The 57,671-nt window shown below is 37.4% G+C and carries 51 protein-coding genes and 1 pseudogene (1 of these 52 running past the window's edge); 14 read left to right on the forward strand and 38 right to left on the reverse strand.

All coding sequences use genetic code 11. The features are described 5' to 3' along the window. From G466_RS24030 to G466_RS0118930, 4 genes are all read right to left on the reverse strand, one after another. On the reverse strand, nt 1-219 hold a 219-nt coding region (locus G466_RS24030), incomplete at its 3' end, for a hypothetical protein (RefSeq protein WP_157373859.1). Between the two features lie 205 nt (nt 220-424). After that, nucleotides 425-1,531, reverse strand: a complete 1,107-nt coding sequence (locus G466_RS0118920; protein ID WP_026815013.1) for a nickel-binding protein — start codon at nt 1,529-1,531, stop codon at nt 425-427. A 162-nt stretch (nt 1,532-1,693) separates the two neighbouring features. Further along, on the reverse strand, nt 1,694-2,557 hold the full coding sequence (locus G466_RS0118925; RefSeq protein WP_026815014.1) for an aminotransferase class IV: 864 nt from the start codon (nt 2,555-2,557) through the stop codon (nt 1,694-1,696). Between the two features lie 377 nt (nt 2,558-2,934). Then, complete coding sequence (locus G466_RS0118930) at nt 2,935-5,049, reverse strand: M3 family metallopeptidase (protein ID WP_026815015.1); 2,115 nt, start codon at nt 5,047-5,049, stop codon at nt 2,935-2,937. 370 nt (nt 5,050-5,419) lie between these two features. Here G466_RS0118930 and G466_RS0118935 point away from each other — a divergent pair, with 370 nt between their 5' ends. Then, nucleotides 5,420-6,205 (forward strand): DUF481 domain-containing protein, encoded by a 786-nt coding sequence (locus G466_RS0118935; RefSeq protein ID WP_169720775.1) that lies wholly within the window; start codon nt 5,420-5,422, stop codon nt 6,203-6,205. A 34-nt stretch (nt 6,206-6,239) separates the two neighbouring features. On the opposite strand, the gene G466_RS0118940 is transcribed toward G466_RS0118935, so the two are convergent. The 3 genes from G466_RS0118940 to G466_RS0118950 form a co-directional block, all read right to left on the reverse strand. Then, nucleotides 6,240-7,292 carry an NAD(P)-dependent alcohol dehydrogenase gene (locus G466_RS0118940; protein WP_026815017.1) on the reverse strand — a complete coding sequence of 351 codons (1,053 nt, stop codon included), beginning with the start codon at nt 7,290-7,292 and terminating at the stop codon, nt 6,240-6,242. A gap of 173 nt (nt 7,293-7,465) precedes the next feature. Continuing rightward, nucleotides 7,466-9,457, reverse strand: coding sequence for a heavy metal translocating P-type ATPase (locus G466_RS0118945; protein WP_026815018.1), 1,992 nt, complete (start codon nt 9,455-9,457; stop codon nt 7,466-7,468). 56 nt (nt 9,458-9,513) lie between these two features. Then, complete coding sequence (locus tag G466_RS0118950) at nt 9,514-9,927, reverse strand: Fur family transcriptional regulator (RefSeq protein WP_026815019.1); 414 nt, start codon at nt 9,925-9,927, stop codon at nt 9,514-9,516. Between the two features lie 220 nt (nt 9,928-10,147). Here G466_RS0118950 and G466_RS0118955 point away from each other — a divergent pair, with 220 nt between their 5' ends. Then, complete coding sequence (locus tag G466_RS0118955; RefSeq protein WP_026815020.1) at nt 10,148-10,735, forward strand: pseudouridine synthase; 588 nt, start codon at nt 10,148-10,150, stop codon at nt 10,733-10,735. Nucleotides 10,736-10,937: 202 nt separating this feature from the next. Here G466_RS0118955 and G466_RS0118960 read toward each other — a convergent pair whose 3' ends face one another. From G466_RS0118960 to G466_RS0118975, 4 genes are all read right to left on the reverse strand, one after another. Beyond that, nucleotides 10,938-11,588, reverse strand: a complete 651-nt coding sequence (locus tag G466_RS0118960; RefSeq protein ID WP_229797121.1) for a protein-L-isoaspartate(D-aspartate) O-methyltransferase — start codon at nt 11,586-11,588, stop codon at nt 10,938-10,940. Between the two features lie 326 nt (nt 11,589-11,914). Then, nucleotides 11,915-12,613 carry a 3-keto-disaccharide hydrolase gene (locus G466_RS0118965; protein WP_026815022.1) on the reverse strand — a complete coding sequence of 233 codons (699 nt, stop codon included), beginning with the start codon at nt 12,611-12,613 and terminating at the stop codon, nt 11,915-11,917. 120 nt (nt 12,614-12,733) lie between these two features. Further along, entirely contained in the window at nt 12,734-13,354 is a 621-nt protein-coding gene (locus tag G466_RS0118970; RefSeq protein ID WP_026815023.1) for a low molecular weight phosphatase family protein, read from the reverse strand. A gap of 17 nt (nt 13,355-13,371) precedes the next feature. Then, nucleotides 13,372-13,845 (reverse strand): DUF6428 family protein, encoded by a 474-nt coding sequence (locus G466_RS0118975; RefSeq protein WP_026815024.1) that lies wholly within the window; start codon nt 13,843-13,845, stop codon nt 13,372-13,374. A 526-nt stretch (nt 13,846-14,371) separates the two neighbouring features. Between G466_RS0118975 and G466_RS0118980 the strand changes: the two genes are divergently transcribed. Beyond that, nucleotides 14,372-16,666 carry a type IA DNA topoisomerase gene (locus tag G466_RS0118980; RefSeq protein WP_026815025.1) on the forward strand — a complete coding sequence of 765 codons (2,295 nt, stop codon included), beginning with the start codon at nt 14,372-14,374 and terminating at the stop codon, nt 16,664-16,666. Between the two features lie 153 nt (nt 16,667-16,819). Here the strand turns inward: G466_RS0118980 and G466_RS0118985 are convergent, their stop codons facing one another. The 3 genes and pseudogenes from G466_RS0118985 to G466_RS0118995 all read right to left on the reverse strand — a co-directional run bounded on the left by G466_RS0118985 (nt 16,820) and on the right by G466_RS0118995 (nt 19,741). Beyond that, entirely contained in the window at nt 16,820-17,248 is a 429-nt protein-coding gene (locus tag G466_RS0118985; RefSeq protein ID WP_026815026.1) for an FKBP-type peptidyl-prolyl cis-trans isomerase, read from the reverse strand. A gap of 270 nt (nt 17,249-17,518) precedes the next feature. Continuing rightward, a pseudogene (locus G466_RS22785) lies at nt 17,519-18,799 on the reverse strand (serine hydrolase domain-containing protein). 489 nt (nt 18,800-19,288) lie between these two features. After that, nucleotides 19,289-19,741 (reverse strand): cold-shock protein, encoded by a 453-nt coding sequence (locus G466_RS0118995; RefSeq protein WP_026815027.1) that lies wholly within the window; start codon nt 19,739-19,741, stop codon nt 19,289-19,291. A gap of 446 nt (nt 19,742-20,187) precedes the next feature. Here G466_RS0118995 and G466_RS0119000 point away from each other — a divergent pair, with 446 nt between their 5' ends. Beyond that, on the forward strand, nt 20,188-23,091 hold the full coding sequence (locus G466_RS0119000; protein WP_026815028.1) for a TonB-dependent receptor: 2,904 nt from the start codon (nt 20,188-20,190) through the stop codon (nt 23,089-23,091). A gap of 103 nt (nt 23,092-23,194) precedes the next feature. On the opposite strand, the gene G466_RS0119005 is transcribed toward G466_RS0119000, so the two are convergent. The 9 genes from G466_RS0119005 to G466_RS0119045 all read right to left on the reverse strand — a co-directional run bounded on the left by G466_RS0119005 (nt 23,195) and on the right by G466_RS0119045 (nt 34,111). Then, the gene (locus G466_RS0119005) at nt 23,195-23,623 is read right to left on the reverse strand and encodes an FKBP-type peptidyl-prolyl cis-trans isomerase (protein WP_026815029.1); all 429 of its coding nucleotides are present in this window, start codon (nt 23,621-23,623) and stop codon (nt 23,195-23,197) included. A gap of 365 nt (nt 23,624-23,988) precedes the next feature. Then, complete coding sequence (locus G466_RS0119010; RefSeq protein ID WP_026815030.1) at nt 23,989-24,915, reverse strand: EamA family transporter; 927 nt, start codon at nt 24,913-24,915, stop codon at nt 23,989-23,991. Between the two features lie 87 nt (nt 24,916-25,002). Further along, nucleotides 25,003-26,697, reverse strand: a complete 1,695-nt coding sequence (locus tag G466_RS0119015) for a DUF2207 domain-containing protein (RefSeq protein WP_026815031.1) — start codon at nt 26,695-26,697, stop codon at nt 25,003-25,005. Then, on the reverse strand, nt 26,694-27,257 hold the full coding sequence (locus G466_RS0119020) for a LemA family protein (RefSeq protein ID WP_026815032.1): 564 nt from the start codon (nt 27,255-27,257) through the stop codon (nt 26,694-26,696). Before G466_RS0119020 ends, G466_RS0119015 begins: the two co-directional genes overlap by 4 nt. Before the next feature lie 455 nt (nt 27,258-27,712). Then, nucleotides 27,713-29,161 (reverse strand): membrane dipeptidase, encoded by a 1,449-nt coding sequence (locus tag G466_RS0119025; protein WP_034236235.1) that lies wholly within the window; start codon nt 29,159-29,161, stop codon nt 27,713-27,715. Between the two features lie 388 nt (nt 29,162-29,549). Then, a complete protein-coding gene (locus G466_RS0119030) occupies nt 29,550-31,109 on the reverse strand; it encodes a DEAD/DEAH box helicase (RefSeq protein WP_026815034.1) in 1,560 nt (519 codons plus the stop codon). Between the two features lie 119 nt (nt 31,110-31,228). Next, nucleotides 31,229-32,221: a UDP-3-O-(3-hydroxymyristoyl)glucosamine N-acyltransferase gene (gene lpxD, locus G466_RS0119035; RefSeq protein WP_026815035.1), complete on the reverse strand. Its 993-nt coding sequence runs from the start codon at nt 32,219-32,221 to the stop codon at nt 31,229-31,231. Between the two features lie 257 nt (nt 32,222-32,478). Continuing rightward, nucleotides 32,479-32,703, reverse strand: a complete 225-nt coding sequence (locus tag G466_RS0119040; RefSeq protein WP_026815036.1) for a VF530 family protein — start codon at nt 32,701-32,703, stop codon at nt 32,479-32,481. Nucleotides 32,704-32,752: 49 nt separating this feature from the next. Further along, the gene (locus tag G466_RS0119045; RefSeq protein ID WP_026815037.1) at nt 32,753-34,111 is read right to left on the reverse strand and encodes a DEAD/DEAH box helicase; all 1,359 of its coding nucleotides are present in this window, start codon (nt 34,109-34,111) and stop codon (nt 32,753-32,755) included. Between the two features lie 300 nt (nt 34,112-34,411). Between G466_RS0119045 and G466_RS0119055 the strand changes: the two genes are divergently transcribed. From G466_RS0119055 to G466_RS0119075, 5 genes are all read left to right on the forward strand, one after another. Further along, a complete protein-coding gene (locus tag G466_RS0119055) occupies nt 34,412-35,428 on the forward strand; it encodes a M4 family metallopeptidase (protein WP_026815038.1) in 1,017 nt (338 codons plus the stop codon). After that, the gene (locus G466_RS0119060) at nt 35,425-35,688 is read left to right on the forward strand and encodes a hypothetical protein (RefSeq protein WP_026815039.1); all 264 of its coding nucleotides are present in this window, start codon (nt 35,425-35,427) and stop codon (nt 35,686-35,688) included. The genes G466_RS0119055 and G466_RS0119060 overlap by 4 nt, the downstream gene beginning before the upstream one ends. Nucleotides 35,689-35,860: 172 nt before the next feature. Continuing rightward, nucleotides 35,861-37,411 (forward strand): M20/M25/M40 family metallo-hydrolase, encoded by a 1,551-nt coding sequence (locus tag G466_RS0119065; protein ID WP_026815040.1) that lies wholly within the window; start codon nt 35,861-35,863, stop codon nt 37,409-37,411. 103 nt (nt 37,412-37,514) lie between these two features. Continuing rightward, entirely contained in the window at nt 37,515-37,814 is a 300-nt protein-coding gene (gene hpf, locus G466_RS0119070; protein ID WP_026815041.1) for a ribosome hibernation-promoting factor, HPF/YfiA family, read from the forward strand. 428 nt (nt 37,815-38,242) lie between these two features. Continuing rightward, nucleotides 38,243-39,196 (forward strand): TerC family protein, encoded by a 954-nt coding sequence (locus G466_RS0119075; protein ID WP_026815042.1) that lies wholly within the window; start codon nt 38,243-38,245, stop codon nt 39,194-39,196. Here the strand turns inward: G466_RS0119075 and G466_RS0119080 are convergent, their stop codons facing one another. From G466_RS0119080 to G466_RS0119140, 13 genes are all read right to left on the reverse strand, one after another. Continuing rightward, the gene (locus tag G466_RS0119080) at nt 39,197-39,454 is read right to left on the reverse strand and encodes an acyl carrier protein (RefSeq protein WP_026815043.1); all 258 of its coding nucleotides are present in this window, start codon (nt 39,452-39,454) and stop codon (nt 39,197-39,199) included. Nucleotides 39,455-39,456: 2 nt separating this feature from the next. Then, nucleotides 39,457-40,728: a beta-ketoacyl-[acyl-carrier-protein] synthase family protein gene (locus G466_RS0119085; protein ID WP_034236236.1), complete on the reverse strand. Its 1,272-nt coding sequence runs from the start codon at nt 40,726-40,728 to the stop codon at nt 39,457-39,459. Beyond that, nucleotides 40,725-41,171 carry a 3-hydroxyacyl-ACP dehydratase FabZ family protein gene (locus tag G466_RS0119090; RefSeq protein WP_026815045.1) on the reverse strand — a complete coding sequence of 149 codons (447 nt, stop codon included), beginning with the start codon at nt 41,169-41,171 and terminating at the stop codon, nt 40,725-40,727. The genes G466_RS0119085 and G466_RS0119090 overlap by 4 nt, the downstream gene beginning before the upstream one ends. A gap of 90 nt (nt 41,172-41,261) precedes the next feature. Next, complete coding sequence (locus G466_RS0119095; RefSeq protein WP_026815046.1) at nt 41,262-42,317, reverse strand: type III polyketide synthase; 1,056 nt, start codon at nt 42,315-42,317, stop codon at nt 41,262-41,264. 13 nt (nt 42,318-42,330) lie between these two features. Next, nucleotides 42,331-43,035 (reverse strand): methyltransferase domain-containing protein, encoded by a 705-nt coding sequence (locus G466_RS0119100; protein ID WP_026815047.1) that lies wholly within the window; start codon nt 43,033-43,035, stop codon nt 42,331-42,333. After that, complete coding sequence (locus G466_RS0119105; protein ID WP_026815048.1) at nt 43,032-44,156, reverse strand: NAD(P)/FAD-dependent oxidoreductase; 1,125 nt, start codon at nt 44,154-44,156, stop codon at nt 43,032-43,034. The genes G466_RS0119100 and G466_RS0119105 overlap by 4 nt, the downstream gene beginning before the upstream one ends. Nucleotides 44,157-44,231: 75 nt before the next feature. Then, nucleotides 44,232-44,924 (reverse strand): OmpA family protein, encoded by a 693-nt coding sequence (locus G466_RS0119110; protein WP_026815049.1) that lies wholly within the window; start codon nt 44,922-44,924, stop codon nt 44,232-44,234. A gap of 4 nt (nt 44,925-44,928) precedes the next feature. Further along, nucleotides 44,929-45,417 (reverse strand): lipocalin-like domain-containing protein, encoded by a 489-nt coding sequence (locus G466_RS0119115; RefSeq protein WP_026815050.1) that lies wholly within the window; start codon nt 45,415-45,417, stop codon nt 44,929-44,931. 375 nt (nt 45,418-45,792) lie between these two features. Continuing rightward, nucleotides 45,793-46,212, reverse strand: a complete 420-nt coding sequence (locus tag G466_RS0119120) for a GreA/GreB family elongation factor (RefSeq protein WP_026815051.1) — start codon at nt 46,210-46,212, stop codon at nt 45,793-45,795. Nucleotides 46,213-46,606: 394 nt separating this feature from the next. Continuing rightward, complete coding sequence (locus tag G466_RS0119125) at nt 46,607-47,890, reverse strand: Glu/Leu/Phe/Val family dehydrogenase (RefSeq protein WP_026815052.1); 1,284 nt, start codon at nt 47,888-47,890, stop codon at nt 46,607-46,609. A gap of 360 nt (nt 47,891-48,250) precedes the next feature. Further along, nucleotides 48,251-49,585 carry a sigma-54-dependent transcriptional regulator gene (locus tag G466_RS0119130; RefSeq protein ID WP_026815053.1) on the reverse strand — a complete coding sequence of 445 codons (1,335 nt, stop codon included), beginning with the start codon at nt 49,583-49,585 and terminating at the stop codon, nt 48,251-48,253. A gap of 7 nt (nt 49,586-49,592) precedes the next feature. Continuing rightward, nucleotides 49,593-50,696: a sensor histidine kinase gene (locus G466_RS0119135; protein WP_026815054.1), complete on the reverse strand. Its 1,104-nt coding sequence runs from the start codon at nt 50,694-50,696 to the stop codon at nt 49,593-49,595. Between the two features lie 14 nt (nt 50,697-50,710). Next, a complete protein-coding gene (locus tag G466_RS0119140) occupies nt 50,711-52,687 on the reverse strand; it encodes an alpha-ketoacid dehydrogenase subunit alpha/beta (RefSeq protein WP_026815055.1) in 1,977 nt (658 codons plus the stop codon). A 125-nt stretch (nt 52,688-52,812) separates the two neighbouring features. Between G466_RS0119140 and G466_RS0119145 the strand changes: the two genes are divergently transcribed. The 5 genes from G466_RS0119145 (at nt 52,813) to G466_RS0119165 (ending at nt 57,038) form a co-directional block, all read left to right on the forward strand. Further along, a complete protein-coding gene (locus tag G466_RS0119145) occupies nt 52,813-53,763 on the forward strand; it encodes an isopenicillin N synthase family dioxygenase (RefSeq protein ID WP_026815056.1) in 951 nt (316 codons plus the stop codon). A gap of 102 nt (nt 53,764-53,865) precedes the next feature. Continuing rightward, nucleotides 53,866-54,195 carry a translation initiation factor gene (locus G466_RS0119150; protein WP_026815057.1) on the forward strand — a complete coding sequence of 110 codons (330 nt, stop codon included), beginning with the start codon at nt 53,866-53,868 and terminating at the stop codon, nt 54,193-54,195. 74 nt (nt 54,196-54,269) lie between these two features. After that, nucleotides 54,270-55,202: a hypothetical protein gene (locus G466_RS0119155; protein ID WP_026815058.1), complete on the forward strand. Its 933-nt coding sequence runs from the start codon at nt 54,270-54,272 to the stop codon at nt 55,200-55,202. A 1-nt stretch (nt 55,203) separates the two neighbouring features. Next, nucleotides 55,204-56,076, forward strand: a complete 873-nt coding sequence (locus G466_RS0119160; protein WP_026815059.1) for a nucleoside phosphorylase — start codon at nt 55,204-55,206, stop codon at nt 56,074-56,076. A gap of 107 nt (nt 56,077-56,183) precedes the next feature. Beyond that, complete coding sequence (locus G466_RS0119165; protein WP_026815060.1) at nt 56,184-57,038, forward strand: substrate-binding domain-containing protein; 855 nt, start codon at nt 56,184-56,186, stop codon at nt 57,036-57,038. Nucleotides 57,039-57,075: 37 nt separating this feature from the next. Here the strand turns inward: G466_RS0119165 and G466_RS0119170 are convergent, their stop codons facing one another. Beyond that, nucleotides 57,076-57,486, reverse strand: a complete 411-nt coding sequence (locus tag G466_RS0119170) for a response regulator (protein WP_026815061.1) — start codon at nt 57,484-57,486, stop codon at nt 57,076-57,078. A 106-nt stretch (nt 57,487-57,592) separates the two neighbouring features. After that, on the reverse strand, nt 57,593-57,671 hold the 3' end of the coding sequence (locus tag G466_RS0119175; protein WP_026815062.1) for a uracil-DNA glycosylase. The gene runs 587 nt beyond the window's last position; 79 of the gene's 666 nt are visible here — the last part of the coding sequence; its start codon lies off the right edge, out of view — the gene reads right to left on this strand; the stop codon is at nt 57,593-57,595.

Below are 57,671 nucleotides of genomic sequence, written 5' to 3' on the forward strand. Positions count from 1 at the left end.
CATAAGGGCAAGTTTGCCCTTGGCGCAGAAGATGCACCTTGGGCCCTTTTTGGCTTCCTTCAGACCAAGGGCCGCTACCAGTTCGTCCCAAGGGATGGCGATATAGATCTTGCCAAGATCGCTTTCGAGAAACCGGGCGTAAAACGCATCGAACTCTTCGGTCTGGGAGGAAAATGTAAAACTGTGCTGGAAATCGTGGATTCTTCGTATCTTGGACATAGACATTAAGATAAAAACCCCGTTTTTTGAGCTAGAGACTCGTTTTCGGGGTTTTATTATATCTAAATATACGAATTAAATACCTGATAAACAAGCAGTTGCGTCAATTCTGAATGCGCCTTAATTAATTCATAGTCCAGGGACTGCCACTATTTGACCAAATAATTACAAAATATAAGCAATGGGAAATTAGGGGAGGATTGCATTAACCCATAAAACTTTGGACATATTTAGAAGGAAGGATTCCAAAGTGATCCATAAAGCATTTAGAAAAATAGGCAGGACTATTAAATCCGGTTGAAAAAGCCGTTTCCGAAATATTTTTGGTGTTTTGTTTTAATAACTGTAACGCTTTATCTAACCGGTACTCTTTTATAAAACTATTAGAGGATTTACCAGTTAGCGCCATCATTTTTCTATATACTTGGGATTTACTGTAACCCAAATTTTTACTAAAATTATCAGAGTTAAAAGCGGTGTTGGCCCACTCCTTTTCCGTATAGTCCATTATAAGGTCTACAAATTTTTCTTCACCTTTATTCAAGGCTTTTATATATTCCTTATTTAACTTACGGTTTAAGTTCTCACTTTCGTACAACTCATCTACTTCATGCGATAAAACTATTTTACCACGAATTATAGTACAAAACCGTTCTGCCAATTTAATAGTATCTTCAAATAAGCTTTCTTTCTCGGTAACAGGAATTCCTGCATGTAATCCTATGTTCAATTGCATACCTGTATTTAGATACTGAGTGGTATCGTTAAAGTGGGAGTATATTTCTTGTGCGCAATGCACCGCATTGGTAACGGAATTAAACGACAACATAAAATAATCTGATCGTTGCTTTACGATCCGACCGATAAATTTTTCTGTGGAAGTAAGAATGGAGTTGTTATAATGCCCAATTTTTCGACTGAAACTTTTGGGATCATCAGCAAGAAACGAAACCTGACATAATGAAATCATCATTATGGTCCTAAAAGCGGGATCATTAATAATATTTAACTCTGTTTTTTGGGATTTTTTGGGATCTTCTATTCGGCCCAAAAAAGACTCTACAATTGTGCTATCCACTTCAATTATTCTATGTGGAACATCACCGTGAGCATGATTATGCATGCTCTGAATGGCCTGCTTATTAGGCGCCTTAATCAAACAAAAAGCAGTGCGTCTTTTTTCATCGCACCAATACGTCATCCCCTTGCAGCCAAAAAGATGTTCTATTTTTAAATCTTCCCTATGCATTTCTGCCACATGTTCTGCGGTAATGGACTCTGGAATATCGTGACGATCCATATAGATTGGCATAGACCTGTTTTTATACAAGTTAATGATTTTCAATGGATTTAGGAGGAGATGAGTCGGTTTTTATTATCTAGTATTCCTCTATGTAGGTATAGGAATCAAAAAAATCCCTTCGGAGAAAGGGATTACATATTTAAAACGATTAGTTGACTTTTTCAGGAAAAACTAATTGCCGCAGTAGTCGTTTTTTAATTTTAAATATGCTTCCTGAAGTCTTTTAGTTATCTTACCAATAGCATCACCTTGGTAATAGAAATGGTCATCTATTTGTCTTATGGACGCAATCTGCGTGGTGGTCCCTGTTAAAAATGCCTCGTCCATGTCTATCATCGCTTTTTCAGAAACTCCTTTTTCACGCACTTCTATACCCAGTTGTGCGCACAATTCCAATACCAATTGTCTGGTAATACCATCCAAAATAAATCTATCGGCAGGATGCGTATAAACTATATCATCCTTTACAAAAAACACATTACAATGAGAAGCTTCGGTAACCACTCCATTCCTAATGAAGATGTTTTCAAAACACCCCGCTTGCATTGCATCCTCATTGGCTATAACATTGCCTAATAATGAAATCATTTTTATATCACACCTTGTCCATCTAAAATCCTCCGAAGTTATCACAGATGCCTTTATTAAATTGATGTCCGGCAGAATTTTTGGGATGGCATACATCATAAAAGTGGGCGTTATAGAGGTTGGAAAAGCGTGTTGTCTTGGAGCCACGCCTCTAGTAACATGCATATACAACAAACAGTCCTTATCTACTAAATCCGAACCTTTTAGAATTTTGGAAATTTCAGCAGAAAGGTTCCTGGTATCAAAATCGATCTTAATTTTACGGAGGTTCTCTTCCAAACGTTTAAGATGGGCTTCTTTGTAAAAGAAACGTCCATTGATTTGTACCATAACCTCATAAATTCCATCCCCAAATAAAAATCCCCTATCAAATACAGAAATCGTAGCAGATTCCGAATCCAGAATGTCACCGTTCAGGTATATTTTCTTAGGATATGAATTCTTCATAAAGCAGGTGTTTTTAGTCTTGTTATAATTTAATCAAACGTACGTTTTGATCCGATAAATATATACTAATTCATCCCTAGATTGGCACTTAAGAGAAATTAAGTTTTATGAATATTGTTTACTCACTATTTGAAAATGGAATGATTTATTGATTGTAAACCCGTTCCGTGCAGGATGACTTAAAAAGGTTATCGACAGATTCACTTCGTTATAAAATCGGCTTAACAAAAGTATTTAAGAAATAGTTACAGGAGTCAATCAATAATATAGACTTATCGCTTTACTTATTATATTACTCTAGCCCTGGACATTCCACACTGGAGGAAAACAAAAAGGGACCCGAAAAGGGTCCCTTAATACATAATTTACTGTACAGTTTATTGTACTCCTCTTGCTTTCAGCATAGGCGCAATCTTAGGATCGCTACCTCTCCAATCCTGGTACATTTTTTCAAGTGGTAAGGTATTCCCTCTAGAAAGAACCATCTCTCTAAATCGCTGTCCGTTTTCACGGGTAAGTCCACCATTGTTCTCAAACCAGTCATAAGCGTCATGATGCAGCATCTCTGTCCATAGGTAAGAATAGTAACCTGCAGCATAACCACTTCCAAAAATATGGGAAAAATAAGTAGATCTATATCTTGGTGGAACTGCCTTAACTACATCTAGCTTAGTTTTATTTAAAGCCTCTTTTTCAAAAGTATTTGCATCCTCAACACTAGTGCCTGCACTGATGGTATGCCACTGCATATCTAAATTAGAAGCCGCCAAATTTTCAGTAAGGCTGTAGCCTTGGTTAAAAGTGCCCGATTTTTTAATCTTATCTATAAGCCCTTGAGGTATTTGCTCCCCAGTTTGGTAGTGCAGGGCATAGTTTTTTAATATCTCAGGGTATAGCGCCCAATTTTCATTAAACTGAGATGGGAATTCCACAAAATCCCTTGGTACCGAAGTTCCCGATAAAGACGGATATTTCTGATCAGCAAAGAACCCGTGAAGGGCATGACCAAATTCATGGAACATGGTGCTTACTTCATCATAGGTTAACAATGCTGGTTCTCCCTCTGCTGGTTTCGGATAATTACACACGTTGTAAATAACCGGTTTTTTGTTGTACAATTTAGACTGCGTTACAAAATTGCTCATCCATGCTCCTCCTCGCTTACTAGGACGGGAAAAGAAATCGGCATAGAAAAGCCCTAAGGTTTCCCCGTTTTCTTCATAAAGCTCGTATACCATAACATCTTCATGATAGGTAGGGATATCGGTCCTAGCTTTAAAAGTAAGTCCGTATAACTTTTCTGCCGCATAGAAAACACCTTTTTCTAACACCGTCTTCAATTCAAAATAGGGTTTGATCTGATTTTCATCCAAATCATATTTTGCAATTCTTACCATTTCTGCATAGTGGTTCCAGTCCCAGGCTTCCAAAGTGAAATCACCTCCCTTTTCCTTCACCATCTCCTGGATTTCTCCTGCTTCTTCCTTAGCTTTGGCAGTAGCAGCTGGTACTAGCCCATTGAACAGTTCAAACACTTTCTCAGGCTTCTTGGCCATCGTATTCTGTAAGCTCCATTCCGCATAATTGGCAAATCCTAACAAAGCCCCCTTCTTAGCGCGTAGTTCGGCAATCTCAATAATGATATCTTTCGTATCGTGTGCAGTCCCATCTGCCCTTTTCCATGCAGCGGAAAACAACTTCTCCCTACTTTCCCTATTCTCCATAGTTTGTAGCATGGGCTGTTGGGTAGTATTTTGAAGGGGAATTTTCCATCCTTCACCATCTTTGGTTTCCAACGACTTTAGTTCCGCTTCTGAAAGTCCGGCTAAATCAGATTTCTCGGTAAAAACTACTGCTCCTCCATTGTTAGCCTCCAATAAAGTCTTATTAAAAGTAGTGGTTAGGGTGGCTAATCTAGAATTATAGGATTTTAAAGTTTCTTTTTTATCTGCAGGAAGATTGGCACCCGCAATTTCAAAATCTTCAAAGTACATTTCCAATAATTTTAAGGATTCGGCATCCAAATCTAAGCTCTGTTTGGAGTCGTGTAACGCCTTTACTCTTTGGAACAGTTTTTCGTTTAAGTAGATAGCATCCCTTAATTCAGAAAATTTTGGGGCCATTTCTTCTTGGACAGCCTGCAAGGTATCATTGGTATGGGCACCGGTTAAGGAATAGAATACATTTCTAACTCTATCTAAGGTAACATCGCTTTTTTCTAATGCCAAAATGGTGTTTTCAAAAGTAGCCGCTTCAGGATTATTTACGATTTTTTCCAAGGCCTCTTTCTGTTCTTCTATTCCTTGTAATAACGCAGGTTTAAAGTGGGTATTTTTAATTTTGGTAAAGTCTGGGGCAAAATAAGGTAAGGTAGATTCAACTAACAACGGATTTTCCGCAGAATCCGATTTGGTCCCCTTATCTTTGTTTTTTGAATCGTTACATGCTGTAAACAGGATCGTTAGCATTAATAATGTAGAAGCTCTTTTCATTTATTCATTGTTTAAAATCATAATGTCCAAAGATAGGCAAATTGCAATGATGCACCATAGCTATAACCCAATACCACCCCTTAGTAAATCGAAGATTTAAGTATTGATGGCTCATTTATTTTATTAAAAAAAATGCCAATAAGAACCTATAGTGGTTACTAAAGGATGAGTTCATAATTGAACACTGTTTAGGAAAGGATTATTTATATTTACCTCGGATTTTATACCTAATTTTAATTGGAAGAAAGGACCTTGGATGGTTATATAAATCGTTGACTGTGCTAGAATGTCTTTAAGTAAGTTGTTATCTCCTATTCTTTACCTCGGACTATTGTTGGACGGAAACCGTAGGATTATATAAAATATGAAAATGACAAAAACATATAAATTCAACCATTTTAAAGTGCTATTCATCACTGCAATGTGTTTATTGGGCAATAGCTTAAATGCACAGCTGGTCAACATTGAGTCCAAGAGGATGCAAAGTGATTCCATACGGTTTGCCTTAAAAAGCGATTTGTTGTTTGATTATACGGATAATAATGGGGACTATTTATTCCAATTGGGCTCTAACGTAACCACGCAACTTAAATCTAAGGACCTTAAAAAAATCTTTTTCTTTATAGGGAATTACAAGCTTATAAGGAGTAACGATAAAGATTTTCAGAACAACTGGTTCTTTCACCTACGATACAATCAAAAACTATCTTCATTGTTTCGAATTGAGGCTTTCATCCAAAACCAAAATAATACCAAACTTACCATTGTATCAAGAAATCTCGTTGGAGCAGGAATCCGATTAAAATTGGTTTCTTCTGAATTGACTAGGGTATACGTCGGTAATGCGTATATGTATGAGGTTGAGAAGTTAGCGGAATCGGGAGTACATTTTTATAATCATCGTAACAGCTGTTACCTGTCTGCCACACATTCCTTTAATAAAACATCTTTACTTCTTACCGAAACGATATATTTTCAACCCTTATACAATGATATTGGAAACCACAGAATTCTATTGCAGATGAAGGCAGAGTTACCACTAACTGAAATTATAAGCTTATCTGCTCTTTATAATTTTTCTTACAACAGCTTTCCTGCCGTTAATGATATTGACCGTTCCTCCAATCTTAGCTTAGGGTTTACTTTTACCATTTAACCTAATAAAAAATGAGACATGGATTCGCAATTACTTAATCTTTAAGTGATTTCATATCTATTACAAACCTATACTTTACATCTGAATTAATAACTCGCTCATAGGCATTGTTAATATCTTGTATATTAATAAGCTCAATATCAGAAACAATATTGTAATCCCCACAGAAATCCAACATTTCTTGTGTTTCTTTAATACCTCCTATCAACGAACCTGCAATACGTTTTCTTCCACCAATAATACCGCCACCATGAAATGGCTTTAGATTCTCAACAGCGCCTACTAATACCATTGTGGCATCAATTTTTAAAAGGGCTATATATGGGTCCATTTCATGTCCGACTGGGATGGTGTTGAGGATAAAGTCGAAACTATTCTTATGTGCGGCCATATCCTCCTTGTTTTTTGATATCAGCACCTCGTGTGCACCCAAGGCTTTAGCATCCTTAGCCTTGTCTGGGGAAGTGGTTATCATTACCACTTTTGCGCCAAGTGCATTTGCAAATTTCACCCCCATATGCCCTAAGCCACCCAAACCTATTACACCTACTTTATCCCCTTTTTTCACTTTCCAATGTCTCAAAGGAGACCAGGTTGTAATTCCGGCACAAAGTAAAGGAGCTGCTGCCGAAGGGTCAATATTATTTGGAATGCGCAAAACAAACTGCTCATCTACTACCACATCAGTAGAATAACCCCCATAAGTTTGTTGCCCTTTAATATATTTATCATGACTATTATAAGTAAAGGTGGCGCCATTTTCACAGAATTGTTCCAAATGGTTATTACAAGGCGGACAATGATGACAAGAATCTACTAAACACCCCACTCCTACTAAGTCACCCTCTTTAAATTTTTTCACACCATTTCCAACTTCCACCACGCGTCCTATAATTTCATGTCCGGGAACTACTGGATACTTTGAGTTTTTCCATTCGTTTCTTGCAGTGTGGATATCACTATGGCAGACCCCGCAATAGGTAATATCTATTTTAATATCATTTTTACCTACTTCCCTCCGAACTATATCTATAGGTTTTAAGTCTTCTGTGGCAGCTGTTGTGCCAAATGCTTTAATTGTTCTCATCTTTTTATTTTTATAAATAGTCCGAGGATAGTGTAAGGGGTATTTTTATATCCTAGGATAGATAAATAGTTCCTTTTAAGGTACAACTAATTCATCTAAAATTATTAGAAAGATCTTTAGTAATTTATAAAATTAACTCCAGGCTTAGTTTACCGGATACTTTGCTGTACTTACTATTCCTTTAATTCGTAACGTAGTAGCCTCAGGGCATTTAGCACTACCACAAGGGTAGAGCCTTCATGAATCGCTACGGCAATCCCAATATTAGCAAGTCCAAAGATTGTTGCAGGTACTAATAATGCCACAACTCCCATACTAATCCATAAGTTTTGTTTTATGATACGTTTAGATTCACGGCTCAATCCAATAACAAATGGGAGACTCTCTATCTTGTCTGACATTAAGGCCACATCTGCCGTCTCCAAAGCTACGTCGCTTCCCGCAGCTCCCATAGCTATACCAACGGTACTAATAGCCATTGCGGGGGCATCATTTACACCATCCCCAACCATGGCAACCTTGTTATTATTCTGCTTTAATTCTTCAATGGCTTTCACCTTATCTTCTGGCAGCAAATTTCCTTTGGCATCGGTAAGCCCTATTTGCTTGGCAATGGAATCTCCCACCCTTTGGTGGTCTCCAGTAAGCATAATCATTTGTTTTATCCCAATTTTTTTTAATCTTTCCAGGGTTTGGGATGCCAATTTACGAGGTACATCCATAACACTTATTAATCCAATTAATGTATCGTTATAGCCCACTAGCATTACTGTATTTCCATACTGCAACAATTCATCCATTTGCTGGTGTATTTCTAGACCTACTGGAATTTGGGCGTCCTTCATAATTTCTACATTTCCAATATAAACGCTACCTCCGTTATAATTTGCCCGAACTCCTTTACCTTGTATAGATTGTAAGTCAGAGGATTTATGCTTATTTACCGTACCATATTCAGACATTATATCTTTAGAAATAGCTCTTGCCAAGGGGTGATTACTCAGACTCTCTACATCTAGTACCATTTCTAAAAACTCTTCTTGATTAAACCCGTTCATGGGCATAATATTCGTCAACCTAGGTTTCCCCTCAGTAAGCGTTCCGGTCTTATCGAAGGCAATTATTCGGAGGCTTCCCATATCTTCCAATGCGCGACCTCCTTTTATAAGGACCCCTTTCTTGGCTGCTCTTGCAATAGCGCTTAATACGGCACTAGGTGTAGATATTGCCAGTGCGCACGGACTAGAGGCTACAAGTACGCTTATGGCCCTATACAAGCTTTCCTTTACTGATTCATCTATCACTAAATGTGCGAAGGACAGCGTTATTACCATAACAATAACGGCAGGAACAAACCATTTTTCAAATTTTTTAGTCTGTAACTGGGTAGGTGATTTCTTGGTTTCTACCTCACTAACCATTTTTATTAGACGAGAAATAGTAGTGTCCTTACTTAGCTTTAATACCTTTACTTCTATTAGGTTATCTCCGTTTAGAGTACCGGTGAAAACTACATTTGATGCTTCAATCTGATCAAAATTAGGCAACTTGGTGTCTGGAGCAATCGCCGTTTTATCAACTGGAATGCTTTCTCCAGTTATAGAGGATTGGTCTACACTACTACTCCCCTTTACAATAACTCCATCTGCAGATATTTGACTATTGGGCTTTACTACTATAATATCGTCTATTTGCAAATCCTCTACAGCGACTTCTTTAATAGTACCTCCTTTTCTCACCATAGCGGTCTTTGGGGAAAGTTCTCCTAATGCTTCAATAGATTTTTTAGCCTTATTTAACGCGTGGTGCTCTAAGGCATGCCCCAAACTAAATAGAAACAATAGTAAAGCTCCTTCTGCCCAACTATCTATATATGCAGCTCCTATAGCCGCGGCAATCATTAAAAAATCGATTTCAAACTCCCCTTTCCTTGTTTTTACTATGGCTTCCAACAAAGTGAAATACCCTCCAAAAAAATAGGCTGCTATATAGCTGCTTAGGGCTGTCCATTCTGGTAACTGCGTTAGTTTGGATAAAATAAGACCTAAAAAGAAGAATACGCCACTTAAGATGGCGAAATATAACTCCGTTTTCTCTCCGAAAATTCCTCCGTGATCATGATCATCAGTACTGCTGTTTTTTAATTGGGATTGTTCAGTTTCCATTGGCTTTATTAGTTTCAATCAAAAATACCATTAAAGAGCGTGCAATGGTATTGCAATTATAGATTACAATTATCGCATATACCCTTTACAAGCATATTAATGTCTTCTGGCACAAAACCATCGGGAAGGCTAATTGTTGGAATCCGATGCTCGGTTAAACAAGTAGTTTGGTTGCATTGGGTACAATGAAAGTGCAGATGGAGGTCCCCATGTTTCCCTTCAACCGCGTCGTGTTTACAAAGAGCATATTTGGGAATCCCCGTTCCATCATCTATCTGGTGGACTAGACATTTGTCTTCAAAGGTTTTAAGGGTACGGTATAAGGTGGTTCTGTCCGATCTTTCAAAATTATCCTCCACAGCTGTTAAACTCACAGCAGAACTCTGGTCCTGCATAAATTGGTGGACTAAAATACGCATGGCCGTAGGACGGATACCCGAATCCCTTAACTGTTTTTCAGAATTTTTCATATTATAACGTTCAAATACTTCAGGGATGGTCGGACCTTTGCTGATATAATAACCAACCTCCTAAATTTTTTAAAGTAAAGGTTATATGGTATAGAGCTTAATAAATTATAAATATATTACCAACTATCCATAAATTGGGAATTATATTCCTCATTTCCTTTATATCTTTGCTGCTAATTTAAAAAGATATTCCCTTCTTAAATCACTTTTACATATTTCCGTGTCTCTAGACTCCCATTCTCATTATAAAATTTACAAACCTTTTGGCATTCTAAGTCAGTTCATTTCTAATGATGACAAGGAAGCTCGAAAAAAAAGATTTCTGGGAGAACTTCACTCCTTCCCTCAAGATATTATGCCAGTAGGAAGATTGGATGAAAAATCGGAAGGACTCTTATTGCTTACTACTGATGGTAAACTAAGCGATACCATAAATAGGATGGGTATAGAGAAAGAGTATCATGTTCAATTAGATGGGGAAATTACCACAGAGGCCATGGCTTTATTGCAAGAAGGGGTTGAAATAGGATTTCATGGTAAAAGGTATTATACTAAGCCATCAAAACTCCACTATTTGGAAGAAGCTCCTACCTATTTTGAGCCAGACCCTAAACTTAGAATAGGAAGGCACAGACCCACATCTTGGATAAGTATCACTATTACCGAGGGTAAGTTTAGACAGGTGCGTAAGATGACAGCGGCGGTCGGATTCCCTACCGTGCGATTAATAAGGGTAAGGATAGGTACTATAGGTTTGGAAAACTTGACCCCAGGTGAAGTGGTGCAAGTAAAGGAGATATCATTATAAAAGGGGTACTAAACCCTATCCCTTTAGTCGACTTTCTATTAATAATTCATCATAGCTGCAATTTTATCTTTAGATCACAGGATCAATGGACGAAGGAAAGCCGCTACTAGGAGCACTATAAACTTTAAGATGACTTTTAAACATATTGTTATGGCATTGATGATTAGTATAATCCCTAAAACCAATATTTAGGACGTTATCTTTAATGGTTCCTTTTATCTCTGGTAAAAGGTACAAACCGCACTGGAGCTAGAATTTCTTTTTTAAGTTTTCCGTCCTGTTTGGTTAATTTTATAAGATAGGTACCCCCATCCTTATCATCGACAGGGATAACCATTCTTCCACCATCCTTTAATTGGGAGATAAGGGGTTCGGGAACTTCTTCCGCCCCGGCAGTAACCATTATGGCATCAAATGGAGCCTGTTCTGGCCATCCGTGATATCCATCCCCCCATTTCACCGAAACGTTGTTATATTCCAAAGTGTCCAATCGGTTTTTTGCCGAATTTGCCAAGTCCTTAACTATTTCAATAGTATAGACGGAGGCTACGATTTCTGCCATTACCGCAGCTTGGTATCCAGATCCAGTACCTATTTCTAACACATTATCAGTTGAATTTAAATCTAGACTTTCTGTCATAAATGCCACGATATAGGGTTGGGAAATAGTTTGATCATTACCTATTGGAAGCGCATGATCATTATACGCTTGTTTAATTAGGCTATGCGGGACAAATTTATGCCTAGGCACCTTTTTCATGGCTTCTAAAGTAGCAGGGTCGTTAATGCCCCTTGCAATAAGTTGATTATTAACCATGTTCTTTCGTTCTGTCGCCCAGTTTACTTGTGCCATCGTAATAGAATTGATGAAAAAAATAAAACCCAATGCAAATAAATAAAGGATACGCATTTAATTCAAATTTAGAAAAGAAGCTTCTAGTTACCCTTTTAAGATACAACATTGTTATCAATTTAAAAAGAGCTAAATCCTTAATGCCAATGGTACTATGATATGTAAATAAAATATTATATCCCGATTTCGTGGTGTACAATATGATAGTTCGTCTCTTCCACGATCAAAATATTTTATTCCCCTGAAGCAGGTAAAAACTCCTAAACTGAAAAAGGACCGATTAACTTATTAATCGATCCTTTTTAAACTTTAAATCCCATTTTCACCTATTGAGGTTCACTATCACTTAATTCCTTTATGGGGGTTAGCATCACTTTTCTAAATTCCACCTCTGCTCCTTCGGCTTGTATTGCAATTTGCCCACTTTTGGCTGTGGCATTATAACCATGGTTTACCAAATCGCCATTTAGCCAAACCTTTATTTCATTGTCTAAACATTCTATGGTCATATAATTCCATTCTCCTAAAGGATTTTCAGATCCATCTGTTAGGTTTTTTATCCTACGTAATTTCCCCTCGGTAATACCCCAATCTGCTTTAGGTCCCCTTTTCTCCTCCATGTTATCCACAGTAATGTCTTCCACAATACACCAAAAGTCACCCGCATTTTCATGCATCATTTGCACTTCTATGGATTTCGGAAACATATCATAAAGCGATCTTGGAGTTGAAGCAAAGACTAATACCCCGCAATTTCCAGGTTTTCCAGGAAATCGGTATTCCACTTTTAACCTAAAGTTGGAATAGTTGGCGTCAGTAATCAAATGCCCCTGAGGTTCACCCAAACTTACCAATTGGTTATTGCGAACAATAAAAGGGTTTATGGCATTTGGATTACTGTCCATTTGTGGTACATCTACATGCCATCCTGTAAGATCCTTTCCATTAAAAAGCGGGATAGATTTTTGGGCGTTGCACAGCGCCACAGCTATAAAAAAGAAAAAAGTAAGCAAGGAACTTCTCATATGTATGGTCTAAATAAGTTTATATCACCTTAAACTGATCTATAAATATAACATTTGATTTCAACGCACCAAAGAGATGGAAACTTACCTGGCTATTATCTTTTCCTATTATAATACTATTTATTCCCGAATTTTAAGTTTGGAAAATACATAGCACATTTCTGTAGCAATTTGAGTGCTCCGTTCCATATATTTTACCTCCTTTATTGGGGTGTCATCAAATAGTTTAGGATCTTCATAGGGTAAAGGTATACGTTTTTCTGCTCCAGAAATCACTGGACACGCTTCGTTGGCCTCAGTGCAGGTCATTACTGCTAGGAATTGTGATTTGGGATTAAATTCATGGTCAAAAGTTTTTGAAAATCCGATTACCGCCGGCTGATTAGGAGCGAATTTTATAGCGTATATCGGATTAGTCCCACTCGCCAGCAATTTGATATCAAAACCGATATTTTCTAGGGTCTTAATCACCATAGGAAAAATGGCGGTAGCTTCAGTCCCCCCAGAATAACTATTAAAATTATTTAAATTGTACTGATACGCCATAACCTGGCCCCATACCTGTGCTAAATGACTTCTTCTAGAATTATGGGTGCAAATAAAATTTAGGCGTATTGCGTCTTTATTATTAATACAGGATTGTAAATGATCAATCAAAGGTTGGAGCGACAATTTCCTTTCTTCTGCTATGGAATTTAGATCTAAGTTTTCTACAAATACCCTAATAGTATTGAATAACATATTACTCTTTCATTTTATTAACAACACCCAGATCCTGGTGCGCAAGAGGTTTGCTGATTGGTGACCAACTCTTTTAGTTTCATCTTAGGCTTTACCTCTGGGATACCACAGTTATCCTTCGCTAAACAGTCCGTATGCTTATTGGTCAGCAAGAAATAGGTTCCATTAAATTCCAGTCCATATTTGCCTATGGTTTCTCCCTGATATTCCACCTCTATTTCTTGGTTTTTTAAGTCCAAGGTCTTTTCAGAAAGTTCAATAATATGAATCAATTTTTCTGGGTGAATTCGGTGATCGTAATCATTGGCTTCCCAGAGTTGAAAATTGATAACCTCTTCCTTTCTCACTTTCCCACCACAATCTATAAAATGTTTATGAACCTTTCCCACTTCGGTAACATGAAAGTGACTGGGTACAAATTGTCCATTGGGCAATTGGAATGCAATAGTTTCTAAAGTCTGTAAATGTGCTTTAATTTCTTCTAGTTTCATGATAATGAATTATTTGATTTTTAAAATACTATTTAAACCACAGCTGCCTATTTACAGTTTAAACAAGGTTTGCTGTTAAGTTTTTTGGACATCCATTTATGATCCTTCCATATATTTATATCGTACTCCATATGGAATTCTGCAATAATACCCTCTATATAATGTAGCTACTCTGATTTTATGCCTAAATTACTAGTTCAATAATACTATATTGTTCTTAGGCCCAAGGAGCCTTACTAATATGGCAACTTTCATAAAGCCCACTACAACTCTATTGCAATATTACGATTAATTGAAATTCCCGAAGTTATTTATTCTGTTAAATTTTCAGCAAGCACGTCTAATTTCTTTTTTCATTTGCAGTAAAACACCTGTAGATACCACTGCCTTATAGAAAAATAAAAACCTAAAAATAGGTGATAATAATTATGATCACTCTGCCTCTGGTTTATTAGTTGCAACGTGAAATACTAGCGGTTTGGGTAAAATTGAGTACTTTGCACGACTTTAAAAAACGCAATTAAAAGTGAAGGTCTGTATTGCAGAAAAACCAAGTGTTGCTAGAGAAATTGCCCAAGTTTTAGGTGCAAACACCAAACATGATGGGTATTTTGAAGGGAATGGCTATGCGGTTACCTATACATTTGGGCATTTATGTACTTTATTTGAACCCAATGATTACAAGCCACATTGGAAAAGTTGGGATCTTAACAATTTACCAATGCTACCAGAGAAGTTTAAAACAAAGGTAGTAGACAACGAAGGGATACAAAAACAGTTTAATATTGTTAAGGGATTATTTGATAAAGCCGAACTGGTAATCAATTGCGGGGATGCGGGACAAGAGGGAGAACTAATTCAACGCTGGGTTATGAACCAGGCCAATTATACGGGTGAGGTAAAACGGCTATGGATATCTTCCCTAACTACCGAAGCCATAAAAGAAGGTTTCACAAAATTAAGGCCATCAGAGGATTACGACCATCTTTACTATGCAGGATTTTCACGTGCCATTGGCGATTGGTTGTTGGGAATGAATGCTACACGATTATATACCGTAAAACATGGAGGGTACAAGCAAATGCTTTCCGTAGGAAGAGTGCAAACCCCTACCCTAGCCATGGTAGTAAACCGATTTAAGGAGATAGAGGATTTTAAGCCTCAGCCCTACTGGGAACTTCAAACCTTATATAGAGAAACGGTGTTCAGCTATGAAGAAGGTCGTTTTCTAAAAATGGAAGAGGGAGAGGCGGTAGCCGCAATGGTAAAAGAACATGAATTTGAGATAGTTTCCATCAACAAAAAAAAGGGAAAGGAATATGCTCCCAAATTGTTCGATCTAACAGGATTACAGGTGTACTGCAATACCAAATTTGGGTTTTCAGCCGATGAGACCCTAAAAATAGTTCAAAAATTATATGAACAAAAGGCGGTTACCTACCCAAGGGTAGACACCACATTCCTTCCGAACGATGTGTATCCCAAAGTTGGGGAAATACTGGGAAACTTAACCCAATATGCTGAGTTATGTGCTCCTCTACTGAACAAAAAAATAAAAAAATCTTCCAAGGTTTTTAATGATAAGAAAGTTACAGATCACCATGCCATTATACCTACAGGGGTGGAAATCAACATGAATCCTGCTCAAAAACAGGTTTATGATAGTATTGTAAGGCGATTTATTGCGGTTTTCTATGAGGATTGCGAGGTTTCTAATACAACGGTTATTGGAAAGGTGACTACAATCAATTTTAAAACGACAGGGAGAGAAATCCTAAAAAAAGGATGGCGGATTGTTTTTGAGACGCCAGATTCTAAAGGAAAAAAAGAATCAGGCGTATTACCGAGCTTTGTAAAGGGTGAAAAAGGGCCTCATGAGCCCTCATTTATGGAGAAACAGACCAAACCCCCCAAGCAATTTACAGAAGCTACTCTATTACGGGCAATGGAAACGGCCGGTAAACAGGTAGACGATGATGAAATGCGGGAGCTAATGAAAGAGAACGGTATTGGTAGACCTTCTACGCGGGCAAATATTATAGAAACTCTATTTAGGCGTAAATACATAAAACGAAACAAAAAACAAGTGTTACCCACGCCCACCGGTATCCAATTAATTGATACTATACAGAACGAACTGCTAAAATCGGCCGAACTGACTGGTATGTGGGAGAAGCAACTTAAGGATATAGAAAAAGGCGAATTTAGTGCAGGAACCTTCATAAATAATATGAAGCGAATGGTAGACCAATTAGTGTACGAGGTTAGAAGCGAAACAAAACGCGCTAACATCTCCCATTCTACAACCGTCCAAAAATCCGAAAATAAAAAGACCACCAAAAAGAAAAAAGGAATTGAGGATGTCAGTTGTCCCAAATGCAAGGAGGGAAAACTCCTAAAGGGAAGTTCGGCTTACGGCTGCAGTGGTTATAAAAATGGTTGTGATTTTTTATTGCCTTTTGATTTTCATGGGAAAACCATCTCTGAGAACCAGTTTCTGAGGTTATTGACAAAAGGATGTACCGTAAACCTAAAGGGCTTTAAACCCAATGATGGGGAAGAGGTTGAAGGATTGGTTAGATTTGACGAACAATTTAAATTAGTGTTGGAACCCAAGGTTGTGGCAGCCCCGGTAAACCAAACTCCAATATGCCCAAAATGTAAAAAGGGAGATATCGTTAAGGGAAAATCGGCCTATGGTTGCAGCGATTTCCGAAATGGATGTGATTTTAGATGCTCTTTTGATGAAATTAAAGTCAAAGCCAATGGTAAACCATTAACAAAAGCATTGGTCCTCGAAATTCTAAAAGGAGCAAAGTAACCTGTTGTCCCCGCAATTAATAGTATCCTATAATGTATTATAACTACCAACTTGCACATTGGTGGTTTTCCATCATCATAAAATTATAATACATAAAAAAGAAAGAGGCTGTCTAAAAAGGCAGCCTCTTTCTTTGATTAGACTAAACTTAGTTTATAGGATTTCAACCAATTCTAAATCGAACGTCAGATCCTGACCCGCTAGAATGTGATTGGCGTCTAGCACCACGCTATGATCCTTCACATCTGTGATTCTTAAATGTCTTTCGGTGCCGTCTTGGTTCTTCGCCATTAATGCCATCCCAATTTCCGGAGTAAGGTCTGGAGGAAGTTGATTGATTTCAACTTCGTGGAATAATTCAGTTATTATATCACCATAAGCCTCCTCTTTTGGAACACTGATCGTTTTCTTTTCTTTTACTTGCATATTTAATAATCCTTTCTCAAACCCTGGAATTAACATTCCCTTGCCCAATGTTATTTCTAATGGACCTCTTTCCAAAGAGCTGTCGAAAACTTGACCATTTTTTAATTTTCCGGTATAGTGCACTTTAACCGTGTCATCTGGTTTTACTCTAGTCATAAAACTTAAATCTCTTAATTTTAAACAGTTGATTTATTTGGCAAAACTATGAGATATTGTTTTTTTAAAAGAATATTACTCGCAAAATCAGCGGTAATTTACATAATCTTAACAAATCGTATCTTAACACCACTCCAATTCGTTCTCAATTAAATATAAGATGCAATTCTAAGGTAATTTTTTAGGGTGAGCTCTTGTCGTATCAGAGGAAAGCTACCGGATAACATTTCTGTGTCAGGCTAAATGTTACGGACAGGCAAGCGGACGAGATTACTCGACAATTGCTTGATATACGAGATTTCGCAATTTAGCATGGTCGTCTACCCCATTGGTAGGTATAAGTTGTTTAAAATACACCACCACTAATTCCTCTACAGGATCTACCCAATAAGTTGAACCGTAGGCACCTCCCCATTCATACGTCCCCACGGAACCAGGTTCTCCGCGCTGTCCAACGTCTTTAGTTATAGAAAAACCAAGACCAAACCCCGATCCATTTCGCCCTGAGTAGGGAATATCCCTAGACACTACGTGATCGGAAGTCATTAATTCTACAGTTTTTCGAGATAAGATTTGCTTTCCGTTATAGGCACCTCCATTTAACATCATTTGCAAAAATTTAGCATAATCCAAGGAAGTGGACAGTAGTCCGGCCCCACCAGAAAAACTTTTCCGTGGTCCTTTTATATAATGCCCCTGTCCTACTCCCAAACCGGGGTTTGGGGCTCTTTCCAGGGCTTTTCCACTATGGGCCATGTAGGAGGTAGCTAATCGGTCTGACTTATTCTTAGGTAAATAGAAATAAGTATCCTTCATTTCCAAAGGGTCTAAAATACGCTCTTTGATAAATTGATCTAAAGATTGTCCAGAAACCCTTTCAACGATTACCCCAAGGATATCAGTATTGTACCCATACACAAATCGTTCTCCTGGTTGTGCATCCATGGGCAATGTAGCCATCCTAGCAATTGTTTCTGAGATGGGCTCATCCTTATCTGCAAAGTACCAATTTTGAATTCCCGCAGCTTTCCACTCCTCTTCTGCTAAACCATGCCCATAGCCAATTCCGGCAGTATGAGTAAGTAAATCCCTAATAGTAATATTCCTCTGGGCTGGTATTACATCATAACCTCCATCTTCTTTTTTCTTGGCTACTGTAGTCTCTTTCCATTCAGGTAAATATTAATCTAATGGATCGGCAATTAAAAGTTTACCTTCTTCCTGAAGTATCATAACGGCCACGCTAACTATAGCCTTTGTCTGGGATGCAATCCTAAAAATGGCATCTGTTTTCATCTCCTTATTCAATTCGATGTCACTTTCTCCAAAAGCTTCATGATATACAATCTTGCCTCTCCTAGCGATCAATGTTACATTACCAGCTATCTTGCCATCTTTCACGTATTGCTCCATCACCTTAGAAAGTCGTTCTAATCTTTGGGTAGACATACCTACCTTTTCTGGGAGAGTAGATTCTAGGTTTTGCGCTTGCCCAAAGGCTACCGATAATAGCAACAGCAGTACTACATATGATTTAAAAGCCTTACTCATAATGTTTCATTTTTTTAAAGTGAATATTTCTTCTATAATAAATGAGACAAAAGATAAAAGATATTTTGGGAGAATACACTATCGGTAACTAAAAAACTTGAATCCTTTTATCGACTCCCATTGCTTATAAATTTTTGGAAGCCAACCAATCAATTAATATTGTAAGGATAGTAGTGGGAAAACTAAGTTTACTAGAATTGATTTTAAAGTAAAACCATGGAAAAGTCACTCTATATTTCGGTAAGAAGATAGATTTAAAATTGAATGAATCTAGTAAAGGAAAAAATAAAGGCGCTATAGATATACAATAGAGCTTGGTAGATTTCTAGGAAAACGCTAAGCCTTATGTTATGACCTAACCTGCGAAGAATTTATTTTAGGGTATTTCGATTTTCCTCATGAAAATTTTTCGGAATAACCTTTTCTTATATGAAAATATAATTTTTTCGTTATTCCGAATATTCTTTTATGAAGTAAAAACCTTGAAGATTAAATTTTCTTTACTCGTACGGCATTCATCCCTTTCATCCCTCTTTCAAGTTCAAATGAGACCTTGTCATTTTCCGTTATTTCGTCAATTAAGCCGCTAACGTGAGTAAAGTACTTTTCATTATTTTCAGAATCGATGATGAATCCAAACCCTTTTGAATGATCAAAAAAGGAAACTTTTCCTTTTCTTACCGGATCAAATTCCTCAACATCACTATCGTCTTTCTTAGGGATACCTATTTCTATCGTAGAAGCATCTATTTCCACCTTCTGGGTTGGATCTGGTGGAGTATCTGTTAAATTACCATCGTGGTCAACATAGGCAAATTGAATTCCTGGATTGTCCTTGGCCTCAGCTTTTCGGGCCAATTTCTTCTTTTGCTTTTCTTCTCTCTTCTTTAAACGCTTTTTTTCTTTTTCGCTTTTATTATACGTCTGTTGCGATTTTGCCATTCTTTAATTTAGTTATTATTAAAATATTCCATGAGGGAAGTCGTTCTAACACCAAAAATTGTATTTCTTCAACAATAGTCTTTCTAAAGGCTATCTTAAAGATAGTAGATTTAATAGAACTTCTACTACCCATGGTACTTCAACAAAGATAAGGTATGTAATCCAATTTAGGAAGCCCTATAAACGTATTTTTAATTTCTCCAATAATTAATAAAAAAATTATCATTTATTTCCTCTCCATCGGGGTAAATTATTCTAGTGCTTAACAAACACGAACCCAAATGGCCTATAACTATTTTATTAGAAAAATGTTAGTTAAAATTCGTAACTAATTCAGATTAAACATGTTTATGTTCAAAAGTGATTATAGTTTTTAATCAGTTCTGTTAGATTGTAATCTAAAAATCCTTAACTTCTATCCATAATAACCAATAAATAACCCAAGTATGAAAAAGCGCTATTTAATCTTAATTGTATTTTTAATTGGAGTAATTGGCCTTACCAATGCCCAGATTACCGGAACAGTTGCTGATGAGGAAGGAGCACCCTTACCTGGTGCCTCTATTGTTATTGTTGGAACTACCACTGGTACCACCTCAGACTTTGATGGTAATTATACAATAGAAGCAAATATTGGGGATATGCTTAAGGTATCCTATATAGGTTTCGAAGCCCTTCAGGTTAGAGTAGACCAGAACGTAATGAATATTACGTTGAACTCTGGACTAGCATTGTCAGAAGTAATAATTGTAGGGTCTAGAAACCCCAATAGAACAGCTACCGAAAGTACAGTACCTGTAGATGTTATAGATATGAAGGAATTAAATAATGTTGCTCCACAGGTCAATTTAAATCAGATCTTAAATTACGTGGCTCCTTCTTTTACTTCAAATACCCAGACCATTGCGGATGGTACAGATCATATAGATCCCGCTTCCCTTAGGGGTTTGGGTCCTGATCAGGTTTTAGTGCTAATCAATGGCAAAAGAAGGCATACCTCCTCCCTAATCAATGTTAATGGTACCTTTGGTCGTGGAAGTGTAGGAACAGATCTAAACGCAATTCCTGCTGCGGCAATTCAGCGTATAGAAGTATTGCGAGATGGTGCTGCAGCTCAATATGGTTCCGATGCAATAGCTGGGGTAATCAACATAATACTTAATAAAAGTGTTAATGAATTAACGGCTACAGTAACTACTGGGGCTCATTTTACAAAAGAAGCGAATGACCAAACTGGTGGTGTAGATGGGGAAACTACTAACGTAGCGGCAAGTTATGGCATTCCCTTAGGAGATAATGGCGGATTTATAAACCTATCTGGAGATTTCGATGTTAGAAAAGAGTATAGTCGGATGAACGAATGGGAAGGAGAAATTTTTAATCTGTATAATACAGTGGAACGCATGGCCAATGACGATGGATATGATGTTTTTAAGCTGTTGGATAATGATGTTGCCGATGTGATACAATATGCTGACCAGGCAGGAATAAATCGTAATGGCGCCACAACAAAAGAGGAGTTGAGAACCATTCTTAGTGCAGATGCTACTAATGCAGAGCTTACAGCTAGAGGATTGCAAAGAAGTGATTTTAATATGCGTGTGGGGCAGTCTTCTCTTAGAGGAGGACGTTTATTTGCTAATTTCTCCCTTCCATTGGATGATTTAGGAACAGAACTGTACTCCTTTGCTGGCATGAGTGCAAGAACAGGTAATTCGGGCGGGTTTTATAGGTTGCCCAATCAGAGTCGGACTTTTACACCTGCCTATTTTAACGGGTTTTTACCAGAAATAAATTCCCATATTAAAGACATGTCCTTCTCTTTGGGAATTAAAGGCATGATTGGGGATTGGAATGTAGACCTAAGTAATACCTATGGTAAAAATGCATTCATATATACTATAGGAAATACCTTTAATGCGTCCATGCAAAATGCATCGCCCACTTTATTTGATGCAGGAGGATTTTCTTTTGCCCAAAACACGTCCAATCTAGATATATCTCAGTTTTTTGACGATGTAATGTCTGGCCTAAACATCGCTTTTGGTGCAGAATATAGGCTTGAGAACTACGATATAGTGGCGGGAGAGGAAGCGTCATATGCACAGTATACGGCAGATGGACAACGTATTACCCTTGCTACCCAACAACCTTCAAAGGACTTCTTTGGCAGCTCTAGACCGGGAGGGTCACAGGTTTTTCCTGGCTTTGCCCCGCAAAATGAATTGTCTAGGGAGCGAAGCAGTGTTGCTGGTTATTTTGATGTGGAAGCCGATTTTTCAGACGCTTTCCTAGCAAGTTTTGCAACTCGTTATGAGAATTATAGCGATTTTGGATCAACCATCAATTTTAAATTGGCAGGTAGATATAAAACTACTGAAAACTTGAATATTCGTGGTGCTTTGAATACTGGGTTCAGGGCCCCTTCCCTACACCAGATCAACTTTAACTCTACGTCAACTATTTTTGACAACGAGGGAAACCCGCAGGAAGTGGGAACTTTTGCTAATGATAGTAGGGCTGCAAAACTTTTAGGAATTCCGCAATTAAAGGAAGAAACATCACAAAGTGTGAGTTTAGGACTTACGGCCAAATTCCCCGATGCCAATATTACGTTAACGGTAGATGGTTATTTTGTATCCATCGAGGATAGGGTGGTATATACTGGCCAGTTTGCACCTACTGCTGATGCTGGTACAGGTACCGGTGGCATCCCTGCAGCTTATTCAGGACCGCAATTGGAATTATTCAATCTATTAAGACAGGCCAATGCTACCGCAGCTTCTTTCTTTGCAAATGCCATAGATACCGAATCCAAGGGGTTAGATATAGTGGTTACACATGATACTAGGTTGGGAGCCAATTGGAAGTTGAAATCCGATCTTGCAGGTACTTTTTCTAAAACTAAACAGGTAGGTGATATCAATGCTTCAAAAATTTTGAGCGATGCAGGATTGGTAGGCACCTATTTTCCTGAGGATAGTAGGGTATATTTGGAAGAAGCAGTTCCAAGAACTAAAATTAATTTATCCAACAGCCTTACTTCTGATCAATTTGTTGTTTTCCTAAGGAATGTGTATTTCGGGGAGGTAACGGAGGCTACTACTACTGCTGCAAATCAGCAGGTTTTTAGCAACAAATTGGTGACAGACCTTTCTTTGGGATATAAGGCCACAGAATCCCTTACGATTACCCTTGGGGCTAATAACCTGTTCGACATCTATCCAGATAGAGCTGAGGAGCAATTTGGCAATAGAAGCGATGGTCGATTTGATTGGTCTAGGAGAGCACAACAATTTGGTATTGGAGGAAGGTTCCTTTTTGCTAGATTGAACTTTACGCTTAACTAAATTAATATAACTTATTGCAATAAAGAAGGCCACTATTTTTAGTGGCCTTCTTTCCTTTATATAATACAGCTACAATATAAGACGTTTTAAAGCTACTTTTAAATTAACCTATACTAACTACCTCTAGTTCAAAAGTAAGATCGTGTCCTGCCAATGGGTGATTAGCATCAAGGATAATATGGTCTTCATGTACTTCGGCAACCCTCAGTTCATTCTCCACACCATCTGGACTGGTAGCAACTAAGCCCATACCAACCTCTGGCTTCATATCTCCTGGCAATTCTTCTTTTTTTACAGGATGGAACATTTCCTTTCTAACCTCACCATAAGCCTCTTCTTTTGGGATGACAACGGTTTTCTTTTCTTTAGGTTGCATATCTATCAAGCCTTTCTCAAAACCAGGGATAAGACTTCCCTGACCCAAAGTAACTCTAATCGGATCGCGCTCCAAAGAACTGTCAAAAATTGTACCGTCGCTCAACTTACCTGTGTAATGAACGTTTACCGTGTCATTCTCTTTTACTTTATTCATAAACAAAAAATTGTAATTATAATTCAATTAATTATACTGCAAACTTATAGGTTCTAAAACGCCTTGGGCAAAGCTTAGTTGTAAAACTTCCAAGAATTTAGAAAACATCAATATTTTAAGATTATTGTTATGGTATTTTTAGGTTTTAACAATATTATTTAAAATATTACTACTGCTATTTTTTGCAAAATTTTAAAAAAGCAGGGTTTTTGTGTTATTAAATCAGCTATAGCAACTGAATATTATTCTTAAAACAATAGATAAAACCTTGAAAATCAGGCTAAATTTATTAATGTTAAACGAATAAGTTTTAATGTATTATAAGCAGTAAAATTAAATGTAACATACGGAGGTAACTTATTTGCTTAGGATCTTTTAGAGGTAAAACGGCTAAACAACATTAATTTCTTTTTGGTATTTATAAAATATACCCCAGTTAATAGAATGATTGCTGCAATGGCAGACTGAGTAGTAATCTGTTCGTCTAAATATAACCATCCCAAAAGCAGCGCAATAACTGGATTCACATAAGTAGAAGTAGCCACCTTTTCTGGGGAAACAAGTTTTAGCAGATAATTAAAAGCGGTGAAAGCCAAGATACTACCAAACAGAATTAAAAAGAGTAAGGAATATTGGACGGAGCTGCTCCATTGGGTTGGTAAACTCCATTCCTCGCCAATAAGAAGGCTACTAGTTATCAAAATTATTCCCGCCGATAACATCTGAAAGCCGGTATTCACGAAGTAATTGGAGGGTAGATCTGCTTTTGCTACAAACAAGCTGGCAAAGGCCCAACTAAGCATGCACATAAAAATCATTCCCATCCCTAACAAGGTGTTCTCACCACCTATAATTTGGTTCTGGCTCACTAGCAAAAATATACCTATTATTCCAATAACAACTCCCACAATAGACATAGGTTGAATTTTCTTACCTTCCAAGACCCGCATCAATATGAGGATCACTAAAGGCTGCGCTGCAATTTCCAATGCAGCCAGTCCGCTATCTACATATTGCAAGGCCCATACCACAAATCCGTTTCCTACCGATAAGAAAAGGAATCCGGCTATAATACAGTTTTTTAACTGCTTCCTTGTTATGGTCAGGGGGATCCGTAAAAGCTTGCATAAAATAAATATTAGAATTCCAGCGACAGAGAAACGAATGGAAGCCAGCATAAAAGGAGGTAATTCTTGTACCGCAATTTTATTAAATAGAAAGGTAGAACCCCAGATAACATATATAGCAAAAAACGCCATGATGATCATGGGGGTGCTCTTGGATTTTGACATTGATGGAATAGATTTTTAAAAAAACAAAGGTACCATTAAGCGTAATCAGATAGACCTTCAAAATTCTGGCTATCCAAAAAATAATGATTACCAACTGCCGCCACCGCCGCCGCCAAATCCACCACCTGATGATCCTCCGCCAGAAGAACTTCCTCCCGAACTGGAAGGGGTACTCACCATGTTGGATTTCGCCTGATCCATAGAACTTGAAAAAGACTTGGAAAAACCCCTCATACTTGTAGCGCTATGACCTGAGTACCAGGTAGGTGGCACAATATTTAAGGCATCAAATTTTTTGGCCCATTTTGTGAACATTCCAAATGCCAATGCATACCCCATGGTACTTTCAAAATAATGCGGGTCGTCTTTAAGTAACATTTCCAATTTATTTTCTTCTGCAACTTTTATAAAACGTTTAAACCCTTTTAGTTCAGAAAGAAGTTTATTTCCCTCCGCATTTTTCTTAATCATAAATTTATTGACATAAATCAATACCACACAGGTAACGATCATGGCACCTGTCCCTATTGGACCCCACATAAATAACCCAATTGCTGTAAGTCCGATAGCTAACAATATTAAAACCAAGTATAAAATACCCTGTACCTTTTTAGATTCCCCCTCATAATAAGGTTGTGCATTTTCTTCCAGTAGTTTTTTAGCCCTATTCATTTTAGAATAAAATGTGTTCTTGAGGCTACTTACCAAGACTTCCTCTGTTTCAATTGACTCGTTATTACTGAATAATCCATTGAATAATTCCCGCTCGTAGAGCGCTGCATCTAAGGGCAAAGGCTTTAGCCTAATAAGCTTGGTATCCTTAGACCCAAATACGCCTTTTTTAGGAATTTCTTCTAGTCTTATCAATCCCTTTTCACCCCAATAAGGAATTAGGGAGATTAAATCTGAATTGTCTTCTCTATCATTTATAAGGAATCCTGCCAAGGCTGGGTCTATATGATCTGGTGGGTAGTAAGTAGTAGTGGCAATTACCCTTTCATCTTTACCGAAAATCCACCAAACCCAGAAAAAGGCACCTAATAAAATTCCTATTAAAAATACAAAACCGTAGTTAGTCCAAAATGGCCAAAAAGGCTTATATTCATTAATTGCACCAACTGGCATATTAACCAAAACCGTGACGCTCTGACCAGGGTAGGATACAAATCCCGATTGGCTAGCTCCAGAGAATTCGCTATTGGCAAAATAGGTCTGTATATCTTTACTCCGTCCTGTAGTTCCCTCATCGCCGGAATATACAAAGCTATTTTCTTTACTTAAATAAACATCCGGGGGAACATGTACCGTAAAATTGATCTGCTTAAAATTTGCGTCCCAACCATCAGGTTTTATATTCCAATAAAATTGAACTTGAGATTCCGAAAAAATAAATGCATTGTACACTCGATATCGGATCTCGTAATGATGTGGGCCTATAAGGGTTATATCCTTATCCCCTATCTTGATTTCCATCTCATCTTGCATTTTTTGTACAAAATTGAAGGGCTTATCAAACTTGTAATTGGGCACCTCTACATTACGTATTTTAATCTTTCTAGTAGCCGTGTTCCCGGTAGAATCAATAAACTCATACTTAGTCCGTATGGTCCTATAAATACCATGTTTGGGAGTGTCAAAATTTAGATTATAATTTTCTACAACATCAAAATAACCCTCTTTATGAATAGTAATATCTACGGTGTAATTGTTTACTGTAAAATCCTGGGCGTGGCCAATAGATAAGCACAGTAATAACAGAAGAAGTGAAATCTTTTTTCTCATTTTTTAAAATCAACTTTAACGTTAGCCCTACTTGCCTCGTCTACCTCAAAATAGTCGAAATTCTGATATTTGAACAGACTGGCTACCAATACTCCCGGCATGCTTTCTCCGTACGTATTGTTCTCCCGAACAGTTCCATTATAATATCTGCGAGCGCGTTCTAAATTTTCTTCAATATGATTCAGTTTTTCTTGTAAGTCCAAGAAATTTACATTTGCCTTTAGCTCCGGGTACGCTTCCCCTAAGGCAAAAATTCCCCCTAAACTACGTTGTAATTGATTTTCCGCCTTAATTTGAGAATTAATATCACCTGAAGGAACCGCTATTGCGGCATTACGCGCATTAATAACAGCTTCTAAGGTCGATTTTTCGTGGGTAGCATAACCTTTTACAGTCTCCACTAAATTGGGGATTAGATCATATCTCCTCTTTAGAGCGACATCTATATTGCTCCATGCATCTTTTACTAAGTTCCTTAACCTAACAAAATTGTTGTAAACATTTATCAAGAAAAAAGCTAACAGGGCTATAAAGCCCAAAAATATAATTAAGGTAACCATGGCATGTTATTTAGTGTATTGAGCTAAGTTACCTATTTTTTTGGAGAGATTATAACCCTTCCAAACTTTTGTTAAAATGTTTAAAAAAGAAGTTGTTTTCAAATCCTGAAATACAAAATTCCTTTTACCAGACCCTGTTGTCTAAAGGAAATTATATAGGGGTTTGGAGCAATCTAAAGAACTGGTTTTCTTTAGTGGAATTAGAGCAAAACACATAAAAATCCACTTTAAATAAAAATCATAAGTCGTTTAATTTGTGGTAATTACTTGTTTTGTTAAAAAAGAAATGTAACTTTTAAAATTAAAAACAGATGAGGTGTTGATGCGATAGATAAAATTAGTAAGAAAGTACCCATGCCCCATTAGGAACTGAATCCATCAATATTAGTGACCTGTAATGTATTAGAGGAAAAAGCAGCATGCATCTTAGCTTATAGGAACTCATTTTGATAGGTTCATATAAAATTTTCTTTTAAAAATCTGCTCCCATTAAGTCCCATTATTCTGGCTATAATGTCATCTGCATTAATGTTATTTTCAGGCAGATTAAAGGTATTGTTTTGGACATAATTAAATGCATGTCTTTCCAAGAAATCGGCTAGATAAGGTAGCTCTTCTGAACTCCAAAAACCATTTAATGGATTTATAATACCATCAAAATCGAACCCTATTACCAAACAGTCCCATGCAAAAATACCTTCGGCATCTAAAAGCTCCGCTATATGTTGAACTTGGTTCCATATCAGTTCTGAACGATAATGCATAATTTTGTTCCGATGGACAGATTTTTTAATATTCTTTAGCGTTCTTTTGCTTACAACCCTCCGCTCATCCAATTGCAATCCAAATAGTCCTTTGCTTTTGGCTATCTTAATAATTTCATCATCAAAAATATTAATATCAACGGGATTAAGTTTACTTGCCGTTCTAGGTCTTCCTACACTCCTATTGGCAGATGATATTAGGCCATTTGCTGCACCGTGACTTACAATTATAGGCACGTTGTTATATTCGGGAATGGTATCCAACATTTGATAATATTCATTTCTTGATGCAGGGCTCATATGTTTAATATCAATCAGGATGCGTTTACCATTATTGGTATCCAATAAATTTTTTATAATCGTTTTGCCTAGCTTGGTGATTCCCGTATTCAAACCTTCGGACTGGTCCGTTTTCTTTTTAATGAGTCCGGTTAGGCTTTCTGCATGTCCGCATAAGTGATTCCAGAAATGATGAGCCAAACCAACATAAAATGGCGGATTCTTCCATGCTTTTATTTTCATTAGATTCTGAAGTAGTTCATTTTCTGTAGGTATCTTATCTACATTGGAAAACAGCACATGCATACCCTCAATGCTAATAACAACACAGATAGTTTGTATAGCTCTGTCCACCTCTTCCTCAACCAGTCTTATAGCCTCTATTTCCTTAAAGGAGTTTACCAACTTGTATCTAAATTCACCTTCAGGTAAACGAATAATGGTTCCGTCTAATTCCTGGTAATATTTCAGTTCCATTTCCAGATCTTTAAAGTAATCTGTAATTCCCTGAATATAGTCCACTCGTTTCTTCCCTACCCCCGTTGCAAAATTGGCCGCGATATCCAAAATAAATTTGTTGGTCATTTTGTTTCGGAAAAAGTATTTTTCAATAGGATATAAGGATACACAGACAACGCTGACACCGCCATAAGATAAACTGGAGAAATTAGATTGGGAGAATTTGGTGACTCCGATTAAATAATTTAATAATTTATCAACCAAGGTTGGGGGATTGTACCGCCAAATACTTCTAATCCGATTCCTATTCGCAGAATTCTCTCCCTTAGGTTTCCTATTGAAGCTTTTTCCAAATGGCTTTATAGCCGGATGACAATGAAAATCAAAATAATTATTCTCCATGCGTTCCAGTGTTATTAATGAGACCTAATGGTTATACCCATACCTGCCCGTGCTGATCAGGCGGGGGTTAAAATTGTTTCGCTACCATCCGCCCTATGTCAAGTAATTGATTGACAGAATCTGTGGTGCCATCCTTCTGATATATAAAATAGGAGTACCAACAGCTGTCTTAAGTTGATAATGTTGTTGGGGAGTATTTTAAAGATACAGGAAATGCTTCACAGAAAAAAACGGGTGGTGAAAATCTTTTATTCCCAAAGGATTCGGGAATATTTAAGGTCAAGCTCAAAAGATGTAGATAAAAGAAAACCCCTACCGAATCAGGTAAGGGCTTAATTTTATTTTAGATGAAAGGCAACTCAACTCAATAATTTTGAAGTCTAGTAAACTAGTCTTCCGGTGGATACCCGTGAATATCTTCATAAATGGTGTCAAAATTCTGTCTTATGTACGTGTGCAATTTTTTATGATAATCGTCTTTTAACCATTTTAAAAAGTTGTAGGTACTTTTACTTATACATTTAGCATAGCGCTGTATCCTATCCTCTATATCCGGCCCTAGCATTTTTGCGAGTGCTAGAGCATCATAAACATCCACACTATTCTCTACGCATATTCTAGCATGTTGAATTATAGATCTTTCCAAAACTACTTTGGAAGATTCTCCATTTCTAACAGAATCTACATATGTTTCCTTAATATCAAAATAAACATCTTCAGTATTGGCAAATTCTGCCCGTAGTTCCTCTGGCATTTCCCATTTGAAAGTACTTTCTAATTCTTCATCACTAACAATTCTATCAGCATAGAAATTAGGGGATTTAAAGATAGCTTGCCAGTCTAAATCTGCACCCCAAGGACCAAAACGATGGTAATTATTCCCTAAATCGATTACGGTAAAAGTAGATTTGTTGCTCAATATTCTTGAACCACGCCCAATCATCTGATAATAAAGGGTAAGTGATTTAGTAGCCCGGTTCAATATAATGGTCTCAATGGAGGGTTCGTCAAAACCAGTTGTTAGTATACTTACAGAGGTCAAAATGGCATTAGGCGTAGTATTAAACCACTTCAAAATAGCTTTACGCTGTTTTTTAGTGGCGGTATTATCTAAGTGAGCTATAGGATATCCGGCCGCTCTAAACGTTTCATATACGTGAAGGGAGGTATTAATACCGTTATTGAAAATTAAGGTTTTCTTCCCTTTGGAATGCTTCTCATAAGCTTCAACAAGCTTACTGAGCATTTGACTGTTGTTATATAAATCTTCAGAAGATTTTACGGTATAATCTCCATTAGACCCCACTTCTAGTGAAGTAAGTCCCATATTATAGGAAATGAATTCTGCTTTGGCCAAGAACTCATTTTCTATAAGGGATTCAATAGTTTCCCCAACGATCAATTCGTCATAGTTATCCTTCATCGGTAAGTCCTTGTTTGAACTCAATGGGGTAGCCGTTACCCCTAAAATAAAGGAACTCTCAAAAAACTTAAAAAGTTTTGTAAAGGAATTGTAATGAGCTTCATCTATGATAACCAATCCAACATCAGAAATATCCAGTTTATCATCCTGTAGCCTATTGTTTAAGGTTTCTACCATGGCTACAAAACAGCTATATTGTTCTTGATCGTCCAGATTAGCCTTGCTATCCACGACTTTATTCGTAACTCCAAAACTGCTTAGCATATTGGACGTCTGCTTACACAGCTCCAAACGATGGGTCATTATTAATACCTTTTTTTGATGGTGTTTTAGGTATTGCCTAACTATTTCAGAAAATATAACGGTTTTACCTCCTCCAGTTGGCAATTGATATAAAAGATGGTAATCGTCGGGAGCACTTTCAAATTTATCAAAAATCTTATCTATCGCTCCTTTTTGATAATCGTATAATTCTTTATCTGTTTTTTTTTCCACAATGGTATCTGCAATCGAAATCTCCGACATAATTTCCTTATCTTTTTAATAGAGTTGCAAAATTACGGACTTTAGGGGGTGATTCACGAATTATTTCTATAAAAAGCAGGCCTATTGTCTTAAAATAAATCTAAATTGGCCCCATTTTTTTAGTTCCTAGCCAATTTTCTCAGTGTTGCCCATTGTTTTAACATTTCCCTTGAGTCGGTTGCTGGATAACCTAAAACGGTTTTACCGGGTAATACATCACTCATTACACCTGATCCTGCACCTACAGTTGCACCAGAATTTATGGTGGTATGGTCTTTTATGGAGGCACTACCGCCTATAATTACCCCATCCCCTAAAGTAACAGATCCGGCAAGACCACTATGTCCGGCCATAATACAGAATTTGCCCAAGATACAATTATGTGCAATTTGCACCAAGTTGTCAATTTTGCAACCATCCCCTACAATAGTTGAGCTAAACTTGCCCCTATCCACACAGGAATTAGCTCCTATTTCTACGTAATCCCCAATTACTACATTTCCTATCTGAGGTATTTTCACCAATCCCCTACCATCCGCACTGGGCCTATAACCAAAACCATCTGCACCAATGCTTACATTAATATGAAAAATACAATGTGCGCCAATTACGCTTCGTTCTCTAATTACGGTACCAGACCAAACCACGGTATGATCTCCTATACTGGTATCATCAAAAATGGAAACGTTAGGGTAAAGGATTACCCCATCTCCTAAAACTACATTTTTTCCTACGTAGCATCCTGCACCTATTTTACAACCCTTACCTAAAGTGGCAGTAGGATGAACCGATGCCATAGGGTGAATTTCTTCTTCAAATACAGGACCTTCTGGTTCAAATGCCTCTAATAGTTTTGCCATGGCCAGGTCTGGGTTGTTTACCTTTATAAAAGCGCGATCAATACCTGGAAGAATAGATATGTTCTTACTAACGATAGCTGCACTGGCCTCTGAATTTTCCCATTGTTTAGCGTATTTAGCTGAACTAATAAAGGTGATTTGTTGACTTTTGGCACGATCAATTTGTTCGGCACCAATGATATTTTTGTTAAAGCTCCCTTGGAGCTCTCCATCTAAAAGTTGACAGATTTCTTCTACACTGAATGATTTCATTACTAAATTTTGGTTGTTATTGTAATATGATTTTAAAAATATGATTTTTTTAAATATAGTGCTAAAATCAATATTTTATGTCTAAATCTAAAATAAGGTAATTTTTAGGGTGTCTGTAAAAACCACATAACTCTACTGGATTCGATTATGGGTATCCATAAAGTAAATAGCTTTTAAGTGATTGTTTTAAGAGTACAACTGGACTTAAGATACGTCAACAAATATCTATGTATCTATCCAGTTTCACAGGTGAATGGTTATTTATTGAGTTTTTTAATGGATCTCACGTAGAGTTGCTCCACTTTTTCTCTTGCCCAAGGCGTCTTCCTTAAAAAAGTAAGGCTAGATTTAATAGAGGGGTCATGATTAAAGCTTCTAATATTTATTTTAGCTCCCAATTTTTCCCATCCATAGTAGTCTACCAAGGATTGGAGAATCATGGCCAATGTTTTCCCATGTAAAGGATCGTTCCCACCGTTCATTAGCAATCTAATTTTATTTTGGTCAATATATGTTACAAGTTAAAAATAACTATTTTCTTTTTTTAATCCTCTTCGCAACATTCTTATCCCCTCTGGTCAATGGTTTTTTATATTTTTTAGCTATGGTCCGCTTATAAGAACCTCCAAGGTTTACTTTTTTATTCTTTTCTAATTTTTCATGAAAAGCGCCCCCTCCCTCTTCTCCGTCAGAAGCTCTATGTGAGTTATTGGGCTCCGTATTTATAGGACGTTCCTCTGGCGCCAATTCTTCAGATATCTTCACTTCATTTGGAAAATCCAACATAGGTATAGAATAGTCCATCAATTCTTCTATGGCGACTTTCGATTCTTCTTCCCGCTTTGTAAATAGCAAAATAGATTTCCCTTTTTGTTTGGCCCTTCCGGTTCTACCAATTCTGTGGATATAATTTTCGGGATAGGTAGGGGTGTCAAAATTTATAACATGGCTAACCATCTCCAAATCGATACCTCTCGCCATTACGTCGGTGGAAATTAAGATCCTATTTTTTCCCTCATCAAACTGGTCTATAGATCGTAATCTATAATTTTGGGTCTTGTTAGAATGGATAACGGCAATTTCTGAACCAAAAACCGCTTTCATCGCTTCAAATAACCGGTCTGCACTTCTTTTATTGGAAACGAAAATCAATACTTTATTGTAAAGCATCTTGTCCTTTAGCAAATAGAGCAACAAGTTTACTTTAGTGTAAAAATTTTCTACCTCATAGGCAGTTTGTTCAATATTAGCTAAAGGGGTTCCACTAACAGCAATGGAAACCTTTACCGGTGTTATAAAGAAATCCTCTATCAATTTGGCGACGTCTTCCGTCATGGTTGCAGAGAACATAATATTTTGTCTTTTAGGAGGTACCAGTTCTAAGATATTTGTGATTTGAAACCGGAAACCAAGATCCAACATTACGTCTACCTCGTCTATTACAAGTTTCTTTATATCTCTTAACTTCACCGTATGGTCTAAGCAAAGATCATACAATCTTCCTGGAGTGGCCACTAAAATATCACAACCCTGTGCAACTGCTTGCCGTTGGGTGTTTATATTAGCTCCACCATAAATACCGCATACCCGAGAACTTGTATATTTAGCGAAGGCCTCTATATTTTCTACTACCTGTACTACTAGTTCCCTAGTAGGTACTAAAATAAGTACACGCGGACTTACTTGTTTAGAAAATTTAAGTTGTTGTAATATAGGTAAGGTATAGGCTAAGGTTTTTCCTGTTCCTGTCTGTGCAATTCCTACCATATCTTTTCCGGACATGATTACCGAAAAGGATTGTTCCTGAATCGGAGTTGGGGAGCTAAAGCCTAGATCCTGAATTCCGTATATTAATTGATTTGATAGATTTAAATCCTCAAAAGTGCTCATTCGTATAATTTTGCGCAAAGGTAAAGCTAAATTTACCCACATTATTCCTTAGAAACCAATAATCCGTTAGAAAGCCGACATCAACTCCCTGAAATTTCACTTTAGAGAGCTTAAAACTTTCAAAAAGTAACTGCAAAAATCAGAAATGAATACCAAATGGCCCCTCTTCTACCTTATTTTCCTTAGAAATTGTTTCTGAACTTTTGGTTAAAATCCGGAAAACAGACAAAAGAGTAAGAAAAAGTTGGGTCGAAGTAAAATGATGGTTAAATTGTAGTAATAATCTTAAATCCATAAGTTATGTGCCATAAATTTCAATGTTCTATAGTACCTCCCTATATTTTAGAACAGCTGGCCAAACAAGGCAGCAATAGTTGTAAGCGTACCCTCATAGAAACGCAACGCATAGCTAAAAGTAGGAACATTGCCTTAAATAATTTACTTCAACGTACCGACGAAGTGGGCACTGGAAATCGTATTGTTTACGATTGTTTAAACGAATACCGGCAAAAGGTTAAAAAAGCTAGAAGTGAAGGGGAGGATAAAGTGGCGGACGCTACAGCTAATCTTGCTTATGATTATTCTGGTTATGTTAGGAATTATTTTAAAGAAACTTTTCAATTGAATTCCTTAGACGGTAAAGGCATGCCTATTATATCTAATGTTCATTATGGTAAGGCATATAACAATGCGTTTTGGGACGGGGACGAAATAACTTATGGGGATGGTGATGATGTTCAGTTTTCTAATTTTGCAGCAGGAATAGATGTTGTTGCGCATGAACTCACTCATGGTATAACACAATTTCTGGGAAATTTAGAATATAAAGGACAACCGGGAGCCTTGAACGAACATTTTTCCGATGTATTTGCGACTATTATAAAGCAAAAATTTTTAGCTCAAGATATTTCAGAGGCCAATTGGCTTATAGGTGACACGGTAGTAGCAGAAGGGTTTCCCGGTAAAGCCATAAGATCCATGAGTGCGCCCGGAACTGCAAACGAGTTTGATAGCCAGCCCGATCACATGGACAATTATTATACAGGATCTTCCGATAATTATGGTGTACATATAAATTCAGGTATCCCCAATAGAGCATTTTATTTGAGCTGTATGGCCATTGGAATTGACGACTGTGCCCTTATTTGGTTCCAAACCCTGAACCAATTATGGCGAACCGCAGACTTCAGAGATATGTTGGAAGTAATCACTAAGGTTGCGAATGAACTTATGGAAGAAGGGAAAGTTTGTGACACCGCAGACAACGCTATTTTGGAAAGTTTTTCCATGGTAGGTATAAATAACCCTGCCGTATGAAATATGAGATCAATATAGAAGGTGGGTTCACTGGGATTCCCAAAACGTATAAGGGAGAGCAATCGCTAAACAACGAGGAGAAAACCAAATTGCTCCTAAGTCTTCAAAAAACCTTTGCTGATGAAAACACCAAGACAAGAGACGGTTTTAACTACAAATTAAAACTTACAGACCACGAAATAGTATATAATTTTGAGTTTGATGAGTTCAATATTCCTAAAGAAGTTCGTATGTTTATCGAATCGATTATTAAAAAATAATTGTACGTTAAACGCATTTAAATGCTACCGTTTATAAGAGGCTGCTTATAGGTGACTTATAAACTCAGATTAATTATTCTTTGATAAAACGAATTACTAAATGCCCGATGATAATTACTATTCACCGGGCATTATTATATTTATTAACTCAAAAACAATTAAAACTTTGAAAATGAAAAGAATTACATCATTACTAACCATTGTTGGTCTAGCTATAGGCCAGTTTGCAATTGCACAAGTAGACAAACAACTGATCCAAAGTATGGTGAAGGAGGCCAACGAAAACTCCCAATTGGAAACCTTGGCTCACGAAATGTTGGATGTCATTGGTCCCAGATTGGTGGGAACCCCACAAATGGAGCAAGCTGGGGATTGGGCAATTGCCAAATATAAAGAATGGGGCATTCCTGCCGAGAATGAGCAATGGGGAGAATGGCGCGGATGGGACAGGGGAATCACCCATATAGACATGGTTCATCCCAGAATACAAAGTCTAAATGGCACTCAGCTTGCCTGGAGTCCAAGTACTGGAAAAAAAGGGGTTACTGGAGAACTGGTAGTATTGCCTACAGTAGAAAATTCCGCTCAATTTGAGCAATGGCTTCCTAGTGTAAAGGGAAAGCTGGTAATGATCAGTATGAAAGAACCTACAGGCCGTCCCGATTATAACTGGGAGGAGTTTGCAACTAAAGATTCTTCCGAAAAAATGAAAAATGACCGGCAGGTTCAAGAAGAAGAATGGAGGGAAAATATGAGGCGAATTGGCTACGACAGACGTACTCTCCCAGAAGCCTTAGAAAAGGCAGGCGCCTTGGGAATAGTTACTTCCTATTGGTCTAAAGGTTTTGGTGCTAATAAAATCTTTAGTGCCAGCACTAAGAAGATTCCAACGGTAGATCTGTCTTTAGAAGATTATACCATGTTATACCGTTTAGTGGAGTATGGCAGTAAGCCAAAAATAAAAATAGTTGCCGAGTCTAAGGAGTTGGGAACCGTACCTGCATTTAACACGATAGCCACTATTAAAGGTAGTGAAAAACCAGAGGAGTACGTAATATTATCGGCTCATTTCGATTCTTGGGATGGCGGTACTGGAGCCACTGATAATGGAACGGGGACATTAGTAATGATGGAAGCCATGAGAATCCTTAAGAAAATATACCCTAACCCTAAAAGAACTATTCTTGTTGGGCATTGGGGAAGTGAAGAACAAGGTCTTAACGGCTCTAGAGCGTTTGTTGAAGACCATCCCGAAATTGTGAATAATATACAAGCCGTTTTTAACCAAGATAACGGAACTGGTAGAGTAGTGAACATGAACGGTGCCGGATTCTTAAATTCGTATGATTATCTAACGAGATGGTTGTCTGCAGTCCCAAAAGAAATAACAGACCCTATAGAGACCAATTTCCCTGGCTCACCAGCTACTGGTGGATCGGATAATGCTTCCTTTGTTGCTGCTGGTGCTCCTGCCTTTAACCTTACTGCGTTAAACTGGTCATATTGGAACTATACCTGGCATACCAATTTGGACACTTATGATAAAGTTGTTTTTGATGATGTTAGAAGCAATGCAATCCTAACAGCAATCTTAGCCTATATGGCAAGTGAAGACCCTAACACCACATCTAGGGAGAAAATAGTTTTACCAACCAATTTTGAAACTGGAATACAAAGATCCTGGCCAGAACAACGTTCCCCTACCAGAAAGGGAGGGTTGTAAAATCTTACAATTAGTTTTCCTTTGGTTTGATAAAAATAAAGACTATCTTAATTTAGAATTAGAGGATAAAATTTAAAGTGACTAATTATTAAACTAGATATATATGAATATCAATTTTGAGTATGTTGATGTAAAAGCTAGCGCTCGCTTAGAGGAGCTAGCAACTAAAAAACTAGAAAAATTAGAGGATAAATATGATTTTATTGTGCGTGCCGATGTTTTCCTGAAAAAGGAAAACAATGCCTCAAATAAGGGTTTTATATGTAGTATTAAACTAAGTGCCCCAGGACCATTACTGTTCACCGAAACCAATAGCAACAAATTTGAAATGTCCATAGTGGAATCCATTGAGGATTTAGAAAGGCAATTGGAAAAAAGAAAAGGCAAACTTAAATCACATTAAATCATTTCCCTCATGGAATGACCTTGAGGCATCGGCCAGCATCTACCGATGACATTTCGACCCACTCCTGAAAGGAACAGGAAGGCAAACGTCGGAGAAAATAAATTTTAAATTACAAATACCCTGAAAACAGAATCAGTCGTTTTCGGGGTATTTTTTTATCGACTTGTTTTATTAATTCAACTGATTATTCCTTCTGCCCACCAGAAAATAAAATAAGGCATTTCCTTTCCATTTCAACCTATCTTTCTGTAAATAGTAAGCAATATATAGACGTGTTATTAATTATGATAGGTTTCTCACAATCCGCTAAAGTTGTGATTTTTTAAAAGAAATAGCGGCTCGAAAAATATTTTAAGCGAAGTTTATTTAATTGTAGTTTGAATTAAAATGATAACTACATTTGTGTATATAAATTATATGAAACTATGTTGGTTTGGGGTGCTTTTATTGGTCTTATAATTATTTTTCTAGCCCTAGATTTAGGGGTTTTTCATAAAAACGACCATGTAATAAAGTCTAAGGAAGCAGGGATATGGACTGCTATTTGGGTTATTGTAGCTTTTAGTTTTAGTGGGGTAATCTATTGGTTATTTAACACTGGAACGATTGCAAATCCTACTGGTCTAACCCCCAATTCAGCCGTTTTAAAATATATTACTGGCTATTTAATTGAGCTCTCCTTAAGTATAGATAACGTATTTGTGATTGCCGTAATATTCGCTTCTTTTAAGATTCCAGCCTTGTATCAACATCGAGTATTATTTTGGGGGATATTAGGCGCTATCGTATTTAGGGCGTTAATGATTGTTTTTGGTGTAGCCTTAATCACAAAATTTGAATGGATCATTTATGTTTTTGGTGTTTTTCTATTATATACCGCATTTAAAATGTTGCGATCCGATGATAGTAAGTTCGATCCAAAATCGTCCTTCATCTTTAAACAGATTAAAAAGATTTATCCAATTACTTCCAAAATTGATGGACACAAGTTTTTTATAAAACGGATGGGAATAAAGGCGGCCACTCCCCTATTTGTGGCCTTGGTAATTATTGAGTTGACGGATGTTCTATTTGCATTGGATAGTATACCAGCTATACTAGCCATTACGGCCGATCCATTTATTGTATTTAGTTCCAACATTTTTGCCATTTTAGGTCTAAGATCCATGTACTTTCTTATTTCTAGAATGCTAGAAAAATTTAGATATATCAACTATAGTCTTGTGATAATATTAGCCTTTGTTGGATTAAAGATGCTATTCTCCCATTATATTGATATCCCAGAATGGGTGTCCCTTTCGGTAATATCGGTTTCATTAATTGGGGGCATAGTCGCGTCTCTCTTAATCCCGGGAAATAAAGATCAAGAGAAGGTATAATTATTGTTTCTCCAACAATTTTTGGTTCACAATTCTTAGGGCATCTTTCACTGTTTTCATCTGCTCCATATCCTCATTTTCCAAGGTTATTCCATACGCATCTTCTACGTCCAAAATAATATCTACCAAGTTAGCGGAATTTATGTTGAGCTCTGATATAAAATTACTCTCTTCTGTAACTTCCGATATGGATACATCTTCGGGCAGATATATTTTAACGATCTCTTTTAGCGTTTCGTAATGGGATTGATTGGTCATAATTAATCGGGTTTATAAGCCTTAAATATAATACAAGCATTAACGTCTCCAAAACCAAAACTAGCTTTAGCTATCATATTTGGGTTATATGAAATAGTTTTTAATGGAATTTTGGTTACATCCACTCTTTTCAATATTTCTGGATGTAAATCATCGCAATTACTATTCCCAAAAACCATTTCTTCTTTAAACTGTAACACGCTTGCCACGGCCTCCACACTTCCCGAAGCCGCCAAACAATGCCCTACTAAGGACTTGGTCGTATTAATATAGGGAAAGTCTTTTCCCGATCGCCCTAGGGCTTTACTCCAATTACTAATTTCGTCCGCATCTTTGGAGGTTGCGGTAAGGTGTCCGTTAATTACATCTATCTCATTTTTATTTAAATTGGCATCAGAAAGAGCCGCTTGAATACAACGTTGGACCCCTTCGCTATTGGGTGCAGTCATGCTTCCATTACCTCTTTGACCCCCACTATTTACAGCCCCGCCCAATACCTCGGCATAAATGGTAGCTCCTCTTGCCATGGCATGATCCAAAGATTCCAATACCAATGCTCCAGCTCCGCTACCAGGGACAAATCCTGCAGCAGTAGCACTCATCGGCCTACTTGCTCTTAAAGGATCGCTATTGTATTGTGTAGGTAGAATACGCATGGCGTCAAAACCACCCCATATATAAGGCCCACTATCACTACAACTCCCTACTAACATTATCTTGGCCTTACGAGACCTAATACGTTCCATTCCAAGGATAATAGCCTCTGTACCGGTAGCGCAGGCCGATGAATTTGTGGTTATTTGGTTTCCCAATCCTAATTTACCACCAAGGTAAGCACTAATGCCACTCGCCATGGTCTGCATTACTGAAGTACTTCCCAATCGCCGTGTTTTCTTGCTATCTATAAGATGTATAGATTCCCTAAATTTATCCGTTCCTAAAATACCAGTTCCAAAAATAACCCCACTATCCCAATCCGGTTTATCCTTTCCCATAGGCTTCAATCCGGCATCTGCCCAAGCCTCGGCTCCTGCGATAAACCCATAAACCAAACCACTGCTATTTAATCCTTTTCGTTCTAAAGGCGTAAAATTATTGTCCATATCAAAATCAGTAATTTCAGGTTTTCCTGCAATTTGGCATCCAAATCCTAAATCTGCTAATTCTTGATGAAAGCTAATTCCGCATATACCATATTTTAGGCTGTGGGTGAAATTGGTAAGACCTACTCCATTGGGGGCGCAGACTCCTAATCCCGTAATTACGACTCTCATGATATATCTTTTTTAAGCATTCCCGTCAAGCTTCCCTTACAGACTAATTTTCCTTGGGAATTATACATTTTCACCTCACATTTTAATTTTTGGAATCGGAAGTAAATTTTTTCGGATTTTACGGTAACAAATTCTAAAGGATATACAGGCAAATAGAAATCCATTTGGCTGCTGCTCATGGCTATTTTCACATTTTCTAAACTTGCCCCCTCTTTTTGTAATAAAAAGATTCCCAAAGCCACCAGTCCAATCTGCGCACAACATTCAACTAAAATTACTCCGGGTGTAATTGGATGGTTTTTAAAATGACCTTTGTAAAAATATTCATTCTCTTTAAACGTATAGGATCCTTCCACGTAATTTTCATTGATTTCTAAAAGCGAGTCTACAAATAAAAATGGCTTAGAATAAGGGAGTCTCGCTATGAGGTGCTGTAAATTCATTTTCTATCTTGTTTCACTTAAATTCCTACAGTATGCCCCTCTACATCTAACAGGAGGTCTGTTTTAAGGGTAGTTCTAATTTAAAAAGTCCTACCATTCAATAAGTACCCGTTGTGCCGAAAATCCAGGGCCAAAACTCAGCATGAGTCCTTGGTCACCTATAGGAATATCTCTTTCCATGAACCGCTCCAAAACGTATAGAACCGTGGCACTACTCATATTACCATACAACCGAAGGGTTTCTCTGGTATCATCTATATTCTTTCCCATTTTACCGAACAACTGCTCTACAGTCTCCACAATTTTTTTTCCTCCTGGATGAAAAATTAAATGCTCGACGTTTTCAATATTGCTGCCCAATTCACTTAAAAACGGATGAATAATATCTGGGAAATGGTGGGCAATAGTTTCTGGTACGGCAGGATCTAATATCATTTTTAAACCGGAATTGGTAAGGTCAAATCCCATTAATTGAGTGGTATCGGTAAAATGATACATTCCCTCGCCTAGTATCCTAGGTCCTACCGCATTTTCTTCAGAAGACAGCAATACACAAGCGGCACCATCCCCAAAAATTGCTGCACTAACCATGTTTGCCATGGAATAATCTGAAAGTTGGAATGTGGCAGTCGGACTTTCCACTGCTACAATGGCAGCCCTTTTACCTGGGTTGGACTTTAAGAAATTACGGGCATAGATCAATCCAGAAATTCCAGCCGCACAACCCATTTCCGTTACTGGTAAACGAACCACATTACTTCTAATGGAGAGCACGTTTATTAGGTAAGCATCTAATGACGGAATCATAATACCTGTGCAACTGACTGTTATAATATAATCGATACTATTAGCCTCCCAATTGCTCTTGGCCAGTGCCTTTTGGAGCACTTTACTTCCCAATTTTTTTACTTCACGGACATATATATTGTTCTTATCTTCAAAAGAAGTGGTCGTAAACACCTCTTCCGGACTCATTATGCTATACCGTTTATCTACAGCTGCTCCCTCAAAAATTTTTACAATCTTTCTTTTAAATCGATCCTCTTGTCCATGTAACCAATTATTTACCAAGGGCAATATATCCTTGGTTTCCCTACTGTAAGCAGGTAAAGCTGTGGTAACGGCTACTATTCTGGTTTCAGCCATAATTTGGTTGTTCTTATTTTAATCTAATTATCCAAAGGTACCTGAACGCCCATTTCCAATTTAGCTCATGGTTTGCCTCAGGGAACAGTTTGGAAAGTTCTTGTAATTCGCCCTTGGTGAATGCACTTTTTATAGAAACTAGACCATCGTATTTTGCTATCTTTGTTTGCATAAAAATAACACTATAAACCTGAAATAGATAATATGCAATCTTGCTTCTTTGCAAGTCGTTTATAATGATCCCTATACACGCACATGAAATAGCTTTCCGTAAAAACTCTGGAATCTCCTCGTTTTTAAAATGGTGCATGGTAAGGGTACACAATATAATATCACATTGTAATTCATTTGGATCCATTAATAAAACGTCCCTTTGCAAATAGGTGATATTGCGATGATTTATAGAATTTATTCTTGCGATGCCCAAGGCCTTCTCATTAAGGTCTACACCTACTAGATTTACTTCAATCCCAGTTGATTTAAAATAATTAGCCACTTCCCGCAGCATATGCCCATCCCCGCACCCAAGATCTATTATGGTATAACTTTTTTTAGGATTATTTTTTATTAGTTTTTTAATTGCATTCAGGGTGATGGGAAAGCCGTTTAATATTTTATTGACCTTATTAATATCTAGCAATACTTTTTTTAATGAGCCGGCATCCAAATTTGGATCGTCCATTATCTCGCTTTCTGTACAACGCTGGGTAAAATTCATAACGGATCGATTGGTCTTCCATGGGTTGCTGTGATCAACCTACTAACAAGATAAGGAGAATTGTTAATTAACTGCATTGCCGAGTGGGAAATAGTTTCATTCAATAATATCCCCTGCAATTGTTTCCCCACCCATATTCTCTTCCCAAATGTCCTATGCCATTGCGTATTATAATCTTTCTCTAATTGATGGCGCTTGTAATTTGGCTTAGTAAAATAGTGATGGATTAATTCAGCTACCATTTTAGCACTATGAACCGCCATTGCCATACCGTTACCACAAAAAGGATGTATAAGTCCGGCAGTATCACCACACATTAACACATGATTCTCAACTGTACTCTTTTTGCCAAAAGATATCTGTGCTATGCTCAATGGTTTTTCAAATAGCATTTGTGACTCATTTAAGAACTTATTTAAGTAAGGGTTTTTGGATAGCACATTTTGGTGAAAGCGCTCCATGTTTTTTTCCTTTTTAAAACTAGTATAAGAAACCAGATAACAGAAATTAACAGCTCCAGATTCGGTTTTTGAAAGACCTCCATAGCCTCCCCTAAAATTGTGGAGTTCTACCATGTTATCTGGAAAGGTATCTAACTGATAATGGGCTTTAACACCTATCCAGGGCGATTTCCTATTAATAAATCCGCGATTGAGCTTTTTATCTAAGGCTTCTCGTTTTCCATAGGCACCTACAACAAATTTAGAAGTGTAATTAACCCCATTGGTATCGGAAACGTTAAAAACATGGTCTTCAAACCTTATTGAGGTTACGTGTTCTGAAATAATTGTAATGTCTTGTAATATGGCCTTTTTATAAAGCGCATAATCTAATGCATATCTACTTATCCCGAGTCCGCCCAACGGTAAATTTGCACTAATGGAGTTGCCATTTACCGTACTCAGTAGCATTTTGTTTATCTGAATATTCTTAGGCAAGGAAACCCCCAAACTTTCCAAATAGGGAACTATTTCCATGGAAACATATTCTCCGCAGACCTTATGATGGGGATATTCCAGACGTTCAAAAACAGCAATAGTATAATGATATTTGCTTAAATGAAGTGCAGTGGTCAATCCTGCCAGTCCACCTCCAATGACAATTACATCATAATCATTCATTGTAAAAAGGTACAGAATAAAAACAAAAGAACCCGACGATTTTCGGCGGGTTCTTACTAATTAAATGATTTTTAATTAATTGGTCTGTCTACGAGCTTCCTCCTTAAGTGCCTCGTTAGCTATAATTGCCAATTCCACTCTACGATTTTTTGCTTTGCCTTCTACAGTTGAATTATCTGCTTTAGGTTGGGTCAACCCATACCACTTTGTGGTCAATCGGTCTCTTGAAACACCTTTTGATACCAAATAATCTGTAACCGACTCCGCACGTTGTTTGGAGAGATTCATATTATAATCAGCGGCACCGGCACTATCTGTATGTCCTTCTACCAAAATATTAGAATCTGGGTATTCTAACAGCACTCCTGCCAACTTGTTCAAAGTGGTAGCAGAAGCCCCCTTAACAGCAGATTTATTGGTATCAAAATAAACTCCGGCATCCTCATTAAAAGTAACATTGATACCCTCTCCTACACGGGTAACTTCTGCACCTGGAATTTCTTCCTCGATACGTTCTGCTTGTCGGTCCATTCTATCGCCTATATACCCACCTGCAACACCACCAACAACAGCGCCAATAATAGCTCCAAGGGCAGTGTTATTTCCCTTGCCTACATTATTACCAATAACACCTCCAATGACCGCACCACCGGCAGCTCCACCAGCAGCACCTCTTTGTTTATGATTGGTATTCTTAATGGCAGTACAACTAGTGATGGTAGCCATTATCATTAAAATGGATAAACTACTTACAAATATCTTTCTCATTTTATTATTCGTTTTTTATAAATTCATAAACTACGGTTACGGGTGTTCCCTCTACCGATACTTTTGACTCAAGTCTCATACGGGACTCGCTCAACGAAGCGATGTCTAACCTGTATCCCTGACTACCAGAAATATCTTTGTATCTGTCATCTACAAATTTAAACTGAAGTTGGGAGTTCATTCCATCTCTTTCCAAGATGGACCATCGGATAAAACGCTCTTCTGGTCCGCAATCAGCACTATTTGCCAAAACATAGCTTCCTGTACTATTGTTGTTTCTAAAGTACCAACTACTGCCCTCAAAACAGTTTGAAGGCGCATCGTTAAACAATTGAGATTTAAAGTTGCCTTGAGCACCAGTGTAGGTCACACTTTTTAACAGCCAATACCCATCAATAGTTTTTCTATCCTTCATTGCGGATTTGGACACCGAACAGGAAGACAACAATCCTACGGCCAATAATAGCACAAACAATGACTTCTTTGCATGCATAATTTTTAGTGTTTAAATTTTTATCACAATATATATACGCAGTGAGTGGACAAAAAGTATGCCCAAAAAAATAATATATCAACTATTAATTACTAACCACTTCTGTTGGAATTCATTATGAATTCAACTTTTTCAAAATTAACGTGCCTGTGATGGAATGACATGCTTCATTACGATTATTATTAACGCTGGAAGATGAAAAATTGGCATTTATTTGGAAGTTTTGGGCAAAAAGTAAATCTAAAAAAAAAGGGAGAAGCTTAGCTTCCCCCTTTGAGTAAAAACAGTAAATCTGTGATATTAGAGACTATATATTCCTTGTACGTATACCTATTATTAACTTAATTAGTTAAAGTAATCACTCTAATTTTCACCTTAGAGCAGGACGTCTGAATTAATCTCATTAGGCTGTTGTTTTACTTCCGCAACCTTCAATGTCTGCAGTCCGTTTCTAAATTCCCATTCAATATCATCTCCTTTGGCATATCCAATAACCGCTGCTCCCATTGGGGTTAAGATGGAAATCTTACTCTTTTTAAAATCCCCTTCCGAGGGAATTACTAATTGAAATTTATTGGTAAATCCATTTTTCCCTTCGATAGTAACTAGGGAGTTAAACCTAATTACATCTTTAGGCATCTCTTCTTCATTATAAACAATAGCCGATTTTAATTCCTCAGTTAGTTTTTGTATCGAATTTTTGTAAGTGTTATCAGTATAAAATCCTGAAACATTCAACAATCGCTTTAATAAAACGAATTCCTTTTTTTCTAAAACTAGATTTCCGTACTTCATAATACTTTAATTTTTAGCTAAATAATTCCCCGACAGCTATGCCTCGGAGCTCCCTAATTTACCTCCCCATGGGGAGCTTGTTTTACTCACTAAGTGTGATATGAATACTCTGACTCTTGCCTGCACTTGACGTTCAGGCAGTCATCGAAATATTATCGGTAGTTTCCTTCCGATGCCTCATGGGCCAGCCCTGAGATAATTGATTAATACGTTATACCAAGAAAATCCTGTTTTGCCTTCGACATCATTGACACATCTGGGACAAAATAGATTCCCGATAATCTTAAACGGTTTTGAGCTAGGTGGTTATTCTAAACCCTCGAAATTGGTACCGCACTTAATCTAAATATATCTCCATAGTTAGCAGGATATAGTCTATTTGAAAAATTATTATTTATGGGAATATCCCTCTTTGTAGATATGCTCTTTCTATTCTTTCGATTGCAATCATGAAGGCAGCGGTTCTCATATCACCTTCCCTTTCCTGGCCCATATCATAAACCTTATCAAAGACCTCCTTCATTTTCTTATCCAACTTTGCCATTACCTCATCCAATTGCCAATACTCTCCATTTCTATTTTGCAACCACTCATAATAACTGGCCATTACACCGCCCGAATTACATAATATATCCGGGATAACACCAATACCTCGGTTTAATAGGATTTCTTCCCCCTCTACATCAGTTGGTCCATTAGCTCCTTCTGCAATAAGGAACGCTTTTATCTTTCCCGCATTAGCAGCGGTAATTTGGTTTCCTAAAGCCGCTGGAATACAAATATCACAGTCCAATTCAAAAAAGAGATCTTTATCCAATGCTGCTGCATCAGGGTAATTTAAGATACTATTTTTATTCTGTTGCATATAGTTGAACAACTTCTCTACATCTATACCATTATCATTTGCAATACTTCCATAAGCATCCTGAACCCCTACCAATTTAGCACCTTCATTCTCTAAGAAGTGAGCTGCCCAGTAGCCTACATTTCCAAAACCTTGTACAATAAACCTTTTATCTTTAAGAATCATACTTTTTCTTTCAGCCCAGAATTTAATGTTTAGGAAAACACCGTAACCAGTAGCCCTATCTCTTCCTTCAGATCCTCCCGAGCCTAATGGTTTTCCTGTTACCACATGTCTGTTCTTAGCTCTTTCCGTTGGCGGTTTGGTTGTCATATAGGTATCTAAAATCCAGGCCATAGTCTGAGCATTGGTGTTGACATCTGGAGCAGGAATATCGTGTTCGGGACCTATATTGTCTCCTAGGGCATAGGTAAACCTTCTAGTAATCCTTTCCAATTCTGAGGTTGAATATTTTGATGGATCTATCTTCAATCCTCCTTTGGCACCACCATACGGCAAACCAACTAAGGCTGTTTTCCAAGTCATCCACATAGCAAGCGCCTTAGCAGTTTCTATATCCACTGTTGGATGATATCTCAATCCGCCCTTATACGGACCCAAGGCATTGTTATGCTGAACCCTGTATCCGGTGAACACCTCAATTTCGCCATTGTCCATTTTTACCGGGAAATGAATTATTAGTTCATTATTGGTAATACTAAGGATCTTTCTAATATTACTGTTAAGATTAATTATATCCGCAGCATGGTTAAATTGACGCATTACGTTTTCCAACATACCATGAATCGGCCGTTCCTTTACATTAGTTATCATAAATAGTTTTAAAATGTTCTTACTTCCTTTTTTAAAATGAAGTGGGGATTAATGGGCAAGATATCTGAATTGAAGAATTCAAATCTATTGCAACTCCAGATTTGGTTTTGATTTTAGAAATCACTTAAGTTTGGAATTCCTCCGAATTAAGAAAAAACAAATACCAATTCCGATATTTCCATTAATTTACAATCAACTATTATGGTCAATTTTAATGCCAATAAAAACTCGAACATAGGTTTGATGTTTTAAAGCGTTGGTTTTGAGCGAATTGCAAATGTGAAGATGTTTATTTGGCCACATAGCGATGAGGGAAAATTTCCCCATTGGGGAGAAATTACTCAACGTTAAAATTATAGTTTACTGAATTTTTTGGCGTAAAGTTTTTCGGTCTATTTGTAAGATTTCAGCGGCTCTGGATTTATTATTTCCTGTAGCTTCCAACACTTTTAGAATATATTGTTTTTCTATTTCCCTCAGTGGCAACAGGCGATCGTCTGAAAAATTTATCTTAACCTTTAAATTATCGGGTAGATTCTCCAGTCCTATCTGCTTATCGCACATGATCACCGATCTTTGAATAACGTTTTCCAACTCCCTTATATTACCGGGCCAATTGTACCGCATTAGTAGGTCTAAGGCATCAGCAGTGATGCTAACAACGCGATCTTTATACTCTAACCCATATTTAGTGAGGAACTTATTTACCAAGAGAACTAGGTCTTCCTTACGTTCTCTAAGGGGCGGAACATTTATTTCCACCACCGTTAATCTATAATACAAGTCCTCTCTAAACAATCCTTTCTGCACCATGGATAGAAGGTCGCTATTAGTAGCGGCAATGACTCGTAGGTCTATCTTTTCTGTTTTTTGCGAGCCCACTTTTATGACTTCCTTTTCTTGGAGTGCCCTTAACAATTTAGATTGTACCGCTGGTGAGGCGTTCCCTACTTCATCCAAAAAAAGGGTGCCTTTATCTGCCGCCTGAAATAATCCGCTCCGCTGCTCTTGCGCACCTGTAAATGCCCCTTTGGCATATCCGAATAATTCTGCTTCCAATAAGCTTTCTGGTATAGCCCCGCAGTTTACAGCGATAAATGGCGCCCTGGAAAATTTACCCATATAATGAACGGAACGTGCAACCAACTCTTTTCCAGTGCCGCTTTCCCCATTAATGAGTACAGTTGCCTTATTGTCTTTTACTCGATCTATGATTGAAGTAACCCTTTTAATTGCCTTGGATCTCCCAATAAGCTCCCCGTATTGTTCATTACCCCCACTTTTACTATTGGTCTGAGCAATGGGACTTGCTAATAACTGTTCGTTTTCTGCAAAAGATTTCATTACCGCCTGTCTCAGCTCCTCTTTTGTAAAAGGTTTTACCAAATAGTCTATTGCACCAGATTTTAATACGTTAAGGGCATCATCTACGGAAGGATATCCCGTAACGACAAGTTTAGGTAGTTTAGGGTAATGTTCCGAAACGTAGTTTATTAATTGCATCCCATCCACATCGGGCATTTTTAAATCTGTTATCAACAAATCTATTCTTGAATCTTTTAAAATAGCTAACGCCTCCTTAACTGAAACGGCCTTATATGAATGGTAATTGAAGGATTGGAGGTGCCTATATATAAGTTCAAGGATATTTATATCATCATCAACAATCAGTACATTTTCATTTTTAAGGCCCATCAACTATTTATTTTGGAAATTGGACCACAAATATAGCCCCTTTGGGTTTGTTGGGAAGGTACTTTATGCTCCCTTTATGGCTTTTTACTATTCCATGTACTACACTTAGCCCAAGTCCTGCACCTTCTCCTATAGGTTTGGTGCTATAAAAGGGTTGAAAAATCTTATTTATAATTTCAGCATCTATTCCTGGTCCTTGGTCCTTTATGGCAACTTCTACGTTATTTTCATTTTCCGTGATCATAATGTTCAGGACACTCTTTAAAGGAGCAAAATAGATTGCGTTGAGCATCAGATTAAAAATAACTTGGGTCAATTGTATTGCATCCACTTTTAAGAAGATCCCTTCCTTACTAAAACTGAGTTTCCCATCAATCTTTTTACCTTTAAGACTTGGCTGCATAAGATTAAAAGCATCGGAAACAATAGGGACTATATCTACCACATCCATTTGCTGTGGCATTTCACAGGCAAAAAACATCAGTTTTTTTACGACTTCTCTAGAAAAAATGGCGCTATTGATAATCTTATCCAAATCCCTATTAGCTTGCGGATCATTTGTTATCCTAGTTTTAAGCAATTCCGAAAAACCTAGGATATTGGCAAGAGGCGTATTTAATTCATGTGCCATTCCTGCCGTAATCTCGCCCAGAATACTAAGTCGGTCAGCATGCTCCATTTTCCGCTTAATGAGATCTTCATTGTCTTTAATCTGTTTTCGTTCTAAGAGATTGCCCACTTCTAAACAAATGGTTTTTAACAGCTTTTTCTCTTCCAATAAAAAGTCCGATTTGGCATACGATTTTGTAGGGTATACTACTTGTATGTTTCCTACTTTTTTATTAAATACTTCAATACTGGATTTTAATGCAACAGACTGATCGGGGAAGCCTATGGTTCTTAAAGTATACTGGTCCGTAATTAATTCTACATGGGCATCTTTATTATGCTTCCACGCTTTTTGCAAACAGCGCATAATTCCTTTTAAGGCATATTCCATTTGGTCATAATCGCAGTTGACTATGATAGAGGTAACTTCATACATACAGGTAAGCTCCTTGATCCGCTCCCTTAGTCTTTCTTCTGCGGGTTTAATAACCAATTTGGACATGATTGCCAGGCTTTTTAATATTTCAGCAAAGTTAGTAGTTCTGTTGCAAACCGTACTTTTGGAAGGTAGATATTCTCTAAATTCTTAGCAAAAGGTATTGGGGTCTCTATACTCGCCACTCTCTTAACGGGTGCATCTAAATATTGGAAACAATTTTCCATGACCAGAGCAGATATATCGCTTGCCACTCCTCCAAAGAGGCTGTCTTCCTGCAAAATAATCAGTTTTCCGGTTTTTCTTACGGAACGGTATATAGCCTCTGTATCTAAAGGCTGTAAAGTACGCAGATCTATCAAATCTGCATGAATATCGGGATTGGCATCCAGGGTTTCTAATGCCCAGTGCACTCCCATCCCGTAGGTAACTATGGTAATGTTTTCTCCTTGTCTTAGCAGGGCGGCCTGGCCTAACGGAAGGGTATAATAAGATGTGGGCACTTCTTGGTAGATACTTCTATAAAGGGCTTTATGTTCAAAAAACATAACTGGGTTGGGGTCGTTTATAGCTGTAACCAAAAGTCCTTTAGCATCATAAGGGAAAGCAGGATACACCACTTTTAGTCCTGGGGTTTTAGTAAACCAAGCCTCATTGGTCTGGGAGTGAAAAGGACCTGCCCCTACCCCTGCCCCACATGGCATCCTAATAACAACATCTGCATTTTGACCCCAACGATAATGGATTTTAGCCAAGTAATTTACGATAGGATTAAAGCCTGTACTTACAAAATCGGCAAATTGCATTTCTACAACAGATTTCACTCCCTTTATAGAAAGTCCCATTGCCATAGAAACAAGTATAGATTCACAGATGGGAGTATTTCTTATGCGGTCCCTTCCAAATTGCTCTAAAAACCCTTCGGTTACCTTAAAAACACCTCCATAGTCTGCAATATCTTGCCCCATCACCACCAACTCCTTATGTTTTTCCATAGATTGTCTAAGCCCTTCCGAAACGGCATCGACCAACCTAATTTTAGCTTTTTCAGAGTTTGGTGCTGCCTCCTTATAATTAAATTGTGCATACAAATCATTCAACTCTTTAAGGGCATCGGATTCAATGGGCATCTCTTCAAATGCTTTTTTTAAATTGAAGTCTATTTCAGCATAAATATCATTTTTTAAGGATTCAATTTCAGCTGTACTTATTATTTCCTCATCTAGAAGAAAGTTTTCATAATTTAAAAGTGGGTCTTTCTTTTCCCACGTATCCAACAGTTCTTTAGGTACATATTTAGTGCCACTCGCCTCTTCATGGCCGCGCATCCTAAAGGTTTTAAACTCTAACAGGATAGGTCTGGGATTTTTCCTTACGCTCTTACATATTTCATCTACCTTGGTAAATACCTCCAACACATTATTGCCATCCAAAATATGTGATTCCATACCGTAACCAACAGCTCTATCTACCAGATCTTTACATTTGTACTGCTCATTGGTAGCGGTGGATAGGGCATATCCATTATTTTCTATACAGAACAATACGGGCAGATCCCAAACAGAAGCCAAATTTAACGCTTCGTGAAAATCCCCTTCACTGGTTCCTCCCTCGCCCGTGAATACAGCGGTTACTTTTTTTATACCTTGGATCATATCGGCCAAGGCTATTCCGTTAGCTACTCCCATCTGGGGGCCCAGGTGGGAAATCATACCAACTATCTTATACTCTTGGGTTCCAAAATGAAAGCTTCTGTCCCTTCCTTTTGTAAATCCGCCAGCCTTTCCTTGCCATTGGGAAAAAAGTCGATGTAAAGGAATATCCCTCGCTGTAAAAACGCCCAGGTTGCGGTGCATGGGAAGAATGTATTCTTCCTCGGTTAAAGCACTGGTCACGCCAATACTTATAGCTTCTTGCCCAATTCCACTAAACCATTTGGAAATTTTCCCTTGACGTAATAAAAGCAACATTCTCTCTTCTATTAATCGTGGCTTCAACATACGTTGATACAGTTTTAACTGCATAGCGTTATCAATACTATTCCTTTTATAGTGCATGTTATATTCTTCTTCTATTTATGGTAATAATTTATAAATGTAACGAAAGCCAAAAACATTGACCAACATTAATTGAGGAAGATTGTCTTATTATTCATTAACTTTGGTTTATCAAAAAAAATGACATGAGTGCAATACCAAGTGTAAACCTAGAAGATTTTATTTCGGGAGATCCTGCCAGAAAAGAAAAATTTATAAAAGAAATCGGTGACGCCTTTGAAGATATAGGGTTCGTAGCTTTAAGCGGACATTTTTTATCCGAAAAATTGGTAGAAGATCTTTATAGTGAAATTAAAGATTTCTTTAACCTGCCACAAGAAGTCAAAGATCAATATGAGATTGAAGGTATAGGAGGGCAAAGAGGGTACACTTCTTTTGGAAAGGAACATGCGAAAGGTAGAAAAGAAGGGGATCTTAAAGAATTCTGGCATTTTGGCCAATATGTGGAGAACGATTCAAAATTAGAAAAGGAGTACCCCAACAATGTGATGGTGAAAGAATTGGACAGGTTTAATGAAGTTGGAAAAGAGACATATAAGATGCTCGAAAAAACGGCCAAATACGTGCTAAGGGCATTAGCTCTGCATTTGGATTTGGAAGAAACTTATTTTGACGACTATATTAAGAATGGCAATTCCATTCTAAGACCAATCCATTACCCTCCTATTACAAATGAACCTAAAAATGCTGTAAGAGCAGCAGCTCACGGAGACATTAACCTTATCACCCTTTTAATGGGGGCACATGGAAAGGGACTTCAAGTGAAAAATCATGAAGGGGAATGGGTAGATGCTATTGCTAGACCGGATCAGTTAATGATTAACGTGGGAGATATGCTTTCACGTCTTAGCAATAACAAACTAAAATCCACTATCCACCAAGTGGTAAATCCGCCTAGAGAATTATGGGGCACTTCTAGGTACTCTGTGCCTTTCTTTATGCACCCAATAAGTGGAATGCCATTAAATTGTCTAGAGAATTGTGTTGATGAATCCAATCCCAAGCTATATGAAGATATAACCGCGGGTGAATTTCTACACGAACGCCTAATTGAACTAGGACTTATTAAATCCTAGCAATCTAATTGAAAATCATTAATTCGTTCTGATATCCTTACCAAAACATTTTGGTTAATAGTATTAGGAGCATTTGATCAATAATATTGACTTGTGAAATAGATGGACTTAAAAGACCAACTTAAAAATTTATTCCCAGACCATCATACCGAGGAAAGTGAAGAGGTAACCAAAGAAGAGGACGGGATATGGTTACAGGATAACCCTATTATTTGTAAATACGAAAAAAGAAAAGGAAAACCAATTACTATACTCGAAGGCTATACCGGTGCAGATAGTGATTTTAAAAAGCTGGCAAAAGAATTAAAGACCAAGCTCAGCGTGGGTGGTACCGTAAAGGACGAGACCATAATTATTCAGGGAGACTATCGAGATAAGATAATGGAATTACTTAAGAACAAGGGTTTTAAGGTAAAACGGGTGGGAGGTTAGAATTTTGTTAATTATTTCTTGAATTTGAGAAATAATCTTACATTTATTTGTTACAACCTAAACTACCAAATAAAATGAGTTCTCAGCTACACATCACAAATGGTGATAATTTCACCCAAAAACTAATTAATTTAAAGTTAGGGGGGGAGATTATTACCTGGCGCGAAATGTTATGTGAAGGTAAGACCGAGACTAATGTGGGCAGTGAATCTTTCTGGAAAACGAGGTTCGAATTTTTAAGCAAGAACTATCAGGTTACCAAATCTTGGTTTATAGAAAAAACCTTAAAAGAATATCGCTCCTTATGCAACCATAAGTATCAAGATCACATTGTACTTTGGTTTGAATACGATCTTTTTTGTCAAATTAACATGTTAGCCGTTATTTCATGGCTAAAGACCAATAGACCCTTTGCAGAAATTTCAATGGTTTGCTGTGGAGATGAGGCGGGATCGGATCCGCTGAATAACCTAAGCGACCTGAGTAATGAGGAACTAATGAAACTGTATGAAAATCGAACTTTCTTAACCCAGGACGATGTAGAGTATGCAGATTACGTGTGGCAACTCTATTGTAGTGACAATCCTATCCGTTTAGAGAATCTAAAAGATTTTAGCAGTTTTCAATTTATTTATCTAGAATCCGCCATTAGAGCCCATCTAATGCGATTCCCTACTATTAAGAATGGATTAAACGAAGTAGAAAACAATATTCTAAGATTAGCAAAGAATGCCAAGCCAAAATCGAAGTCGGAATTACTGTCCACAGTCTTAAAAAATCAAGGGCATTATGGTTTTGGAGATTCACAATACAATCGACTTTTTGTAAAGTTAAAGCCTTTGTTCAAATCTTTTAAGCCTGTTATTCTCTCCCATACTGGAAATGATATTTTAACAGGTAAGACTAGTTATTATGCTTGTATACAAGACAATGATGTTTATTTGGGCGGTGCTTTAAAATATAGTTTTCTGTACAATACTGATACGGACAGAATTCTAAAGTTATAATATGAAGCTTAGCGCCTCAGAACTTGTCCTTAATAAGGACAAAAGCATATATCACCTTAATTTATTTCCTGAAGAACTGGCCGAAACCATTATAACGGTAGGCGACCCAGATAGAGTGCCATTAGTTTCTCAGTACTTTGATACTATAGAAGTTAAAAAAGGTAAGCGGGAATTCCACTCCCACACTGGGCATCTCGGTAAAAAAAGAATTACTGTTATATCTACAGGAATAGGGACCGACAATATTGATATTGTCCTCAATGAACTGGATGCTCTTGTAAATATCGATTTTGACAGTAGAACAATCAAGGAGAATAAAACGAAGTTAGATATCATAAGGATTGGAACATCTGGTGCTATTCAATCCCATATCCCATTACATTCTTATTTAATGAGCGAGTATGCAATTGGACTGGATAGTCTTCTCCATTTTTATGACAGTCAACATGTTCAGCACCCTGCTATCCAACACGCATTTTTATCCCATACTAATTGGTTAAAGGATAAATCTACTCCCTATGTTGTTCAGTGTGATAAAGCGTTATCCAAGAAATTTTCTTCTACACAGATGATGTCTGGTTTCACCGCTACAAATGTTGGTTTTTACGGCCCCCAGGGTAGAATACTTAGGCTTCCGTTGCAAGATTCTTTTATGAACGATAAACTGGCCAGCTTTAATTATCAAGGAATGCAGATAACCAATTTGGAAATGGAGACCGCAGGTATATACGGACTTGCCAAGTTGATGGGACATCGCGCAATATCTTTAAACTGTATTTTAGCTAATAGAAGCACTGGAGCGTTCTCAACCGAACCAGAAAAAGCTACTCAAGGGTTAATTGCCTATGCATTAGAGAGAATTGTTCAAATCTGATTCTGATCAACGACAATTATTATTTATTCGATTTTATTTCAAACAAAGCATTGCTATATTTGTCAAGCTATTAAAGTGGTATCAACTACCCAAAAATATAATACATTTTGAAAAAAGTAAAGATAATAGGTGTTCCAGAACATTTTAATTTCCCATGGCAACTGGCAATAGAGGAAGGGGCATTTGAAACTAGGGGAATAGGATTAGAATGGTCAGACATTCCTGAAGGAACCGGTAAAATGGCTCAATTATTAAAAGTCGGCGAAGCAGATTTAGCTATTATTCTTACTGAAGGGATTGTAAAAAGCATAACAGAGGGCAATGCCGTTAAAATTGTACAGGAGTTTATAGCTAGCCCGTTATTATGGGGTATTCACGTGGCTCATGGCAGCGATTTTAATAGCTTGGAAGACCTGCAAGGTAAAACTGCAGCGATTAGTAGGTTTGGAAGCGGCAGTCATTTAATGGCTTATGTAAACGGACAAAATAATGGCTGGAATACCGAGGAATTAAAATTTAAAGTGGTAGATAATATAGAAGGTGCAGTAGCAGCACTAAGTGAAGGGTCTGCAGATTATTTTATGTGGGAACGCTTTATGACAAAACCACTCGTAGATCAGAAAATTTTTAGAAGAATAGCCGACTGCCCTACTCCTTGGCCCTGTTTTGTAGTGGCCGCAACCGATAAATTTATTGCGGATCATCCAGGTACCTTAGCGCATATTTTGGACGTAATAAATGTCTATACCGAAGATTTCAAAAATATCCCTAGTATAGATAAAACTATTTCCAACACTTTTGGACAACAGTTGGAAGATATACAACATTGGATTTCCCTTACCAAATGGAGTCAAAAAAACCTGGACGAATCCACCCTAAGGTCCGTACAAAATACATTATTGGAATTAAAGTTAATAGACAGAGCCGTTGCTCCCATCAAAATTCTACATACCTCAAAATAAGAAGTAGAATTGAGCACTGTATCTAAGTATCTATTGCTTAAAATAAATTTTCTATAACTTTTCTGAAATTGATATCAGAAAGTGGTTTATGCAAACATTCCTTCACTCGGGCATGGGATAATGCCTTATAAACAACTTCTTCAGATCCGTTTGCGGTAAGCACGGCAATTATCACTTTTTCTTTCTCCTCTTGTCTGAATAGAATGTCAAATGCCTGTAAGAATTGCCACCCGTCCATTATGGGCATTTCAATATCCAAAATCAATAAAAAGGCACCGCTTTCTATTTCATTAATATGCGCTTCAATATAATCTAGCGCCCTATAACCATTCACAACAGTATTTACTTCCAAACTTGGAATCAGCTTTTTCAAAAAATGCTTATTCAATATATTAGTGGTTGGGTCATCGTCCACTAATAAGACTGATTTTAAGTTGGTATTGTTCATATTAATGAGATCGATAATGTTGTATTAGATTAATATTAATTCAGCAATAGAATTAGTAACGTGTACTGTTTACAAGCTTAATTTCCTATTAGCACCTATTTAAAAGTCACCAATTTATTGTTGTTAAACCTAGATTCTTCAAAATTTCATTGGTTTTACTAAAATGTTTATTACCAAACCAATAT

Source organism: Arenibacter certesii DSM 19833, assembly GCF_000429545.1.
Lineage (GTDB): Bacteria > Bacteroidota > Bacteroidia > Flavobacteriales > Flavobacteriaceae > Arenibacter > Arenibacter certesii.

What these genes read in the sequence shown, in the direction of transcription:
- G466_RS0119010 (WP_026815030.1), bottom strand. Translation starts at nt 24,915, where the DNA reads ATGTCAAAATCCAAGAGCACCCCCATGATCATCATGGCGTTTTTTGCT.
- G466_RS0119095 (WP_026815046.1), bottom strand. Translation starts at nt 42,317, where the DNA reads ATGGCTGAAACCAGAATAGTAGCCGTTACCACAGCTTTACCTGCTTAC.
- G466_RS0118940 (WP_026815017.1), bottom strand. Translation starts at nt 7,292, where the DNA reads ATGAGAACAATTAAAGCATTTGGCACAACAGCTGCCACAGAAGACTTA.
- G466_RS0119145 (WP_026815056.1), top strand. Translation starts at nt 52,813, where the DNA reads ATGAGTGCAATACCAAGTGTAAACCTAGAAGATTTTATTTCGGGAGAT.
- G466_RS0118945 (WP_026815018.1), bottom strand. Translation starts at nt 9,457, where the DNA reads ATGGAAACTGAACAATCCCAATTAAAAAACAGCAGTACTGATGATCAT.
- G466_RS0119100 (WP_026815047.1), bottom strand. Translation starts at nt 43,035, where the DNA reads ATGAATTTTACCCAGCGTTGTACAGAAAGCGAGATAATGGACGATCCA.
- G466_RS0119160 (WP_026815059.1), top strand. Translation starts at nt 55,204, where the DNA reads ATGAAGCTTAGCGCCTCAGAACTTGTCCTTAATAAGGACAAAAGCATA.
- G466_RS0119025 (WP_034236235.1), bottom strand. Translation starts at nt 29,161, where the DNA reads ATGGAGAATAATTATTTTGATTTTCATTGTCATCCGGCTATAAAGCCA.
- G466_RS0119105 (WP_026815048.1), bottom strand. Translation starts at nt 44,156, where the DNA reads ATGAATGATTATGATGTAATTGTCATTGGAGGTGGACTGGCAGGATTG.
- G466_RS0119080 (WP_026815043.1), bottom strand. Translation starts at nt 39,454, where the DNA reads ATGACCAATCAATCCCATTACGAAACGCTAAAAGAGATCGTTAAAATA.
- G466_RS0119055 (WP_026815038.1), top strand. Translation starts at nt 34,412, where the DNA reads ATGTGCCATAAATTTCAATGTTCTATAGTACCTCCCTATATTTTAGAA.
- G466_RS0119005 (WP_026815029.1), bottom strand. Translation starts at nt 23,623, where the DNA reads ATGAATAAAGTAAAAGAGAATGACACGGTAAACGTTCATTACACAGGT.
- G466_RS0119130 (WP_026815053.1), bottom strand. Translation starts at nt 49,585, where the DNA reads ATGGGCCTTAAAAATGAAAATGTACTGATTGTTGATGATGATATAAAT.
- G466_RS0118995 (WP_026815027.1), bottom strand. Translation starts at nt 19,741, where the DNA reads ATGGCAAAATCGCAACAGACGTATAATAAAAGCGAAAAAGAAAAAAAG.
- G466_RS0119020 (WP_026815032.1), bottom strand. Translation starts at nt 27,257, where the DNA reads ATGGTTACCTTAATTATATTTTTGGGCTTTATAGCCCTGTTAGCTTTT.
- G466_RS0118950 (WP_026815019.1), bottom strand. Translation starts at nt 9,927, where the DNA reads ATGAAAAATTCTGAAAAACAGTTAAGGGATTCGGGTATCCGTCCTACG.
- G466_RS0119085 (WP_034236236.1), bottom strand. Translation starts at nt 40,728, where the DNA reads ATGAGAGTCGTAATTACGGGATTAGGAGTCTGCGCCCCCAATGGAGTA.
- G466_RS0119115 (WP_026815050.1), bottom strand. Translation starts at nt 45,417, where the DNA reads ATGCATGCAAAGAAGTCATTGTTTGTGCTATTATTGGCCGTAGGATTG.
- lpxD (WP_026815035.1), bottom strand. Translation starts at nt 32,221, where the DNA reads ATGAAATCATTCAGTGTAGAAGAAATCTGTCAACTTTTAGATGGAGAG.
- G466_RS0118975 (WP_026815024.1), bottom strand. Translation starts at nt 13,845, where the DNA reads ATGAAACTAGAAGAAATTAAAGCACATTTACAGACTTTAGAAACTATT.
- G466_RS0119120 (WP_026815051.1), bottom strand. Translation starts at nt 46,212, where the DNA reads ATGAAGTACGGAAATCTAGTTTTAGAAAAAAAGGAATTCGTTTTATTA.
- G466_RS0119030 (WP_026815034.1), bottom strand. Translation starts at nt 31,109, where the DNA reads ATGTCGGAGATTTCGATTGCAGATACCATTGTGGAAAAAAAAACAGAT.
- G466_RS0119150 (WP_026815057.1), top strand. Translation starts at nt 53,866, where the DNA reads ATGGACTTAAAAGACCAACTTAAAAATTTATTCCCAGACCATCATACC.
- G466_RS0118960 (WP_229797121.1), bottom strand. Translation starts at nt 11,588, where the DNA reads ATGGCACAAGTAAACTGGGCGACAGAACGAAAGAACATGGTTAATAAT.
- G466_RS0119140 (WP_026815055.1), bottom strand. Translation starts at nt 52,687, where the DNA reads ATGCACTATAAAAGGAATAGTATTGATAACGCTATGCAGTTAAAACTG.
- G466_RS0118985 (WP_026815026.1), bottom strand. Translation starts at nt 17,248, where the DNA reads ATGACTAGAGTAAAACCAGATGACACGGTTAAAGTGCACTATACCGGA.
- G466_RS0119135 (WP_026815054.1), bottom strand. Translation starts at nt 50,696, where the DNA reads ATGTCCAAATTGGTTATTAAACCCGCAGAAGAAAGACTAAGGGAGCGG.
- hpf (WP_026815041.1), top strand. Translation starts at nt 37,515, where the DNA reads ATGAATATCAATTTTGAGTATGTTGATGTAAAAGCTAGCGCTCGCTTA.
- G466_RS0119000 (WP_026815028.1), top strand. Translation starts at nt 20,188, where the DNA reads ATGAAAAAGCGCTATTTAATCTTAATTGTATTTTTAATTGGAGTAATT.
- G466_RS0119040 (WP_026815036.1), bottom strand. Translation starts at nt 32,703, where the DNA reads ATGAACGGTGGGAACGATCCTTTACATGGGAAAACATTGGCCATGATT.
- G466_RS0119090 (WP_026815045.1), bottom strand. Translation starts at nt 41,171, where the DNA reads ATGAATTTACAGCACCTCATAGCGAGACTCCCTTATTCTAAGCCATTT.
- G466_RS0118925 (WP_026815014.1), bottom strand. Translation starts at nt 2,557, where the DNA reads ATGAAGAATTCATATCCTAAGAAAATATACCTGAACGGTGACATTCTG.
- G466_RS0118930 (WP_026815015.1), bottom strand. Translation starts at nt 5,049, where the DNA reads ATGAAAAGAGCTTCTACATTATTAATGCTAACGATCCTGTTTACAGCA.
- G466_RS0119110 (WP_026815049.1), bottom strand. Translation starts at nt 44,924, where the DNA reads ATGAGAAAGATATTTGTAAGTAGTTTATCCATTTTAATGATAATGGCT.
- G466_RS0119155 (WP_026815058.1), top strand. Translation starts at nt 54,270, where the DNA reads ATGAGTTCTCAGCTACACATCACAAATGGTGATAATTTCACCCAAAAA.
- G466_RS0118920 (WP_026815013.1), bottom strand. Translation starts at nt 1,531, where the DNA reads ATGCCAATCTATATGGATCGTCACGATATTCCAGAGTCCATTACCGCA.
- G466_RS0119125 (WP_026815052.1), bottom strand. Translation starts at nt 47,890, where the DNA reads ATGATAACTAATGTAAAGGAACGGCCGATTCATGGTATGTTGGAAAAC.
- G466_RS0119065 (WP_026815040.1), top strand. Translation starts at nt 35,861, where the DNA reads ATGAAAAGAATTACATCATTACTAACCATTGTTGGTCTAGCTATAGGC.
- G466_RS0118970 (WP_026815023.1), bottom strand. Translation starts at nt 13,354, where the DNA reads ATGTTATTCAATACTATTAGGGTATTTGTAGAAAACTTAGATCTAAAT.
- G466_RS0119060 (WP_026815039.1), top strand. Translation starts at nt 35,425, where the DNA reads ATGAAATATGAGATCAATATAGAAGGTGGGTTCACTGGGATTCCCAAA.
- G466_RS0119075 (WP_026815042.1), top strand. Translation starts at nt 38,243, where the DNA reads ATGTTGGTTTGGGGTGCTTTTATTGGTCTTATAATTATTTTTCTAGCC.
- G466_RS0118965 (WP_026815022.1), bottom strand. Translation starts at nt 12,613, where the DNA reads ATGAGAAGTTCCTTGCTTACTTTTTTCTTTTTTATAGCTGTGGCGCTG.
- G466_RS0119170 (WP_026815061.1), bottom strand. Translation starts at nt 57,486, where the DNA reads ATGAACAATACCAACTTAAAATCAGTCTTATTAGTGGACGATGACCCA.
- G466_RS0119015 (WP_026815031.1), bottom strand. Translation starts at nt 26,697, where the DNA reads ATGAGAAAAAAGATTTCACTTCTTCTGTTATTACTGTGCTTATCTATT.
- G466_RS0119045 (WP_026815037.1), bottom strand. Translation starts at nt 34,111, where the DNA reads ATGAGCACTTTTGAGGATTTAAATCTATCAAATCAATTAATATACGGA.
- G466_RS0118935 (WP_169720775.1), top strand. Translation starts at nt 5,420, where the DNA reads ATGACAAAAACATATAAATTCAACCATTTTAAAGTGCTATTCATCACT.